The following is a 57,671-nucleotide window of genomic DNA, read 5'->3' as shown; positions in this document are numbered from 1 at the left end:
TTGGACGGTAACGAATGGGACCAAAATCAAGGATGGTGACACAGCCACCGTTACTTTGCCGACAACAGCTGGTCATGGGCCAATCGGTTTTGATGTTAAGACTGGTGACCAGTCAGCGACGACTATTGGTAGGTTTTCGATTGACGCTGATGCTACGACGGGGGAAATCACCTTTAATGATCAGCTCGCTAACGCGAATACCTATAATAAAGGCACGATGAAAATTAACGTAACTGGAAAAGGTACGGACACTTCTGGTGGCGGAAATGATTATGTGATTGCCAAGAACGGTTGGGTTCAAAAGGATGATTATGATGCGAATAATATTCCGACCCAAGTTGTTTGGCAGATTGTCTTTAATCCCAAAGATGAAAATATGGGGACGGTGACGTTAACGGATGATCTCGGTGGCTATCAGAGCTTTGATAGTGAACAGGGTGTTACGGCAAAAGATGAAGACGGGAATAAACTAACGCCAACCGTCGAGGTGACCGGGTCACAAATAAAGATGGTGTTTAAAAACGTCACCAAGAAAGTTACGCTCTCTTACTTCGCCAAAGTTGATTCTAGTAGCTTGACTGGACAAACGGGTGGCTACTTTGGAAATTATGTAGGCTTGGAAGCTGAAGACGGTGAAACGGGAAGTGCCGGAACTGGTTCTGGTTCCGGTTCAAATCCATCTACACCGGATGTAATAGCTAATACCCATAAGGACGCTCCGTGGGGCGGTAGCGCAGAAATTGATGTGACGTACATTGGCAGTGTGACGTTGACTAAAAAGGACGCGACTACGGGCAGTCTTTTACCTGGTGCAACTTATACACTCCAGAAGAAGAACAGTGATGGCTTGTTTACTGATTATCAGACCCATTTGGTCACAGATTCAAAGGGACAAATTAATAGTACGTCCTTGGAAGTAGGTGACTATCAGTTTGTTGAAACGGCGGCGCCTAAAGGCTATCAAATAAATCCAGCAACAGTGCCATTTAGCGTTGGACCACAAAACACAAATTCACACGTGGATGTATCGCAGACAGATACCCAAGGTTCCGTAACTTTGACCAAGATAGACAAGGATTCGGGCGAGAAGTTAAAGGGGGCCGTGTTCCAGTTGGCTGATAAGGACGGCAATGCCATTGGCACCAATACTTATACAACTGGGGACGACGGGACGTTTACTGTAAATGATCTGGCTCCAGGAACGTACGAATTCGTCGAAACGACAGCACCAACTGGGTATAAGATTGGAGAACCTAAGCAATTTACAATTGGCGATACGGAAACCAATCAGGCTGTGGCGGTTACTCAAGAAGATACGTTTAGTGGTCAAACTGGCGGTTCTTCGGCCCCGTCTTCAATCACGTCTTCGAGCTCATCTTCAGAACCAACTAAGAATCCCACTCCAGGACCTACACCAGGACCTACACCAGGACCTACACCAGGACCAACTCCTGCACCCAGTTCTTCTAGCGATAGTTCGTCCGAGTCCAATGACACAGTAAGTAGCGGCACGACAACTAAGAAGAGTAAGGTCAAGAAAGTGGTATCGTCATCCACCAGTTCTCCCGACAACAGTGGTATGACCGGTGCAACTGCAACACCAAGTGCTAGTTCGTCATCTAAGCATCCTGGTGGAGACGGGAATATTATCTCAGCAGCCAAGCATCTATTACCACAGACTAGTGAAGCCAAGAGCATCTTTGCCGTTTTAGGCGGTGTCTTGTTGCTCGGCTTTGGCCTTAGTTTCTGGCAGTGGCGACATGAACGTCGCAACTAAATAGTGATTAATGTGAAATCAGCTGGGCCGATAGCTTAGCTGATTTTTCTGTCAACAGCCGTTAAGAGACAAAAAACGACCACGGTAGAAATAGCTTTCTATCGTGGTCGTTAGTGACTAACTTATTTAATGCGTTGGACTGACCGGAGCAGGTTTTCTGCAACGATGGTGGTCAACTGTTCGGTTTGTTTTAAAATGAGGTGACCAGCGGCGTCTTGCTTCAAATGGCCAATGGCCGTAGCGGGGGCAACGTCTGGTGCGCTCTTAAATTGTAGCCGGACTAAGTAGTGGCGGTCGAGTGCCTGTTGAATAAAATAGCTGAGTTGAGTTACGGGCATCTGGGGCTGAACAACTTCACCATCAATGACGGGAAGACTACTGAACAGTTCCTTGTAAACCGTGGCGACCCGATCAGACAGGGCGGCACCGGTTGCGTTTAAGTTTTGCATGCTGATCACCTCGAACATTTGTTTGTATTTATATTATACGAACACACGTTTGAAATAGCAAGCCTTTTTGTTCTCTTTCAAATAATTTGTGTGATTTACGACTTTTTTCGAGAAACTAAGACCGAATGTCCCTTTTCAACGCTGAATAGTGGTAATATAGTATCCTATAGATTATAGTTCAAGTCAGGTAATTCTGGCTTTAAACGGGTCGGTAAGCCTGAGTCGACGATTAAGGCTTACGTTCCCATAAATAAATATTTATTGAAGGGATTTTTAAACGATGGCTAAACGTGGAATGCTCATTGTTCTCTCCGGTCCTTCCGGAGTCGGCAAAGGAACCGTTCGCAAGGCGTTATTTGAGACCGGTGCGACAGACTTTTCTTACTCCATTTCGATGACGACTCGTCAACCGCGAGAAGGCGAAGTCAACGGCGTCGATTATTACTTTGTCTCCAAGGAGGAATTTGAGGAGAATATTCGTAACGGTGAGATGCTGGAGTACGCCAAGTATGTTGACAACTACTATGGTACCCCGTTAAAATATGTAAATGAGACCCTAGACCAGGGAAAAGATGTTTTCTTGGAAATTGAAGTCAATGGTGCCATGCAGGTTCGCGCAAACTGCCCAGATGCAGTCTTCGTGTTCCTGACGCCACCAGACTTGATGGAATTGAAGCATCGCCTGATTGGTCGGGGAACGGACGCCATGGACGTCATTAACAAGCGAATCAAGAAGGCCGTTGGTGAAATTCGGATGATGCGCAACTACGATTACGCCGTGGTAAACGACGAGGTCACGAAGGCGGTCGACCGGATTCAGATGATTATTCGGAGCGAACGGTTACGGGTAACCCGGGTCATGCCGGATTACGAACAAATGATTGGAGACGAATAAAAAATGCTACTCTATCCCTCAGTTGATGATTTATTAGCACAAGTGGATTCACGGTATTCTTTGATTATGCTGGCTAGCAAGCGGGCACACGAATTAGACGCCGGCGCTAAGCCACTTTTGACCGACTACAAGTCGCCTAAGACGATTGGCCGGGCCCTTGAAGAAATTGCGGCCGGAGCTTTAATGATTGATCCGGACGAAAAGGATCTGGACGCCTAGTTTTGGCGCTTCAGTAAGAACCAGGTTGCCGTTTGGTAATCTGGCTTTTTTTATCATAAAACGTTTAATGGAGGGGAACCATGTTTGAAGAAAAGCACATTACGTTAACCGTTGGTGGCAGCGTTGCGAGTTATAAGGCCGCCACACTTGCTAGAGATTTACAGCGCGCTGGTGCCGACGTCCGTATCGTTTTAACGGCCGCCGCTGCCAAGTTTATTACCGCGGCGACTTTTGCGGCACTGACTAAGCATCCGGTGCTGACCGAGGCTGGTTGGTGGCAGGCCGATGGTAACATCGACCATATCGAACTGGCCGACTGGACTGACCTGGCGATTGCGGCCCCCGCTTCAGCCAATCTCATGGCACAACTGGCCAACGGATTAGCCGATAACGTAGCGAGTGCCACTTGGTTAGCGACGGCGGCACCTAAAGTCGTGGTTCCCGCCATGAACAGCCACATGTGGCAGGCACCAGCTACCCAGCGTAACTATCGCCAGCTACAGGCCGATGGCGTACACGTTTTGACGCCTGCTACCGGGGCCTTGGCTGAGGGATATTCTGGTCAAGGTCGGTTCCTGGAACCCGCCGACATTGTGACCCAAGTTAATGGTCTGGCCCTGTTCGGGGAACAGACTTTAGCTGGTAAATCTGTCATCGTCACGGCTGGGGGGACGCGTGAACGTTTGGATCCTGTTCGCTTCCTAACCAACGATTCTTCCGGTAAAATGGGGTATGCCGTGGCTACTGCCGCTCAGCGAGCGGGGGCAACGGTGACATTGATCACCGCACCGACTAACTTAACCGTGCCAGCTGGCGTGACCGTCGTGCCGATTCAGAGTACCACAGACTTGTCCAACGCCGTTTTGGAACGTTTCCCTAAGGCGGATGCACTAGTCATGGCCGCTGCCGTCGCGGACTTTCAACCCGAAACAACCGCTGATCAGAAAATCAAAAAGACGCCAGCTAACGACGAATTAATTTTAAAATTAAAGAAAACACCAGATATCTTAAAGCAGGTCGCCGGCATCAAGCGGCCCGACCAAGTGACCATTGGTTTTGCGGCTGAGACGCAAAATCTGTTGGCTAACGGTCAAAAGAAACTGGCTAGCAAGTCCTTAGACCTGTTAGCTGCTAACGACGTCTCCCGTAAGGACATTGGCTTTAACGGGGATGACAATCAGGTCACCTTCATTTCACCAGATGGCAGCACGGATCAGACGCCTAAGGCCAGCAAAGCCATTATTGCGACGGCCCTCGTGGACCGCTTAGCACAATTATTAGTGAAAAAGTGAGGTGACACACCATGGCCCAGATTGGCCAAGTATTAGTGGACGTTCCCACCATGCAAACGAACGACCCTTATTCCTACGCCATCCCAGCCGAACTTGAACATCAGGTTGAGGTCGGCATGCGGGTCACGGTTCCCTTTGGCCGCGGTAAACGGGTAGTTTCCGGTGTGGTCGTGGGTTTGAGTGACGTCACCAATTTCGACGGGCAGTTGAAGTCCATTCAAAGTGTGCTCGACTTGGCGCCCGTCTTGAATACAGAGTTACAACAATTAGCCGATTGGCTGGCCGATACGACCTATGCCTTTCGAATCACCTGCATTCAAACCATGTTGCCCAACTTGCTGAAGGCACAGACGGAACGCTTTATTCAGCCAACGACGTCCTTGACGGCGGCTGAAATGGCCACGTACTTTCCGGACGGTGCTCCTCGTGAATTTGACGCGGCGAAGCTCGATGATCAGACTGTGTCTGGTTTGTTAAAACTTCAGCGTGCGGGCAAGGTGGAAGTGGTCTATCAGGTCAAGGACCGGGCAGCCGCCAAGACCACAACTGGGATTACGCCAGCATTACCCGTTTCTAAATTGCAGGAGATTCAAGCAACGGTTGCGAAGAAGGCCCCTAAACAGGCTGATTTATTGGCGTACCTGCAGACGATGACGGCCGAGACACCGGTCGCACAGGCCCAAATTGTGCACCGGGCGGGCGTCAGTGCGGCAGTCATCAATACGGCTGCTGACAAAGGCTGGCTCACCAAGCAGCAGATTGAGGTTTACCGCGATCCATTCCATCAACCGGTGAAACCGACCCAACCTTTAAAACTAAACGCTGAGCAACAGGTAGCCGTCGACCAGATTATGACGGCGATCGACCAACAGAAAGTTCAAAACTTCTTGGTCGAAGGAGTTACCGGTAGTGGAAAGACAGAGGTGTATCTCCAAAGCATTGCCGTTGCCTTGGATCAGGGACGCACAGCGCTGATGTTGGTCCCAGAAATTGCGTTGACACCGCAAATGGTCAACCGCGTGAAAGCCCGGTTTGGCCAACGCGTGGCGGTCTTACACAGTGGCTTGTCTAAGGGTGAACAGTATGACGAATGGCGCCGCATCGACAGTGGTGAAGCCACCGTTGTTGTGGGTGCCCGTTCAGCCGTGTTTGCGCCCGTCAAGAATCTGGGCATTATTATTATGGATGAGGAACATGAAAGTAGTTATAAGCAGGATGAAAATCCGCGCTACCACGCTCGTGACGTTGCGCTCTGGCGGGGGCAATACAACCAATGCCCCGTCGTGTTAGGCAGTGCGACCCCGTCCTTGGAGACGCGAGCCCGAGCTGCCAAGGGCCTGTACACGCGGCTTGTGTTGGCTAAACGGGTCAATGACCGGCCGTTGCCCCCCGTGCACATCGTTGATATGCGCGAGGAAGTCAAGCAGCGAAGTGAGGGCGACTTCTCACAGCCGTTGCTCACAGCCATTCAAACGCGGTTGGATCGGCACGAACAGATTGTTTTAATGCTGAACCGGCGGGGTTTTTCTTCCTTTGTCATGTGTCGGGACTGTGGGTTTGTGTTGAAATGTCCCAACTGTGATATCTCGTTGACCCTTCACATGGATACACACACCATGAAGTGCCATTACTGTGGGCATGAGGAAGCCATTCCCCACGTTTGTCCGAACTGCCACAGCCGCAAGATTCGGTACTACGGCACTGGGACGCAAAAGGTGGAACAAGCCCTGCAACGCGAGTTTCCTAGCGCTAACATTCTCCGGATGGACGTTGACTCTACCCGGCGAAAGGGTGCCCACGAACGAATCTTGCAGAAATTTGGTAAGCACGAAGCAGATATCCTACTCGGGACGCAAATGATTGCCAAGGGATTAGATTTTCCTAACGTCACGCTGGTTGGGGTGCTAAACGCCGATACTGCCCTGGGTCTACCAGACTTTCGGGCGAGTGAACGAACCTTTCAGCTGTTGACTCAGGTCAGTGGACGGGCTGGACGGGCTAGCAAGCCTGGTGAGGTCTTCATTCAGACGTTTAATCCGGACCATTACGCCATTCAATTGGCACAGCAACAAGATTACGAGCGGTTCTTCGTTACCGAGATGCACATGCGGCATCAGGGGAGCTACCCGCCGTACTACTTTGCGGTCCAGCTGACGGCAAGTCACGAGGAAGAAGCGGTGGCGGCCAAAGCCATGTTTCAAATCGTGGCGGCTCTAAAGAAGGGGCTTAGTCCCGATGCCATTATTCTGGGACCTACGCCCAAGGCGATTGCACGGGTCAAGCGGAAGTATTATTATCAAGTTGTGATCAAATATAAGCAAGAACCGCAATTAAAGCCAGTTCTCGAGCAGATTCGACAGGCCGCCCAGGTGCCAGCTCGGCACGGTTTGTCCGTAACGATTGATTCAGAACCAATGAATTTTATGTAGATAAAGAAAGTATGGTGCAAGATGACTTCAGTAATTTTTATGGGGACTCCCCAATTTTCAGCGCCCATTCTGAGTAGTTTAATTGAACACGACTACGACGTTTTGGCCGTAGTGACCCAACCGGATCGCCGCGTTGGTCGAAAGCACGTGTTGACGGCTTCACCAGTCAAACAGGTCGCTGTTGACCACAACATTGAGGTTCTCCAACCCGAAAAGATTTCGGGTAGTCCAGAGATGCAGCGAGCAATTGATCTCGCGCCGGACTTAATTGTCACAGCGGCGTTTGGCCAATTCTTGCCAACGAAGCTGTTGAAGGCAGCTAAGGTGGCGGCGGTCAACGTGCACGCCTCTTTGTTGCCAAAGTACCGCGGTGGTGCGCCAGTCCACTACGCCATCATGAATGGTGATAAGGAGACTGGGGTTTCCATCATGTTCATGGAAAAGAAAATGGATGCCGGTGATATTCTTTCACAAAAGGCCATGCCCATCACGGACCAGGATGACGTTGGGAGTATGTTTGATAAGCTCAGTGACTTGGGTCGCGACCTTCTTTTGGAGACGCTGCCTAAGCTGTTAGCCGGTGAAATTACGCCGGTGAAGCAGGATGAGGATCTGGTCAGCTTCTCACCAACCATTAAGTCCGACGAGGAACGGGTCGACATTACGTTAAGTGCCCGGTTGTTTGACTGCAAGGTGCGGGCATTACGGCCATTTCCAACGGCTCATATTTACCTAAATGGCGTCCGGACTAAGCTCTGGCGGGTGGCTATCTTAGACGAACAGACTGATCTTAAACCCGGTCAAGTTGTGAGTCGCGATAAGCACCATTTGGCAATTGCAACTGGGGAACACGGTGTTATCAGTCTGGAAGAATTACAGCCAGCAGGGAAACCAAAATTAAGTATTACAGACTTTCTAAACGGGACCACGGATGAATTAGCCGTTGGTGAACAGGTGGCAGAATAATGACGAAAAATACAACTCCTCGGGCCTTAGCGGTCGAGGCTTTAACACGGGTCGCTAACGGGGCCTACTCAAACTTACAACTGGAACAAACTCTGGAAAGTCACGCGTTGAGTGACGTTGATCGGCGGTTCGTGACCAACTTGGTCTACGGGACGATTCAACACCGATTGACCCTGGAATACTATTTGGAAGGTTTCATTAAGCCAAACCAAAAAGTCTTGCCTTGGGTAAAAATGACGTTGCTAGTGGCGCTCTATCAAGAAATCTATTTGGATCGGGTGCCCAAGCGGGCCATCTTTAACGAGGCCATTCAATTGGCTAAGGACCGGGGCCATGAAGGTATCCGGCGGTTTGTCACGGGTGTCCTTCACGCCATTGACCGTCAAGGTTTGCCCGACATTGCGGCCATCAAGGACCCAACCAAGCGTTTAAGCCTGCAGTACTCGGTTCCCGAATGGCTGATCACGGCCTTGCAGGAACAAGTTGGTGCCGACAAGACCTTGAAGATCTTAGAGACAATCAACCAACCAGCTGAACAATCCGTGCGGGTCAACGTTGCTGTTACCACGGTTGAAGCCGTTGAACAGGCGTTGAACGACGAAGGCTACACGGTCACTCACAGTGAAGTGGCGGGGGATGCCTTCCGTTTGGACGATGCCGCAGCTAACCAAAGCAAAGCATTTGCCGACGGTCGCCTGACGATTCAAGATGAGAGTGCGATGTTACCAGTAGAAGCTTTACAAATTCGACCTGGTGACCAAGTGCTAGATGCCTGTGCGGCACCTGGTGGGAAGACCACACAAATCGCAGCGCACCTCGACGCCCATTCTGGTGGTAAGGTCACTGCTTTGGATCTGCATCCCAAGAAGGTGGCTTTGATTGAAGCCAACGCAGAACGACTCCACGTGGCTGACCGCGTGGATGCCGTAGCCTTGGATGCGCGGGAAATCGACCAGGCTTATCCTAAGAAGATGTTCGACCGAATTTTAGTCGATGCACCTTGTTCTGGGTTAGGTTTGATTCGCCGGAAACCAGAAATCCGTTACGAAAAAACGCCTGAGGATATCCAATCATTACAACGCGTACAATTAGGAATTTTGGATGCCGTGAGCGCTAAGGTTAAGCCTAATGGTATCTTGGTCTACAGTACCTGCACCATTTTGGACACGGAAAACACGGACGTGGCCACCAAGTTCTTGGCGGACCATCCTGAATTTGAGTCCATGCGGGTCGAGACTAGTCAACAACTGAAAGATGATCGCACGACCGATACCTTAAAGATCTATCCGGATGATTTTGATTCCGATGGCTTCTTCGTGAGTGCCTTTCGTCGTAAGAAGTAGGGGTGAGTGCTAATGGAAGTCGCATACCGAACGTCCATTGGGAAGCAACGCAATGATAACGAAGACTACGTCGATGTCTACACCAACCAAGCTGGCCAACATCTGGCCATTATTGCGGATGGCATCGGCGGTCACCAGGGGGGCGACGTGGCTAGTGCCATGGCAGTGTCCCACCTGGGCCATGAGTTTGAACAGACGAACTTAACTACTCCTGCGGCTGCGCGCGACTGGATCACCACCGAAATCACGGCGGAAAATCAGTCGATCATTGATAAGTCCAACCAGTTTGCGGATCTGAACGGCATGGGGACTACCTTGGTAGCGGCCCTATACTTCACGGACGAGGTCGTGATTGCCAGCATTGGTGATTCACGGGCTTACCTCCTGCGAGATGACGTCTTACGCCAACTAACTGAAGACCATTCGCTGGTCAATGAGTTGGTTAAGCGTGGTGAAATCAGTAAGCAGGCCGCCCGGCACCATCCCCAAAAGAACGTCATCATTCGTTCACTGGGAATCTCAACGGACGCCCGCTTTGATCTCAACACGTACCCGTTAGTCATGGGCGACCAACTCATGCTTTGTACCGATGGCTTGACCAATATGGTCGATGATGCGGCCATTAAGGACGTGTTGTTAAGTGACCTGACACCTGCTGAAAAATGTGATGACTTGGTTAACTTAGCTAATGCTGCCGGTGGTTTGGACAATATTACGGTCTTATTGATCACCAACCTGGGGCGGGAGGTGGCTGACTAATGCGGACCGGTTATACGCTAAATGGCCGCTACCGTATCATCCGCGCTTTGGGCGAAGGCGGTATGGCCAACGTTTATTTAGCACATGATTTGATTCTTGACCGGGATGTCTCGGTCAAGCTACTGCGACTCGATTTAAGAGACGATCCCGGGACGATTCGGCGGTTCCAGCGTGAAGCGTTGGCGGCCACCGAACTCGTCCATTCCAACATCGTTCAGGTCTACGACGTGGGCGAGGAAAATGGGATGCAGTACCTGGTCATGGAGTACGTCGAGGGGACCGATCTGAAGGCGTACATCAAGGATCATTTTCCAATTGCCTATCAAGAAGTCATCCAGATCATGGAGCAGATTCTAAGCGCCGTGAAGATGGCCCATGAACACAACATTATTCACCGGGACTTGAAGCCCCAAAACATTCTGATCGACCGCAACCGGGTGGCTAAAATTACTGATTTTGGGATTGCGGTTGCACTGTCAGAACACAGCTTGACGCAGACCAATACTGTCTTGGGCTCCGTTCACTACCTGTCACCTGAACAGGCCCGTGGAGGAATGGCAACGAAACAGTCCGACATCTATTCGTTGGGCATCATGCTTTACGAAATGTTGACGGGTACCGTACCTTTTGAAGGTGAGACGGCTGTTTCCATTGCCCTGAAGCACTTCCAGTCGGAAATCCCGTCTGTCAGAGACATTGACCCTCGGATTCCCCAGGCGTTGGAAAATGTCGTCTTGAAGGCGACGTCTAAACGACCAGCGGACCGCTACGCCGATGTTGAAAGCATGGCGGAAGACTTGAAGACGTCGTTGTCACCCAAACGGGCGGGCGAGGTTAAATTTGTGCCAGCCAATGACGATGATGGTGAGACGAAGGTCTTGCCGGCGAGTGCGTTAAGTTCCGCACCGTTACCCGCTTCTGCGGCCGCCAAGTCTGAACCAGAAGACTCATCTGCGGTGGCCACTAAATCGCAAGATGAGTCGTCACCGGCTAAGGGCAAAAAGAAACGAAAGAAGTCTCGGCACCCCCGTCGGCGCAAATTCTTGCTGGCTGGGTTGGTCGCATTGCTACTAATCTTGGGTGTTTTAATTGGCATGGCCATTTTTAAGCCTCAGATGACCAGTGTGCCAAGCGTCATTGGTCAGAAGGAGGCCACGGCGCGTACCGAGCTTAAAACGGCGCATTTGACCGTCGGTGAGGTCCACAAGACGGCTAGCAGCAAGGTTAAGGTCAACCGAGTTGTTCGGACGGAACCACGTTCAGGAACGCAGCTCAAACGGCAGTCGGCAGTCGACCTGTGGATCAGCACGGGTCCTAAGCGATTCAAGCTGGGCAACTACCAGGGCGATTCGTACGCGAGCACGGCAGCCAAACTGGAGGCGTTGGGCTTCACGGTTCGCCGTGAGTCCGTGCATTCCAGTAGCGTGCCGGCTGGAAAAATTATCCAGCAGAGCATTGCGGCTGGCAAAAATGTCGTCCCAGCAAACAGCGACATGACCTTTAGTGTGTCGACTGGTTCTGCGACCGTCACGTTGGCTGATCTCTCAAACAAGACAAAAGCACAAGCGCAGAAGTATGCCACTGATCACAACTTGAACCTGGCCTTCCAGTACGCCTATTCGACTGACGTTGCCAAGAATCACGTCATTAAGCAGTCACCTGGTGAGGGCGCCGTGGTCCACGAAGGTGATGAGGTGACGCTGACGATTTCGCGTGGTGAACAAAAGGCCGATAGCACGAGTACCGACAAGTTCAGTGTTAACGTTAAGATTCCATTTGATGATAGTTCAGATGAGAGCGATGCTACCGATGATTCAGATAGCAGTAGCAGCAGTTCTTCGTCGACGTCCAACCTGGTTCAGATTTATTTGAAGGATCAGGATCACGGGTTAAGTTCAATCTACAAACAGATGACGATTACGGCGGACACGACGGTGACCCTGCCATTTACGGTAGCGGCGGGCAAATCGGGCGCTTATAAGGTCGTTCGTGACGGCCACGTCATTGCTTCAGATAATCATGTCACGAAAAATTAGGAAAAAGCCTGCATTTAACGCTCAGTTCTTTTATAATGAAAGAGGACTGAGTTTTTGTGTAGAATCAGCCAGATAGAAACACAAGGATAAAGGAGGTGCTGCATGTCAGAAGGACAAATTCGCCAATCGCTGAGCGGCTTCTATGACGTTTTCAGTGACGGTAAAATGTACCGTACCCGTGCGCGGGGGAATTTTCGCAAGCGGCGGATCACACCATTGGTGGGAGACCGCGTGACGTTTGAGAGTTCGACGCCCAAGGAAGGCTACATTTTAGAAATCTTACCGCGGGACAATTCATTGACCCGGCCACCCGTTTCTAACATTGATCAGGGAGTCGTCGTGACGGCGGTCGCGGCGCCGGAATTTTCGACCAATTTGTTGGATCGTCAGCTGATTGCACTTGAGGTCAGTGGTATTCAGCCAGTCATCTACTTTACGAAGACTGACTTGATCGAAGATGCCCGGTACCAGGAGTTTGAAGAACTGGCAGCGGGCTACCGAAAGATCGGTTATCAGGTGTGCTTGACCCGGGAACCATTTGCGACGGCAGGTCTAGATCAACTGAAGGCCACGCTGGCTGACAAGGAGACCGTGATTATGGGACAGACCGGTGCGGGGAAGTCCACACTGCTGAACCACATTTCACCAGAGCTAACGTTGGCGACCGGTGAGATTTCCACGGCCTTGAATCGGGGCCGGCATACGACGCGTAAAGTGAGTCTGATGCCGGTGGCCGGCGGGTTAGTGGCCGATACGCCAGGGTTTTCGTCATACGATACCTTGACCATCGATTACCGGGAGCTTGGGCAGTATTTCCCAGAGTTCTTGGCCCTATCCAGTGGGTGTCGTTTCCGGGGATGTATTCACGTCAATGAGCCAGGGTGTGCTGTCAAGGACGCCTTAGCCGCTGGCGATTTAATGCAAAGCCGGTACGATAACTACCTGTTATTACTTACGTTGTTAAAGAATCAAAAACCAATTTATAACAAGAAGAAATGAGGAAGAGAATTTATGATTAAAGTAGCGCCTTCAATTTTAAGTGCCGATTACGTCAACTTACAACCAGATATCGAAAAGGTGGACCAAGCTGGAGCAGAGGTCTTACACATCGACATCATGGACGGTAGCTTCGTCCCTGCATTATCTTACGGTCCAGGTTGGGTCAAGGCGATTCGGCCAATCACGAAGATGGTCTTAGACGTTCACATGATGGTTCAAAACCCAGAACGTTACGTTGAAGACTTTGCCAAGGCTGGCGCTGACATCATCGGTGTCCACGTTGAAGCTACGCCACACATTCATCGGGCCTTACAAATGATCCAAAACGCTGGTGCTACGCCAGAGGTTGTTATCAACCCTGGGACACCAGTTTCCGCCATCCTGCCAGTCTTAGACATGGTTGGCCAAGTCTTGGTCATGACCGTTAACCCTGGTTTTGGTGGTCAGAAGTTCTTACAAAGCACTGTTTCCAAGATTGCTGAATTGGACGCAATCAAGAAGGAAAAAGGCTACGACTTCGATATCGAAGTTGATGGTGGAGTCAACGACCAAACCGTTGTTGACTGTGCCAAGGCTGGTGCGACCGTTGCAGTGGCTGGTTCATACGTCTTCAACGCAGACGACCCAGCTGCTCGGATCAAAGCCTTAAAGGACGCAACGAAGTAATGCCACGGGGCGGAACGTTTAATCTACTCGTGGGCGGTCCCAAGGCTAATTGGCCGGCCGACTTCGCTGAGAATATCGTTGGCCCCTGGATTGGCGTTGACCGGGGGACGTTACGGTTGATCGATAATAATGTCCAGCCGGTAGCTGCTATTGGGGACTTTGACTCCCTGGCAGCGCCGGAGTTGCAACGGGTGCGTCGGAATGTGAAAGACATTCGGCAATCCCAACCTGAAAAGGATTTTACGGATACACAAATGGCGGTGTCAGTTGCGTTTAACGACTATGCTGCTGAACGGGTAGACATTTACGGTGCCACCGGTGGTCGAATCGACCATTTTCTGGCCAACTTGTTTTTGGTGTTGGAACCGCAATTTAAGGCTTATGCCAGTCAGATTCGTCTGATCGATAAGCAAAATACGATTTCGTTCTACCTACCGGGTCATTACACGTTGGAGAAGGAGCCTGATAAAAATTATCTGGCGTTCATTCCTTTAACCCCCATTGACCATTTAAGTCTGATCAATGAAAAGTATCAGCTACACAATGAACCGATTCCGTATCCGATTTCGTTTGCTAGCAATGAGTTTGTGGGGAAGACTGGTGAATTTCAGTTCGACACCGGTTTACTCTGCGTTATTCAAAGCTGTGATACTTACGAAGCTCGGCATGAATAAGGCTCTTGCTTAAAAACACCAGTAATTGCGACCTCTGTTGGTTGCGATTACTGGTGTTTTTTGGATTGTGACTGTACCGCGCCGCCTGCGGCTGCCAGGACTGGGGCCGGCTGTGGGGGGCGCTTCCTGCCTGAGAAGCGGTCCTCCAGCTCAACTTGAAGCCTTCCGCAGACCACGCAAGTCTCCAAGCTTGCCCCATGCTGTAAGTCCGGGCAGAGCCCCCCCGAACTAACACCATCGACACCGCCGGTCCCAGTCCTGGCAACCTCCGGCTACAGTGACGTATTTTGAAATATTAGGTGGTTGGTTGTGACATAGTAAGAGTGGTTTGCAATCTGATCAAACTGATATAGCGAAATGGGTGGTCGTTAATGCAGGGGGTAAGTTAACTTTTTGCAGAATTGCTAGATTGTATTGAAGTAGAATGGAATAATATTTTTATTTTGGTTCAACATTTTTAATAGAAATTTGATTTTGAGAGCCAATTTCTTCGATTATTAAGTATTATTTGCCTTTTTTCCATATATCTGGAAAAAGTAAGGGGATACGCGGCTGGTTAGATAATGTAACATTTGACTTACGCCTGTTGTAGCCGGCCAATGGGGTAATTTTAGTAAATAGCTAAAGATTGAAAGTACTGAAACAGCCACTATGCCTGATACAACAAGGATTGGTTATTGGGGCTTAATCAGACATAGTGGGAAATTACCGCTTTATCGTTCGCCAAATTTGGATTAGAACGCCAATAATACTCAGTAAGTACGGTCATTCAGGCATTTAAGCTAGCTTAGATGCCAAGCACCCGTTTAACCGGAGGTGGTCAGAGGTGGAGCCAGCTGTGTCGACGGTGTTAGCCGATTTTCGGCTTACAGCGTGGGACGTGTTTGGAGACTGGTGGTTTTCCAGGCTTCAAACCGAGCTGGAGGACCGTTTCTCAGGCCGGAGGCGTTCCCCACAGCAGGCGGAATCTCTGACCGCCACAGGTGGCTTGATAACGGCTTTTGAACTTTCAACCTTTAGTAAATAACAGTAAATCAAACAAAAATTGATTAGCGGATACATGAAACCTTTTCACTCGAAGTTGCAGTGATAACCGCTTTCAAGTGGAGGAGACACAAAAAAAGCACGAACCAGCGAACTGGCTCGTGCTTTTTCTTATATAACCGTGTTTATAACTAAACGCGGGTTACATTACCTGATTTCAGAGTCCGGGCAGAAATCCAGACCTTCTTCGGCTTACCGTCCACCAAGATGCGAACCTTTTGCAAGTTCGGCTTCCAAGCGCGACGAGATGAATTTAAAGCGTGGGAACGCTTGTTACCGAAGCGCGTCCGCTTACCGTTGATAAAATCCTTTGCCATGGCGTAAACCCTCCTTTGTGGATTCATTACTTTAAAAAAGCAGTGCTTTTTACTCACCTGACTAATTTACCATACTATTTTGCGGAACGCAATATTTTCTTTCAAGTAAATTTGCTTGACACTTATTTACCGTCAGGGCGTGCTTTTAAGAGTTCCTATTTCTATTTTGGCGCGGGTTGTGGTAAGATTAATTTCTGTTAAGATTCTACAACCAGACAAGGAGGCTATTTCCATGGCCGTAAAGATTAAGACTCAGTACGGAACAATTGATATCACGAATGAAGTGATTGCGACCGTAGTTGGGGGTGCCGCGACTGATAATTATGGTGTCGTGGGCATGGCAAGCAAAAATCAAATCCGTGACAACGTTAACGATATTTTACGGCGGGAGAACTACGCCCGCGGTGTTGTTGTGCGACAGGAAGAAAATGGCGTAGCAATTGACGTCTTCATTATCGTCAGCTACGGAACCAAAATTTCTGAAGTATCACGGAACGTTCAATCTAAAGTTAAATATAACCTGGAAACGATGCTGGGAGTTAACGCAAACTCAGTAAACGTCATTGTTCAAGGGGTGCGGGTGTTGGCTGATTAGCCAGACGTACTGAAATCAAGGAGGATACTTAGTTGAAAGTAACAGAAATTACTAATCTTGAGTTTGGTAAGATGGTCCAAGCCGCCTCGCAAAAACTAAACCAGAATGCCGATTTTATTAACTCACTAAACGTTTTCCCTGTTCCAGATGGGGACACGGGAACCAACATGAGCCTTTCCCTGCAAAGTGGGGCCAAGTACGAACGTGACTTGGACAGCACTGCCGTTGGGGCGTTAGCAACTGCTTTAGCTAAAGGGTTGTTAATGGGAGCTCGTGGGAACTCTGGGGTTATTTTGTCCCAGATTTTCCGTGGATTCTCTAAAAAGTTGGCTGATAAGCAAACTTTAACCGCCCAAGACCTGGCGGATGGCTTCGCAGCAGGTGCAGAAACAGCTTATAAGGCTGTTATGAAGCCTACTGAGGGAACTATCCTGACTGTTGTGCGTGAAGGCGCACAGGCCGGCTTAAACACAGCTAAGAAGTCTGACGACGTTTTGGCTGTGATGGATGCCGTCTTTGAAGCGGCCAAAACTGCTTTGGCAACGACGCCGGACTTACTTCCCGTCTTAAAGCAAGTCGGTGTGGTCGATTCCGGTGGTCAGGGGCTGACCTTTGTTTTGGAAGCCTTTAATGACTCCCTGAACGGGCGTGTCGCTGAAGAAGGCGACTACAAGCCTGATGACGCTGAAATGGATGAAATGATCGATGCGACCCACCACCAAAGTGTGCAAGGGAAGCTTGATCCTAACAGTATCAAGTTCGGTTACTGTACCGAAATCATGGTTCGTATCGGCCGCGGTAAGCAGGTCGATCATGACTTTGATTACGATACCTTCTACGACTACTTGGCTGACTTAGGGGATTCCTTACTGGTCGTTAACGATGACGAAATCGTCAAGGTTCACGTCCACACGGAACACCCTGGTAAGGTAATTGCTTGGGGCCAAGAATTTGGTGACTTAGCCAAGGTCAAGGTCGACAACATGCGGATGCAACAGGAAACTATCATGGAACATGATGATGCCCCTGCTGATTCTGCCGTTGCTACGGCAACTGCTGAAGAAGCTCCCGCTGACACGGCCATCATTGCCATCACTGCTGGTGATGGGTTAGCGACGTTGTTCAAGAGTTTAGGTGTGACCCACGTGGTTAACGGTGGTCAGACCATGAACCCAAGTACCCAGGACATCGTGGACGCCATCAACCAAAGCAAGGCTAAGCGGGCCATTGTCTTGCCTAACAACAAGAACATTTTCTTAGCTGCCGAACAAGCAGCTAAGGTCGCCGATGTGCCAGCTGTTATTGTGCATTCTAAGACGGTTTCACAAGGCATGACGGCTATGCTGGGTTACAACCCGGATGCCGAGTTAGACGAAAACCAAGAAGCAATGGAAGACAACCTGTCTGCTGTTAAGAGTGGTCAGGTAACGCATGCCATTCGTGATACCCAACTTGATGGGTTTGACATCAAGGAAGGGAACTTCATGGGAATTGTCGATGGGACGATCAAGGTAACCGACGCGGATCTTTTGACCACGGCGGTCGACACGGTCAAGGCCATGCTCGATGATGAAAGTGAAATTATAACGATTATTTATGGTGCCGATACGACGGCTGAAGTTGCAGAACAATTGCAAGCACAGGTCGAAGCGTTGGACGATGACTTAGAAACAGAAGTTCATGAAGGGGACCAACCGGTTTACCCATTCTTGATTTCGGTTGAATAACCGGTGTACGAAAAAAGATTGGGCTAATGGTCCAGTCTTTTTTTCGCATTAGTTAGCCATGATGGGAGGGAAAATCAATGGCAAGTTTAAGCGATAGTGTGGCCTCCCTAGCCGGGGTGGGTCCCAAACGCGTTCAGGCGTTGAAGAGTCTGGATATTGAAAACATCAACGATCTTTTGACCTACTTTCCCTTCCGTTATGAGGATTTGGAGGCCAAGGACCCTGCTGAGTTGACGGACCAGGCCAAGGTCACCCTCAAAGGGACCGTGGCCGCCATGCCCGTTTTAACCCGGTTCGGACGAAAGAAAAACCGATTGAACTTTCGGTTACTAGTCGATGAGCACACGATTATTCCGGTGACCTTCTTTAACCAGCCTTGGCTCAAGGACCAGTTGGAAGTGGGGGCGGAATTGGTCATCTATGGTCGTTTTGATGCGAAACGACAAAGCTTGGCAGGCATGAAGATTTTGGCTAGTGCGGACAGCGGGATGGGGTCGATCTACCCGGCCAACAAGGAAATCCGGCAGGGAACCGTCAAAAAACTGGTAGAATCGGCCTATGAGGACTATTCGCCAGTGATCGTTGACCTGATTCCGGAGGCCCTACGTGAGCAATATCGGCTGTTACACCGCCGAGAAATGATTCACGACATGCATTTTCCAGCGGATGATGCGGCGGCCCAAGCGGCTCGGCGAACGGCGAAGTTCGAGGAATTTTATCTCTTTGAATTGCGTCTGCAAATCGTTCGGCAACAGGATCACACGTTGCACGGCCAGGCTTTTCACTATGACCTGGCGAAATTAAAGGCCTTTATTGACTCGCTGCCATATGAACTGACCGCTGCCCAAAAGCGTGTGGTCAACGAAATTTGTTTCGACCTGAAGCGTCCCGTTCACATGAATCGGCTGTTGCAGGGTGACGTTGGGAGTGGGAAGACTGTGGTAGCGGCTATTGCCATGTACGCTGCCATTACTGCCGGTGCGCAAGCCGCACTGATGGCGCCCACTGAAATTCTAGCCGAACAACATGCCAATAATTTGGCCAAGTTGTTTGCGGACTTTCCGGTGAACGTGGCCCTGTTAACGGGGGCCACCAAGGCCGCGGCCCGTAAGACGTTGTTGCCTCAGATTGCTGAGGGCGGGGTGGACCTCTTGATTGGAACTCACGCCCTGATTCAGCCGGAAGTGACCTATCATCATTTAGGCTTGGCGGTGATCGATGAACAACACCGCTTTGGGGTCAATCAACGGCAAGCACTGCGTGAAAAGGGTCGGCAACCGGATGTCTTGGCAATGACGGCGACCCCCATTCCGCGAACCCTGGCCATCACGGCCTACGGGGAAATGGACGTGTCAGTCATTAACGAGCTACCAGCAGGTCGGCAACCGATTAAAACGAGTTGGATTCGGAGTAATCAGGTGGACGCCACGTTGCGTGAGGTCAAAGCGGAACTCAGCACGGGGTCCCAGGCGTACGTGGTTACGCCGCTGATTGAGGAATCCGAGGCCGTTGACATGAAAAATGCGGAGGCCATCTATGCGCGGTTCAAAGAAGAGTTTGAACCCGACTATAAGGTGGGCCTGCTACATGGACGGATGAAAGATGACGAAAAAAACGCCATCATGGCGGCGTTTAAGGCCAATGAATTCCAAGTGTTAGTGGCAACGACCGTGATTGAAGTCGGGGTCGATGTCCCCAACGCCACGTTGATGATCATCTATGACGCCGATCACTTTGGCCTCTCACAGCTGCATCAGTTACGTGGCCGGGTCGGTCGGGGGTCACGAGCTTCGGCTTGTATCCTGATTGCTGACCCCAAAAACCAATTGGCAATTGAACGAATGACAACCATGACCAGTACCAACGATGGCTTCGTGCTTTCTCAAAAGGATTTGGAATTACGGGGTCCCGGTGATATTCTGGGAAGAAAGCAGTCCGGGGTGCCTGACTTTAAAGTGGGTGATCCCGTAGCAGACCTCAATATTTTGAGTGCAGCTCAGCAGGCGGCTAAGGAAACAGTGTCGTCACCAAACTGGGCAGATAAGGATCAAAACTTAGCGTTGGCGGCCTTCCTCAGCATGACCGCTCACAAAAATATGACGATGGATTAACCAAAGGAGACTACTCATGAAAATTGCCGTTGACGCAATGGGCGGTGACTACGCCCCAGATGAAATTGTTAAAGGAATCGAACTCGCACGGAATGCCTATCCCGACCTAGAATTTTTGCTCTACGGTCAGGAAGAAAAGGTAGCGCCCCTGTTAACAGATAAGACGCGGATCAGGTTAATTCCGGCACCAGAGGTCATCGCAATGGAAGACGAACCCGTCCGGGCAGTTCGGCGTAAAAAGCAATCTAGTATCGTATTGGCTGCGACAGCTGTTCGGGAAGGCGAGGCGGACGCTTTCTTTTCTGCCGGCAATACCGGAGCTGTTCTGGCGGCAGGGTTGTTGATTGTTGGCAGAATCAAGGGGATTGAACGGCCGGGTCTGACGACCACCCTGCCTGTTTTACGCAAGCCAGATCAGTCTAGTTTTGTGATGTTGGACGTGGGGGCAAACGCTGATACGAAGCCATTTAATGTGGTCCAGTACGCCGTTATGGGTCAGTATTACGCGCAATCTGTCATGCACGTGGCAAATCCACGGGTCGGGCTCTTAAACAACGGGACCGAAGCTGACAAAGGGGATATGGCGCATCGTGCCATCTACGAAGCGCTATCCGGCATGGATGAATTGAACTTCGTTGGGAACGTGGAATCTCGTGAGCTTTTAAATGGCGCTGCTGACGTGGTCGTGACCGATGGGTTCACTGGGAACGCAACGCTTAAGGCCATTGAAGGCACCGCATTATCTATGCTGAAACTGATCAAGGGTGAAATCATGAGTGGTGGCCTGGGCGGCAAGTTAGGCGCTGGTCTTTTGAAGCCCGTCTTCAAGAACGTGCAGAGTGCCATGGATTACTCACAATATGGTGGTGCTGTTTTGCTGGGACTGAAGGCGCCCGTTGTGAAGACGCATGGGTCAACCAAGGCGCCAACTGTGAAGAATACAATTGGCCAGATTCGTGAGCTTTTGGCTAGCCACAGTGCTGATCAGTTGGTAACTTACTTTGCTGATCATACCGACCAGATGGCTGCACTGAAGGAATCTTTGAAATAGTTTCAACCACTAGTTGCTAGGTCAAAGGCTAGAGGTGGGGTCTTCCGCCTCCGGTTGCCAGGACAGGCACCGGCTGTGGGGCCGCTTCCGGCCTGGAGAGCGGTCCTCCAGCTCAACTTTTAGCTTCTCGGAAATCACGAGAATCTAAAAGCTTGTCCCGTAATATAGGTCCGGGGGAACCGCCCGTACCAACATTACCGACACTGCCGGTGCCTGTCCTGACAACCTGCGGCTAGTTTAGCTGGGTAATTGACCGGTCATCTAGGTATATTTGTAAGCTGACTTGGGAAGTTTGTCATGTGAGCGGGAGTTAGGTTGCTGTGATATTTGGTCTAAACCTGAGTATGGTACTAGTACTTGCAGTTAATTTTCAGCCGGACAAGACAATTTTATTGGCGCTACCAATTATCTTGGTCAGCCCACTTGACTACTAAAATCAGCCCAGCAACACGGTTCCGCACCAACCTCTGTCGTTAGGTCTATAATTGGCTAGACAAGGGTGGCTAAAACGGTTAGACTACTTATTGAATACTGTGATCGAGGGGTAAAACATGACAAGAGCAGAAATTTTTGACAAGATTGCCGATATCATTGCTGATCGGTTTGAAACCGACCGCGATGCCATCAATGAACAACTCAACTTCAAGCAGGACTTGGATGCGGATTCTATCGATTTCGTTGAATTCGTTTTGGAACTAGAAGATACGTTTGGAGCCGAGATTTCCGATGAAGATGCTGAAAAGTTGAACACCATTGGCGAAGTGGTAGATTACATCGAAGGCCATCAAAAAGAATCAAAATAAGCACTAAGCGAGTCCGGGCCGCAACTTTTCGTCCCGGGCTTTTTCAATCTGATGACGAGTAAGTTTGGATTTAAACAGAAATGAGGGAACTAACGCGTGATAGCGGCATTAAATAAAGAATTAGAAGAGAACTTTGACATCCATTTCAAAGATCAATCTTTGCTGGACGAAGCATTTACGCAAGCCTCTTACGTGAACGAACATCCTAACCAAGGTTTAAAGTTTTATGAACGAATTGAATTTTTAGGGGATGCGGTGATGCAGTTGGTCGTTTCCAACTATATTTTCCGGCGTTACCCTAAGATGCCTCAGGGGCGTTTGACCCGCCTCCGGGCTGCCATGGTCAATGAAGTCAGCTTCGCTAGTTTTGCTCGCGAATGCCACTTTGATCAGTACATTCGGTTAGGTCGCGGGGAAGAGAAGGCTAAAGCCAGAGAACGTGATTCCCTATTATGTGACATCTTCGAATCTTTTATCGGCGCTCTGTATATGGATCAGGGCTTGGATAAAGTGGTCGAATTTGTGACGACGGTCGTCTTTCCTAAGCTGGATGAAGGCCGGTTTGACGAATTCTTTGACCACAAGACAGAACTACAAGAATTGGTTCAAAAAAACGGGCCAGTGGCCATTGATTACCGGCTCTTGGACGAAGAAGGTCCCGACAATGACCGGGCCTTCAAGGTGGCCGTCTATGTAGATGACAAGCTGTTAGGTGAGGGCCACGGGCACTCCAAAAAACATGCGGAACAAAATGCAGCGCGGAATGCGTTAGCGAATTTGAAGTAGAGTAAGGATGACTAACGATGCGGTTAAAGACATTAGAAATTAGTGGGTTCAAGTCCTTTGCGGATAAGACTCGAATTGACTTTCTGCCGGGAATGACTGGCATCGTCGGCCCCAACGGAAGCGGTAAGAGTAACATCTCTGAAGCTGTTCGGTGGGTTTTGGGGGAGCAGTCTGCCAAGAGTTTGCGGGGGAGTAAGATGCCGGACGTCATTTTTGCGGGTTCGGCGGATCGTCATCCGCTGAATAGAGCGGCGGTGTCCATTACGCTGGATAATAGTGACCACTATTTAAAGAGCGATTATACCGAACTGACACTGAGTCGGATTCTATACCGCAACGGTGACAGTGATTACCAGCTGAACGGGCAGAGTTGTCGGCTAAAGGACATTACGGAACTCCTCATGGATTCCGGGATGGGTCAGGACTCCTTTTCAATTATTTCTCAGGGGCGCGTAGAAGCCATCTTCAACAGCAAGCCTGAGGAACGACGGAGTATTGTTGAAGAGGTGGCTGGCGTCTACAAGTACCGTAAACATAAGGAAAAAGCCCAACGGGAACTGGACGATACGATGGCATATCTGCACCGGGTGGAAGACATCATTGTGGAGCTGGAAGGGCGTCTTCAACCCTTAGAAGAGCAGAGTAACCTAGCACAGGATTATCTGGACCAGCAGAAACGGTATGCGCTACTGGATCGGACCCAACTGGTACGGCAATTGCACACAGAACTTGAACAGAAGACGGCGACTGACGCCCAGGTTGAGGAGAAACAGAATCAGGTGTCGACTCACCAAGACGCTGAACAAGCGCAGACGGCTACCGTCCAAGGGTTAAAACAACAACAGGCAGCGTTGTTAGGCCAAAAGGATGCCTTACAGGCCAAATTAGTCACCGCCACACAGCAGGTGGAGCAGAGCCAAGGCCAAGTTAACTTATCTGGTGAACAGCAAAAACACCAGGATGAACAACGACAACGGCTAACGACTCAGTTGACTGAGTTGCAGAAACAAATTAAGCAAAATGATGCGTCGGTGAAGGCCGCGCAGGCGTCAATCAGCGAGTTAACTGCGGCCATGACAACGGCTAAGAAAGAGGCTCGCCAACTGACCCATGACACAGATCCTAAGACCTTGACGGATTTACGACAAAAGTTGGAGGACTTGCGTACCACCTACTTCGACCAGAAGCAAAGTGTGGCCAACTGGCGTAATCAGCAACAATACTTGCAACAGAACCAGGAGCGCCTGCAGCAGCAGGGCCAACGGGTGGCTAAACAACTGGCTGAACTTAAGAAACGGGCGCAGACTGCTCAGTCTACGGTCACGGCTTTAACGCAACAGGCCCAGGAGAAAAAAGACGCCTTAAATCAGGCGGAACAAGCTCTGGATGCTGAAGCTGGTCACTACCAACAGCATCAACAAAACTTTCAAAAATTGCAGCACAATTGGCAAGCTGCGCTGGAAGTCTACCAGCGTGCTCAGACCAAGGCTGCCAGTCAGCAGGCATCTTCGGCTGAATACGGTGGTTTTTACCAGGGTGTCCGGGCGATTTTGAAGCAGCGGGAGCATTTCCGGGGATTGCTGGGGGCGGTGTCCGAGCTCCTACAAGTCCCTGAACGCTACACCACGGCCGTTGAGTACGCTTTGGGTGGTCAGTTGCAGCAAGTGGTCGTTGACGATGAAACGACCGCTAAGGCGGCTGTCGGCTACCTGAGAGAGCACCGAGCCGGTCGGGCAACGTTCCTGCCACTAAGTACCGTGCGGGGCCGGCAGATCGACCACGGCACTTTACAACTCTTACACAGCATGTCCGGATTTCTCGGCGTTGGGAGTGACTTGATTAAAATTGACCAGTCCGCCCAGGCGATTCTTGGGTATTTGCTGGGAACGACGATTCTCGCGGCTGATTTGGACAGTGCCGTCGCCATCAGTCAACGAATCCATCACCGCTACCGGGTCGTCAGCCTCGCTGGTGACGTGGTCAGTGCGAGTGGGGCCATTACTGGGGGACAGTCTCGCCAGAGTCACAGCAGTGTGCTGCGGCAACAGCAGGAGCTTCAACAGTTGCAAACGTCGATTCAAACCATGCAGCAGCAGTTGAATGCTCAGGAAACGAAGATTAAAGCCCAACGATCTGAACTTCAGGCTAGCGAGCAACGGAGCCAAACACTGCAAACGACGATCAATGAGCTACAACCCCAGTGCCGTCAGTTAGATGACGACTTAGCCACTGCGCAAACTACGTTGGAGCAGGCAAACCGCCAGGTCCAAGCGGCTGAATTGGAAATTCAACAGGCTAAGGACAGTGACGCAGATCAACGGGATAGTCAGTTGGCTCAGCAGATCAGTACGGGTGAACAGCAGGTTGAAGCGACCGAGCAGGCTGTGAAGCAGCTACAGCAGCAAATCACCATGGTCACCGCCGAACAGTCCCAGAAACAAGCGGCGTTGACCGCTAAGCAGACGTGGCTGGCTGGGGCCAAAGAGCGTCATCAACAACAGGCCAAGGCGCTGAAGACTCTTCAGGATACAATTTCAACCGATCAACAGACTGTCGCTGATGTGACAACCAGTCTGCAACAGTTGGCCGACCAGCAAGCACTGACCCCGGCCGATGCCGAGGCTCAGCTAAAGCGGGCTCAGGCTGACCGTCAGGCAATCGAGAAGCAATTGGCAACGACTAACGATGATTTGACAACGGCTAACGATGCGTTGGCCGCGGCCGAAGAAGCCAATCAGCGGACCACGGGCCTGTTGCAACTGGCTAACGATGAATTACAACAAGCACAAATTAAACAGACCCGGTTGGCATCACTGATCGGCCAGCAACAAAATCAATTATCTGAAAAGTATCAGTTGAGCCTAAAGGCCGCTGAGCAAGATGTCAGTGACCTACCAGCCGATGATTTAGCTGTGCAATTGAAGCTATTGAAGCGGGGCTTGGACGAGATTGGGTCGGTCAATCTCAATGCAATTGATGAATACCAGGAAGTGAAGGAACGTTATGACTTTCTGACTAAGCAACGAGACGACCTTTTGACGGCCAAGGAACAGTTGAATACGACCATGACCGAACTCGACGGCCAAGTGAAGCGCCGGTTTAAGCAGAGCTTTGACGCCATTGCGGCTAAGTTTACAGCAACCTTCCGCCAGATGTTTGGCGGGGGAACAGCCGAATTAGTTTTGACTGATCCGGACGACCTCCTGACCACTGGAATCGACATCATGGCCCAGCCACCTGGCAAGAAATTTCAGAACATGGGGCTCCTCTCTGGGGGCGAACGGGCGTTGACAGCCATTACATTACTATTTGCCATTTTACAGGTACAACCCGTGCCGTTCTGTATTCTGGATGAGGTGGAAGCGGCGTTAGATCCCGCTAACGTGACGCGGTTTGCCCGCTACATCCACCAATTTCAAGATCAAACGCAGTTTATCGTGATCACCCACCGGAAAGAAACCATGGTCCAAGCTGATATACTTTACGGGGTGACCATGCAAGAGTCCGGCGTTTCCAAGATGGTCGCCGTGGACCTTGACCAAGAAACCACTCAGGAAAGGAAGCAATCCTAATGGGATTATTTGATATTTTTCGTCGTCGGGCTAAGAAAGAACCCGAAAGTCAGGCTAGTGAAGCGCCAGTAGAAACGCCTACGAGTGCAACGCCCGTTGAATCTAGTGCGGCTAGCGATGCGGGGATGACACCAGCTTCGGCAACGCCATCGTCCGCTGAGACTGGGCAAGCTGGGTCAGCTGATGATGAGGCATCGTCAGAAGCAGTGAGTGCCCAAGTAGCACCAGTTAGTTCTGTGATGGCTACCAGCGAAGCCCCAGCTACTAGTATGGCGGCTACTGAACCGGCTAGTGTTGCCGAAGCCCCAGCGGAAGCCAGTGTTCCGGCAGCTTCCGAAGCAGCCGTAAGCAGCACTGCATCGTCAGTAGATGATCCGGCTACTGATGAAGTGGGTTCCACTACTGAAGATGCTGTAACTAGTGAAGCACCAACTGAAGAACCTGTATCTAGTGCGGCTCCAGTTGAAAGTCAGCCAGTTGAAGATTCTCCAGTCGACAAGGTTGCGGAAAAAGCACCTGCCACAAAAACCGTTGATTCTGAAACCAGTGAGCCGGCTGAAAAGACGGACGAACAGCTCTACGACAAGGGGTTGGAGAAGACGCGAAAGACGTTCGGTGAACGCCTGAACGCTTTACTGGCTAACTTCCGCCACGTGGATGAAGGCTTCTTCGATGACCTTGAGGAAACCTTGATTGGCGCCGACGTTGGTTTCGACATGGCCGTTAAACTCAGTGATGAGTTACGCGATGAAGTAAAATTACAAAATGCTAAAAAATCCGCCGACGTTCAAAACGTGGTGGTTGAAAAACTGGTTGAAATCTACGATGCGGCCGGTAACGATGAAAGTACTGCGCTGAACGTGGCCAGCTCTGGTCCAACCGTGATCCTGTTTGTCGGGGTCAACGGGGTCGGGAAGACGACGACGATTGGGAAGATGGCGAACCGTTACCATCAAGACGGCAAGAAGGTCTTACTGGCCGCTGCCGATACTTTCCGGGCCGGAGCGACTGAACAGTTGGATGTCTGGGCCAAGCGGGCGGACGTGGATATTGTGACGGGTAAGCCACAATCAGATCCCGCTGCGGTAGTCTTCGATGCCGTGAAAAAGGCGAAGGAAGAGGATTACGACATTCTCTTCGTAGATACTGCTGGTCGGCTGCAAAATAAGGTCAACTTGATGAATGAGTTGGCTAAGATGAAACGCATCATTACCCGTGAAATTCCAGATGCGCCACACGAAGTCTTGCTGGTACTGGATGCCACGACTGGTCAGAATGCCTTGACCCAGGCCAAACTCTTTAAAGAATCAACCGATGTGACCGGTATTGTCCTGACTAAGTTGGATGGGACTGCCCGTGGGGGAATTGTTTTGGCCATTCGTAATGAACTCCACGTACCGGTGAAGTTTATTGGATTAGGTGAACAGATTTCTGACTTGCGGCCGTTTGATCCCAACGAGTTTGTTTACGGGTTGTTCAAGGGTCTGATCGATGTTAAGGCATTGGAGAAGTAGTGCGCAAATGAGGCAATTTAGTATGGCCCTTCGTTAATACTAGACTGTGGTGAATCATTTATTTTTGAAGTTTTGTGATTTAAAAAATCTGTTGTTGGTAATCAGTGTATTTGATTACGGACAGCAGATTTTTTGTTGAACGGGAGAAATTGAAAATAGTAAATGACTAGTTGACGTGCAAAAAGATTAAGTTAGTCCTAAAATAGTAGTAGACCTTAAACATTGGCAGACTAATGGACAAAGTGTTTAACCGATGGCGTTAGCCTGCTTGGGGTTGAAATGGGAGGAATTTATATGAAAAAAGTTATGCAGGCCGCATTAGTTCTCGGAGTAGGAGCGGGCATTTTAGGAATGTCGACCATGACTGCTTCTGCGAATAGTCAGTATTCAGCGTCACGGTCAAAGTCTGTGCGGCTGGTTTGGCGCAAGAGTATGAAACGCCACGCGTTTACAGCAACTACTGGGGCACGGTACTCCAGGCACTTGGGCATTCGTTACAGCAACAATGACGTTACCCCAACGGTTACTTGGTACACGGACGCTCACGAAAAATTGTACAAAAAGTATAAAGGGCACAACGCTATTTACTATCACGTTAAGAGTGCGGACAAGACCTTACAAGGTTGGATCTGGCGGGGTTATCTAAAACCGGTTACCGCAACTACCACGACCACTGCTAACTCTCATCCTTCTCAGACCGTGACGGTTTCTGAACCGCAGGGGAAATTGGGGAGTAAAAATGAAGACCAGTTCAAGGCGGCTTTAAAGCAATTGTTCCCAGGGACCATCTCGGATGCGTCACTGAACCGGGAAGCCAATGGTGCAGCTTATCCAGTTGATGCCGTTGATGGTGACTACGTTGGGGCTAACCAGACTTTGATTCACTTACGAAATCCTAAGTCTGATGACCAACCGTTTTACTTCCAAGCATATGAACCACTGTTGAATGCTGCTGGTTATCCAGCGACAGTTCGTGCTAAGTATGCGGGCTGGCACATCGGTATCGACATTCATAACGGCTGGGGTGACGAAGGCGCCAACCGTGGTGATGCCTACATTTACCTCGAACCCGCTAAGTAAAATTTCTTTATGATGTAGAATTTAAAAAGATGAAGCGAACTTGGAGATTACGTCCAAGTCCGCTTCATCTTTTTAAACCTTGTGGATAAACTGTTAGGGTCCCTCAAAGTTAACACACGTTAATTAATTATTTGTGATAAAAAGATGCGTCCTTTTTCGCTCCGAACGTAAATAGTCGCAACGGTGACAAACGGTAGTCATCTCCGCTTAACTCAGACGGATAAACATTCTGAGATCAGGATTATTCGTCTATCTATGTTAAGGCCTATTGACTAACCGCCTTGTCTTCTACTCTCTAGTTACCATAAAGTACGCGAAAAAAATTGACGAAACCGCTAAAAATCAGTATTCTAGTAGAGTGTGTAACTATGTGGGAGGACCAATCATGGAAATCGAAAAAAACTATCGAATTAATTCCCTATTTGCGTTCTACCAACCGTTGTTGACCGCGAAGCAGAACAACTATATGCAACTGTATTACGGTGATGACTATTCTTTGGGTGAAATTGCTGAAGAATTCAACGTCAGCCGGCAGGCGGTCTACGATAACTTGCGACGAACCGAAAAGATCCTCGAAGATTATGAGGGTAAACTGCATCTCTATCAAGAATTTACAGCGCGCAATCAACAGGCTGATGAAATTCAGTCATACGTGGCGGCTAATTACCCCCACGATGCCAAATTAAATCGATTGGTTGCGGGTTTAGAAAATCTAGAAGAACAATGAAAGTTAGGTGGCAATACGAATGGCGTTTGAAGGATTAACCGAACGACTACAAGGCGCAATGCGCAAACTACGGGGCAAGGGCCGCGTTTCCGAAAGTGATTTACGGGAAACAATGCGTGAGATCCGGTTGGCTTTACTCGAAGCCGACGTTAACTTTACCGTGGTCAAGGACTTCGTCAAGCAGGTTCGTGACCGAGCGATGGGGGCCGACGTTCTTGAAGGACTGAACCCAGCGCAACAAATCGTCAAAATTGTTGACGAAGAGTTAACCAAAACGATGGGGGCAGAAGCCGTTCCCCTAAATAAGTCCGACAAGATTCCAACGATCATCATGATGGTTGGGCTTCAAGGGGCCGGGAAGACGACGACGGCCGGCAAGTTAGCTTTAAAACTGAAGAACGAAGAAAACGCCCGGCCATTAATGATTGCCGGCGATATTTACCGGCCAGCCGCCATTGACCAATTGGTCCAGGTGGCTGAAGGTATCGACGTGCCGGTCTTCCAGTTGGGGACTGACGTTGATCCCGTAGAAATCGTGCGGCAAGGACTGGCTCAGGCCGCTGAAAACCACAACGATTACGTGATCATTGATACCGCTGGTCGGTTACAAATTGATGAACAATTGATGGATGAACTGGCCAACATTAAGGCGTTGGCCCATCCTGATGAAATCTTACTGACCGTTGATGCGATGACTGGGCAAAACGCCGTCGCCACCGCCGAAGGGTTTAACGAAAAGCTGGACGTGACCGGGGTCGTCTTGACCAAGTTAGATGGGGACACCCGTGGTGGTGCCGCACTGTCTATCCGGGCCGTGACTGGCAAGCCAATCAAGTTCATTGGTCAAGGTGAAAAGATGACCGACCTGGATGTCTTCCATCCAGACCGAATGTCGTCGCGGATCTTAGGGATGGGGGATATGCTTTCCCTGATCGAAAAGACCCAGAAGGAATACGACGAAAAGCAGGCTAAGGAATTAACCGAAAAGATTCAAGAAAACTCGTTTGATTTCAACGACTTCTTGGACCAAATTGCCCAGATTCAGAAGATGGGGCCAATGGAAGACCTCATGAAGATGATTCCAGGGATGGCCAATAACCCAGCTCTGAAAAACGTGCAAATGGATCCCAAGGACATGGATCACCTAAAGGCTGTCGTGTATTCTATGACACCACAGGAACGGACCAATCCCGATCTGTTGAACCCTTCACGGCGACGACGGATTGCTGCTGGGGCTGGTCGGCCGATCCATGAAGTTAACCGAATGATCAAGCAGTTCAATCAGATGAAGAAGACCATGAATCAGGTCTCCAAAGGAAATATGTCTGGAATGGAACAGCTGATGGGTAACACCGGTATGGGTGGCGGCGGTATCAGTGGCCGGATGCAAAAGATGGCTATGAACCGGATGTCGCGCCAGATGAAGAAGAATAAGAAGAAGCGGCTGAAGCGTAAGAAGCGCAAGTAGACCGTGATGACCGGGAGCTCGGTGCCAGGAAGCTGGTACTGGGCGTCCGGCCTTTTGTTACATTTACTGGTAGCATTTGAACTGTTAACCCCGGTGGGACGGGGTTGAGCGGCAAGTGACCGGCTAATAATGGTGATGGTTACTTATCGACATAATAAGTATCGTTAACATTTGGTGGGCTATTTATGTAGACGGCACGGAAAAAATTCGGTATACTAATTTCACAGCAACCATAAGGGAGTAACTAGCAGGATTATTCTGCGGCAATACCCGTCAGCAAGATTTCTTTGGAACTGGTGTCGACCAGTTGCCAATCCGGGATTGCCTTAAATAGTGAGACTTATGTGTGTTCACAATTTATTTTGTGTGCACGCGTGAGTCTCTTTTTTTACCCCCGAAAATGGGAAAAAGATGGGCTTACGAGCACACTTCAGGAGGAATTGGCAAATGGCCAAATTACCGTTTTATCAGGAATCTGCTGCTGACTTGTACCAGCGCTTGCAAACCAGCGAGCACGGGTTAAGCTCGGCAACTGCACAGGAACGTCTCTCGGCGAATGGACACAACGTCTTGAACCAACAGAAGACCACCTCCCTGTTGCAGAAATTTTTTGCCCAGTTCAAGGACTTCATGATCATCGTCTTGCTGGTGGCCGCGCTAATTGCCGGGCTGACTGGTGAGGTCGTCGATGCCGTCATCATCCTGGTCGTGGTGGTGTTAAACGCCATCTTTGGGGTCTTTCAGGAGGCCAAGGCCGAGGAAGCCATTAACGCCTTGAAGGAAATGTCGGCGCCTAACGCCACGATTCGCCGCGACGGCCAGGTGATGACCGTTAAGAGCGACGAGCTGGTTGTGGGGGACATCGTCTTGCTGGAAGCCGGCGATATCATTCCCGCTGACCTGCGTTTGCTCGATGTGGCTTCGCTAAAGGTCGAAGAGTCCGCGTTGACCGGGGAATCGGTACCCGTGGAAAAGGCGGATGCTCTCTTGACGGGAGCAGACCTGCCTATCGGTGACCGCCACAACATGGCCTTCATGAATTCTAACGTTACGTACGGTCGGGCAACCGGAGTCGTGGTCGCCACTGGGATGCAGACGGAGGTCGGCCGAATCGCGGGCATGATTGAAGCTGCCGATGAGACAACCACGCCGCTCCAGGCCAACCTGACCCAGTTAGGGAAGTCGTTGACCATCCTGATTCTGGTGATTGCGGCCATCGTCTTTGCGATGGGGATGTGGCGTCAGGCCGAGAGCCTGATCGACATGCTCTTAACGGCGATTTCTCTGGCCGTTGCTGCGATTCCAGAAGGATTGCCCGCCATCGTCACGATTACTTTGGCATTGGGGACCCAGCGAATGGCCAAACGGCACGCCATCGTCCGGAAACTGCCCGCCGTGGAAACGTTGGGGAGCACCGACATCATTGCCTCAGATAAGACCGGGACGTTGACTCAAAACAAAATGACGGTCGAAAAGGTTTACGAAGACTTACGGTTAACCGATGCGCACACGGTTGATTTTGACCGTGAAAATCATTTAGCGCAGGTCATGATTCTCAGTAACGATACTAAGGTGACGCCGGATGGTTTGGCCGGTGACCCGACCGAAACGGCGCTAGTGCAGTACCAAATGGATCGCAACTACCCGGTTGACCAGGTCTTAACGGATATGCCCCGAGTTGCCGAAATTCCGTTTGATTCCGAGCGAAAACTTATGTCCACGGTGCACCCCTTAGCGGATGGTCGCTTCCTGATTGCCGTCAAGGGCGCGCCGGATGAGTTGCTGAAGCGCGTGACGCGGTTGGCCAAGGACGGCGCGATTTCACCGTTGAGCGATGCCGACCGGCAACACATCTTGGATACGAACCACAACATGGCGACGCAGGCCTTACGGGTCCTGGCGTTTGCCTACCGCATTACGGATCAGGTACCAACGAACATGACCAGTGAAACGGTAGAAAATGACCTGATCTTGGCCGGGATGGTCGGCATGATCGACCCTGAACGACCGGAAGTGGCTCAGGCCGTGGCGGATGCCAAATCTGCTGGGATTCGGCCAATGATGATCACTGGAGACCACCGTGACACGGCCGCCGCCATTGCGGTGCGGCTGGGCATCATCGACAAGGGTGAGACCGCTGCCGTGATTACCGGGGCCGAACTTGATGAGATGGACGATGCCACTTTTGCCAAGAAAGTGAGCGACTACGCGGTGTACGCTCGAGTGGCTCCCGAACACAAGGTCCGCATCGTCAATGCCTGGCAGAAGCGGGGCAAAGTCGTTGCCATGACTGGAGATGGGGTCAACGATGCTCCCGCCCTGAAGGCTGCCGATATTGGTATCGGGATGGGAATTACCGGGACCGAAGTTTCCAAGGGGGCCAGCGACATGGTTCTGGCCGATGACAACTTCTCTACCATTGTGGTGGCGGTTGAGGAAGGCCGAAAAGTGTTTGCTAACATTCAGAAGGCCATTCAGTACCTGCTTTCCGCCAACCTGGGGGAAGTACTGACACTGTTTATGATGACCATGCTAGGTTGGCAGATCTTAGCGCCCGTGCATATTCTGTGGATCAACCTGGTGACCGACACGTTACCAGCGATTGCCTTAGGGGTCGAACCCATGGAAAAAAACATTATGCAGCAAAAGCCACGAGGCCGGCAGTCGAACTTCTTCTCCGGTGGGGTCTTCGGAGGTATCGTCTACCAGGGCCTGCTGGAAGGGGCCATTACGTTAGGTGTCTACTGGTTAGCCATTACCTACCCCGTGCATCAGGCAACGCAATTGGCCCATGCCGATGCCTTGACCATGGCCTTCGCAACGTTAGGGTTGATTCAACTATTCCACGCGTTTAACTCTAAGTCGATTCACGGGTCCATCTTCACGGTTGGTTTGTTTAAGAATAAATTCTTCAACTGGGCTATTGTGATTGCCTTTGCACTGTTAGCGATGACCATTCTGGTACCAGGCTTAAACAGCATGTTCCACGTTGCTCATCTGGATGGCTTCCAATGGGGAATTGTCCTTTTGGCTTCGTTCATGATGATCGTTATTGTGGAAATCGTTAAATTCTTCCAACGGCGCGTGTTAAAATAAAGCATCGCGTTATTTGGAAGGAGTGATTCGGGTGGCATTGACTTATCAGGCCTGTTTACAGGCAACTCAGGTAATCTTAGCAAGTGGTAGTGTGCCAACCATTGTGGGCGAGGCCGGTATTGGTAAGTCTGCGTTAGTGGCCGACCTAGCGGCCCAACGTCAGGCAAAGCTTTTCACGACGGTTGTTAGTTTGGTGGAAAAGGGGGACCTGGTGATTCCAGTACCCCCATTGACCGCCGATTCCTTCGTGCAAACGGCTCAGTACGGCTCACTAGCTGACGTGCGGTTTGGATATTCACACACGTTGGTGGCCATGATCCGCTACGCTGAAGCCCACCCGCAGCAGGAAATCATCTGGTTTTTAGATGAATTCAACCGGGGGTCGCAGGCCGTTCAGAGTGAGCTGATGAACTTGGTTTTGCAACGGCAGATCAATACGCTGAAATTGCCCGAACAAGTGCACCTGATTCTAGCTGAAAATCCGGATGCCACGATGGCTGGTTTTACGCAAAGCCACTACGGGGTCACCCCTGGCGATGCGGCCATTGCCGACCGGACGACACGTCTGGTCCTTCAGGCTGATACGGTTTCTTGGCTGCAGTGGGCGAAGACGGTGGTTGCTGGTCAGCCACGCATTACCCCGCTGGTCACCCAGTATCTAACCGAAAATCCGGCGGACCTACACGTAGTGGGCGTGGATAACGCCAGCGACGATGATCTACAACCCACCCCCCGAGCCTGGGAACGGGTGTCACGGGCGGTGCAGGAACTTGACGCACAGCATCTCTTTAGTCAGTCAGCAGTCGTGGCGGCCATCATGCAGGGAAATTTGGGCATGACGGTCGGCACGGCTTTTGCTGGGTTCTTGACGCAACACCGACCGGGTCTCACAGTCGAGCAGGCGATGAGCCTGCCAGATGCGGTGACGACGATGGAGACTCTTTCAGCGGCGCAGCAGCAACAGATTTTGCAAAACTGTCTGCAGGCCGGTGAGTGGCCATTGACTAGTAACGAAAATGGTCAGCGATTTGCGGACCTGTTAGCCGTTTGCCCGGCCGATGGACAGTTTGCAATTGCACAGACCATGGCAGATCAAGCGGACTTATTGGAAAATTTGGCAGCGGTTCAGACCGCTCGTCCTGGAGTGGCTCAGCTGTATCACTTGCTAACACAGATTGGGTTGCGCGGTAGTCAAATCGAGGTGTAGACCATGACCAGTTTGACGCAAGACTTAGAACATGTACGGCGGGCGACCGGTGAAGATGCGGTTGCCGTCACGCGAGTGCTTTACCGCGATTCAGTGATGTATCTCTTGCAACACGACCCCTTCTACGGGCGGGTCCTCAGTCGACTTAGCTTGCGATTGGGTGAGGGCGCTACGCCCATGGCTTTAACGGCGACAACTACGGAGTGGCAAGTGGCTGTCAGTGCTACAGCGCTTGCTCGGACTGACTGGACGGGGGCTCAGTGGTTGACAATGCTCCGGCACACCGTGTTGCATTTGTTGTGGCAACACCCAACCCGCTATGCCCAAGCCGTTCAGACGCCCGCTCAGGCCGGGCTGGTTCGGTGGGCCACGGATGCGGCGGTCAATGACTATTTGACGGATCTGCCTGCTCAAGCGGTGACTAGTCGTCGTTTGGCGGCAGTTATGGGTCAATCCGTTGCACCTCAGCAGGATTCGGCCGTGTACTTACGGCAGTTGCGGACGTGGCAAGCGGACCAGCGGGTCACTGACCAGCAGTTAGCCGCTGGTGGCCCGGGCCAGTTGCCAGAGTTACCGGTTCAGGATGGCCACACGGGTTGGTCAGCGGCGGCTGATCAAGACGCTGCCACCCGGGAGCAGTGGCGTTCAGACCTCTTCCGGAGTGCCGACGCAGCCCTGTCTGCGAAGCAACGGGGAACGTTGCCTGGCAGTATTCGAGCGGCACTGACACCCATTGTGGCAACCCAGCCATTGGATTGGCGGCGTTTATTGAAGCGGGGGCTGGGTCAGGTTCCAGCTGGCCGGCAACCGGCGTACGGTCGGTTCAATCGGCGCCAACCGATGCGGATGGAGCTTCCGGGAGAAATCGTCCAGACGTGGCGTAAGGTCGCTGTTTTTGTGGACGAGTCCGGTTCCATGGGCAATCGGGAAGTAAGCTACCTGTTGGGTCAATTGACGTCACTGTTGGCCGTTTATCCGGCCCAGGTGACCGTTTATCCGTTTGATACGGTCGTTGACCTCACCCATAGTTTCACGCTGGAGAGACGTCCACAGCGGTTAATCCGGACGGGTGGGGGCGGCACCCGGTTTCAGGCAGTTTTGGATGCATTGCCCCGAATTATGGCGGGGAATGTGGGTCAGCTGGTGATTATTTTGACGGACGGTTACGGGGAGCAAAAATTGCGACCAACGTTGCCAGCCACACTGGTGTGGCTATTGACCAGCCCAGTTAGCCAGTTTTCGGTTCAACAAGCGCCGGGGACCGTGGTCAGTTTAGCGGCTGATCCACAGTGGCAACGGTTGAGGAGGTAGAAATGAGGCAGACTTTAACGCCATTTGAATTACGAGCGGTCATTAAGCAAACGGCGGCTTATCGCAACGCGCGGGCCATCTTGGCTGGTGAGTGGGCGGCGCGAGCTGAGGAGAATCCACTCTTTCAAGCGCCAATTACCGTGGCTGACCTGACCTTTGCCCGGGACTTGCAGGCGGTTGATCTAGCTGCAGGCGGATTAGATTTTAACGATTACGGGTCCGTTCAGAAATGGATCGCAGCAAATCGACAGTCCTTGACGGCTGATGATGTGGCTTGGTTACACCAGGATTTTGATTAATTTCAAGGTGTAAAGAAAAAACCCTTTACATCATATCTATAAACTGGTATATTATTATTCGTTGAAAGAAATACAGGAGGTGTCTACATGTCAGTTAAGATTCGTTTAAAGCGGATGGGTTCAAAGAAGCGCCCATTCTACCGGATTGTGGTTGCCGATTCACGGAGCCCTCGTGACGGTCGTTTCATCGAACAAGTTGGAACGTACAATCCAGTTACCCAACCAGCTTCAATCACGTTGAAGGAAGAATCTATCATGAACTGGTTGAACAACGGTGCTCAACCTTCAGATACGGTTAAGACTTTACTTTCTAACGCGGGTATCATGAAGCAATACCACGAAGCTAAGTACACTAAGAAGTAGTGATTAGCGATGACCGATTTTAAGGCATTAATTCTAGCAATTGTTAGCCCACTCGTTGAACATCCGGAAGACTTGGTGATAACGCCAGTCGAGACGGAACGGTTCTACGAATATCGGTTAGCCGTGAACCCTGATGACGTCGGACGGGTAATCGGTAAACAAGGCCGCGTGGCGCAGGCGATTCGTACGATCGTCTACAGCGTCCGTGTGCAAGGTAATAAACGGGTGCGACTCATCATTGATGACCGCCCGACAAAGACTCTCGAGTGAGGCGGCAACGTTTCCTCGAGTTTTTTTGTACCATCAAGTTGGCGTTCTCCGGCGGCCAGGGGCGGTGCCTACTGTGGGGACGCTTCAGCCAAAGAACGGGCTTCTCGCTCGCTTTTTAGCCACGCAGCCCACGTGTCTGAAAAGACGCCCACGGCCTAGGCTAGCAAAAACGCTAGCCAACGCCGTTTTCACAGTTGGCACCATCCCTGGCCGCCTTCGGCTCAGATTGATGGTAATTGTTGATGAGGGTTGCAGCTGACTACATCCTGAGTCATCTCGGATCTTGATTGTAGTTTAGCGTGAATATGTGCACGACTCGTCATGGGCTAACTGACAACAGTCTTTGTGGGCAATCTTAGTTGTCAGCGCGACATTGTATAAGCCAAGAGGTCGCCAGATATGGACTCAGGTGCGTCGTTCTACTTGGTTGGCGTTTTCTTGCCGGCCTAGTAGAAGGTCAAGCTTGGAGACTCGGTTTTTTCGAGGCTTCAAGTTGTGTCCGCGCCGTTTCAGTCTATATCTGGCGGCCGGTAAGGCGAGGGATCCGACTGAGTTGCCTAATTAGTATTTGCAACGTTTCAAGCTTTAGATCACAACAAAAAATAACGTATTTCAAAATAATTAAACGTGGTGGGACGAGTTAAGTCCGTACCATTTGTAGATAAATAAACGACTAAGGAGGCCAATCATATGGCTTATTATACGGTGGGAACCATCGTGAACACCCACGGCATCAAGGGTGAGGTCCGGGTTATTGCGACCACGGACTTCCCTGAGAGCCGGTTCGCTGTTGGCTCAACTCTGTACGCCTTTCAAAAGGGTCAGAGTAAACCAGTTACGTTGACGGTTGCCACAATGCGCAAGCATAAGAACTTCTATCTGTTAGGATTTGAAGGCAAGCCGTCGATCAATGACGTGGAAATTTACAAACAAAGTACGTTGAAAGTGACTGACAACGAGTTAGAAACTGCTGACTTACAACCCGGCGAATACTACTATCACCAAATCGTGGGGCTTAAGGTCGTCACTGAAGATGGCGAAGAGTTGGGCGAAATCAAGGAGATCCTATCACCAGGAGCGAATGACGTTTGGGTCGTTGAGCGTCCTGGGAAGGATGACTTGTTGCTGCCTAAGATCGACGACGTTGTAAAAAAGGTCGACCTTGACGCTGGTCAAGTGATCGTTGAATTAATGGAGGGACTCGAGTAATGCGGATCGATGTGTTAAGCCTATTTCCAGATATGTTTTCTGGTCCTATGCACGATTCCATCGTGGGAAAAGCTATTGAAAATGGTCATTTGACCATGCCCGTTACCAACTTCCGGGATTACTCGACGAACAAGCACGGTAACGTGGACGATTACCCATTCGGTGGGGGCGCGGGCATGCTACTTCAACCGCAACCCATCTTTGACGCCTTAAAGGCGACCGAGGAACAGGCAGCGGCTGAGGGTCTGCCTAAAGGCCGGGTCATTCTGTTGGATCCAGCCGGCGTGACGTTTAATCAACACGTGGCCGAAGAGTTTGCCCACGAGGAACATTTAACCTTCCTGTGTGGCCACTACGAGGGCTATGACGAACGGATTCGGACCCTGGTGACGGATGAGGTGTCCTTAGGAGACTTCGTGTTGACCGGAGGCGAACTGGCTTCCATGGTCATGATTGACGCCACAGTACGGTTACTGCCCGGCGTGCTAGGCAATTCTGAATCAGCACCTGGTGATTCTTTCTCTTCGGGCCTGCTGGAATACCCGCAATACACGCGGCCAGCGGACTTCCGGGGCATGAAGGTTCCCGATGTGTTGATCAGTGGAAATCACGGTAAGATCGACGAATGGCGCGATAAGGAAGCCCTACGGCGGACGTATCAACGTCGGCCCGATTTGATCGACCACCGGCGACTCACGACGCAGCAGAAGCATTTGCTGGCGGACGTTCGGATCGAAGAGGAAGAACGGCAGGCTGCTGAGAAGGAGTCAAGAAAATAACCTTTACAGGCATTTTCGGATATGGTACACTTACTTTTGGCTGTTTAGCCACAGAAACAACATTCCGCTGTCGAAACTGAGAATGAATGTTGGCGAAAGGATAGAATATATTATGCGCCAAAACAATTTAATTGCTAAGATCAACCAAGAACAATTACGGGACGATGTTCCAGACTTCCGTGCCGGAGACACTGTTCGGGTTCACGCCCGGATCGTCGAAGGTACCCGCGAACGTATCCAATTGTTCGAAGGTGTCGTAATCAAGCGTAAGGGTGCTGGCATCCAAGCAGCTTACACTGTACGTAAGATCAGTAACGGTGTCGGTGTGGAACGGATCTTCCCATTACACTCCCCACGTGTTGCTAAAATTGACGTTATTCGTCAAGGTCGTGTACGTCGTGCTAAGCTCTACTACCTCCGTGAACTTAACGGTAAGGCAGCGCGGATTCCAGAACGCCGTCGCAACTAGTAACATTCAGAAACACCAGTCGTTTACGCGACTGGTGTTTTTTTTTGTAAAAAATAAGCAATTGTTGCAATTTTTGAAGGCTAAATGTCAAACTATGTCGTGACGATTGCGTATAATAAGCAAGTAAGCCTAGCTACACAGCAATACATAGCGTTACGAAGGAGACGACGATTCATGAGTTGGAACAGATTGAAGCTTGGTGGGGGATTAGCACTACTACTCGGGCTGGTGCTCGCAGTGGCACCGGTGGCCCCGGCTAAAGCGGCTAAGACTTTGCCGGGTGCGTATACCCATACGACGCCGGTCAAGGCGCGGGGAACTTGGTACACGCACATCAAGCATGCGGACTACCTCAAGACGGTGGTCAAGAAGCATACCGTGACCTGGTCGTTCAAGGCCAAGCGGTCGGCGAGTTGGAAACGGTGGCGGCGGCTGAGTGGTAGGCATCTGTATGTCTATCGTTTCAACCTGACGGAGGGTCCCACAACGTTACATATGTTTGGGTTCTATGCGGCCAAGGAAAAAGGCAATGCGTTTCATTTTATGGTGACTCGTAAAGTGAAAGGCAAGACGATTCCCGTCATGGTGGATGCTAACGGAAGTGAGAACTACCATGCCTGGAAGAATGTTAAATAGCACAGATATGTAAAGAATGGAGAGAAGTTAGATGATGAAAAAGATTAGTCACTTAATGGTCGGTGTCGCAGCGTTATTTGTGGGTCTGGGATTGGCATTAGCCGTGACGTCAACTGCTAGTGCTGAGAAGACCAACATTCCGGGACCGTACTCGCGGTCGACGCCAGTTAAGGCGCGAGGGACTTGGTATGGGAAGCTGCCGTATATCCATTACAGAAAGCTGATTGTTAAGAAGCATTCGGTCACCTGGTACGAGAAGGATAAGCGCGCCGGGGCCTGGAAGAAGACACGGCATCTGAAAAATGGCCACTTGTTTGTGCGGCACGATAAGCTGAAGTTCTACAAGAAGACGCGGAACATGTTTGGATTCTACGCGGCCAATCAGGATGACGCCGACTTTAACTACTTATCGACGAAACGAGTTAAAGGTAAGAAGGTTCGCGTGATGATTAGTGGGAATGGTGGTACTTACTACCATTCTTGGAAGAACGTGAAGTAAGACCTGGTTAACGCCGGCTTTTGCATTGCTGATTTTGGCAGAAGTCGATAGTAATTAAAAATTGGTCATAGAAATTGTTTTTTTAATTTCTATGGCCAATTTTTAATTATAGAAAACTTACGGACTTCGACCTCGAACTGGTGTCAGCTACTATTGACTAGAGAAAATGAAAAGGTTAAAGTTGGTGGAGCGAGGAGCCTAGCCACTATGGGCTTATTTTTGTGATTAACGTGCCTTCTCAACAAGGTCCAAGTTACAAACTTCTAAAAGCTGTTCTTGCATCAAGACGAAGGTCTCTTTCATTAGGAATATTTAAAATAATTGAATTTTTAACTTTTTTATTTTCATATTAACGACGGGGAAAGTGGTGAGAAATCATTGAATAAGCGTAGAAAAAAGATTTTTAAACGACTTGTTATCATTCTAATTGTCGTCGTGGTGTTGGTGCCGGTTCTCTTTGTACCGTATACGCCAACGAATGCGGTTCGATTGTCTATTTTAGAAAATGGGCACCCGATTGCGGCCATTTTGTCCGGACCAAGTAAGCTTCCTAACTCGGAACATAAGTACTACAGTGGGCGTAAAAAGCAGCTATATTATCAAATTAATGTTCCCTTTTCTACAGAAAGTGCGAACGTTGATGTGTTAGTGGTGAATAAGATTTCTAAGCCTTCCTTTTATGATAAATATATTGCGGCGCCTTCATATGCATTGGGGCCATAGATTGGAAGTAAAGCCTAAAATCTTATGTGATTGGTTAGTCAGTCTTGCCGTAAATAAGTCGACTTTTTCGGGTTACACTGAAGTGAACGCTTGCCTTTACGGGTGAGTGCTTTTTTCGGGGAAATCAGACTTAGAGATGATTCATTAGCAAATTGTCCCGGTTGAATCATCCCGCAATATAGTAAGGACTCCCATGTAGTGATAAGCTTACATTAATAGGAGGATGGGGATATGAGAAATTTAAAATGGATTCAAGGAATAATTGTCGTCGGTGTTAGTGCAGGAATGCTAGGAGCCATGAGTGTTTCGGCATCCGCCAATAGTCAATATTCGGCGGCTAGATCTAACTCGGTCCGTCTGGTTTGGCGCAAGAGTATGAAACAACATGCTTACACCGCAACACAGGGTGCGCGGTATTCTAAGCATTTGGGGGTTCGTTACAGTAATAATGATGTCACGCCAACCGTGACGTGGTACACGGACGCTCACGAGAAACTTTATAAAAAGTACCAAGGCCATTCAACTATCTACTATCACATTAAAAGTGCGGACGGCACCTTACAGGGTTGGATCTGGCGAGGGTATTTAAAAAAGTTAAATGCGACAAAGAACGTAACCACTAACGCAACAATTCCTGCGACAGGCAAGACCGCCGACTATGATGCACTCGCTAAGACAGCGATTCTCAACATGGGCGGTGGCGCAAAGCCAGACCCCCAAACGATGCAGATGGCTAAGTCGATTTTGAACAAAATCCTTACCAGTCATGTTCATTTCTTAACGCAAGCAGAGGCGTACCCAGATAATTCTGCGGCGGTAAATGACAATGATGTGGTCCTTGGGGATGTGACCGCTGACAATCTTAATACGGCCAGCGAAAAGTACATGTTTAATCTGCTGAAGAGTTACGGAATTGACGGAGCAGGTTATGGAGCTAAAAAGGCCGATTCAAGCTTCCTTATGTTAAACAAGATGAACGCGAATGACACTTTACATACTTATTTTGATCCATCATCTGATTTTTATGGTCAACAGGGACTAACGCGCAAGAACTTTTTTGTTCAAGCAAAAATTGGCGTGGCAATGGCGAAGGGGACCGATGGACGAACGGCCATGTTTGCGATGTTCCGCTATCCCGCTAAGTATGCGAAATTAGTTGCGGATTAAGTGAACAAGTATTGTCAGTGACGGCTTTGTCTAAACGATTTTGGCAACAGTTGTTAGCAACCTGACAAAAAATGGACTAAGAAATTCTGAAAACAATTTCTTAGTCCATTTTTTTATTGATTGTCTTTAATAGAATTCCTCAAGCAGATGGTAGTTATTGTAGTCCCATAAACAGGAAAATAAAAGCCAGTTGCAGGACCAAAATCGAATAGGTTTCGGCCTCACGATAGAGGCGATTCAACGTCATCCCACAAATCGTCAGTAAGGCAGATATGGTAAAGATACCGGCTGCCAGTCTGGAGATTATTGGCATAATCCGGTCTGGAACTGGAATCACTAAGCAGACGCCCACGGCTAATAAAATGTAAAAATCAATGAATCCAATGCGCATTAACTCTTTTAAGCTTGGGTGTAGTATTCGAGTCATTTTCCCAACTTCTTCCCTGGAATTGCTGAATGGTCGAGCGAACCTTCCCCGTTGTTTGACCATTAGAATTCGATGATAAAATTTAATAACGTTTAAAGTATACGCTTGATGTAGTTGGCTATCAAGATGTGGTCTCACATAAATAGAAAGTGCGTCGGATTAATCTTTCTGCAATTAGGCTACCACTGAAACGATATTGCAGCTAATTTATTTTTCACCTATAATTAAATCATTACAACTAGCTTATTGGAAATGTATACAGCTCGGCGAATATTTAGCCCTTGACCAAATGAGCAAAGGGCTCGTACACCGACACCATTGTAAGGAGTAAATAAATGAGACGATTAAAGTTAGGGTTACTAGTTTTCTTATTAGCTAGTTTGTTATGGCCGGCAATTGGGGTTCAGGCTAAGGAGAAGACTGCTCAGCCAGCCACCATTCAAAAAATGATTAAACGGGATATGCGGGCCGCTCACGGACGCTGGTCGGTTAAGGTCACGCGGTTAGGCAAGCATCCCTTGGCAGTGACCACGGGTAATCAGCGGGTTCGTGGCCAACGTTCAGCCAGTACCATTAAGGTGTTCGTCATGCTCACAGTTTTTAAGCGCGTGCAGCAGCATAAGTTGACGCTGACGGCGGCCACCAAGACTGACCTAAAGCGGATGATTCACAATTCAGATAATGCGGCGACCAACCGATTGATTCACAAGTTGGGTGGGTTCAAGCGGGTCAATCAAACGATGAAAAAGTATGGCTTTACGCATTCCCATCTGCGACGCTACATGATGGATACGCGGGCCTTAGCCAAGGGGCATGATAACTACACGTCGGTGGCCGATTTGACCCAATTTCTCAGTAAGACCTATCGGCATCAATTACTAGGTAAGACGTACGACGACCGGATGTTGACGCTGTTACGGCACTGTCGCAATCATTCCAAGCTTCCTAAGCTAGTCAAACACGCAACGGTCTTCAACAAGACTGGTGAATATCCGGCTAAGGGTGTTCAGAATGATGCCAGTCTTTTTCGGACCAAGCACGGCGTCTATACCATTGTGGTGATGGCTCAGCAGGGAAATCAGGCGCAACAGTACCGGGGGATGAACCGGCTGGGACGCGATGTGGTAGCCTACTTGAACGGACACCGGGGATGAGTTTGGTTCGTAAACAATGTTGGCGTGGGGGCGTGAGTACATAAGTTTAAGATCGTAAGTGTTGAATACTTATTGGTCAGATGGTAAAACGATATAGAGTCTTCGGACAGTTGACAGTTCTGCCAGACTATCAGTTTCTTTTGGCAATAATCAGTGTAAGGCGGAGGCGGCCAGGGGCGGGGCCAGCAGTGAAGACGGCGTTAGCTAGCGATTTAGGCTAGCTTAGGCCGTGGGCGTCTTTGAAGATACGGTTTTTTCGTGGCTTCAAAGCGAGCGAGAAGCCCGGTTTGTGGCTGAAGCGTCCCCACAGCAGGCTCCGTCCCTGGCCGCCGGAGTGCGCCAATATAAAAAAATCCAAATAACCCTTGACGAACCCCAATTTTTCCTGTATAGTTGTTTATTAGAGTTTAAGAGATGCTAATAAAGGATTCAGAGAGATTGTTTAGCAAGCCGGAGTTTCTTAGCTTTCAGAACCGCTCGCCCATTCGTAGGAATGGGGAGCGGTTCTTTTTTTGTTTGTTAAGCGATTAACGACAACATTACATGGTACTCGCAATCGGTGAAAATGGCGGGTAGTCTAGCCCTTAATCGAGGGGGAGGACGACTCATGAAACATCGGTTGATTCGATTAAGTATTGAAGGACTAGCTAGTTTCTTGATCATCACGGTCTTATTGTCGATGAGTATCTCTGGGGCTTACGCTTACGTACACACTGAACACATGAACACGTATACCTTGAATATTTTTGGTTTGGGGTTTTATCGGATTTTTCATTCGGCAGGCAAAATCAGTGGGGCGACACTCACTCGGGGAATGAGTATCATCTGGCTGGTGGGGTCGGTAACGCTCTGGAGTCTCAGCGAATGGCGCCACCACTGGATTTCACGGTGACCCAATCTTGACGCCCAACATTCGGTTAGTGACTGACGTAATTACCACTGAATGTTTGGGGTTCTTGGTGATTTAGCCTATCATGGGCCTCGAATCGAGTAGGGGGCGAGTTCATGAAATCCACGACACAGCGGTTGTCTGCTCTGGGGATGTTGATGACCCTGGGCATTGTGTACGGGGACATTGGGACGTCACCATTGTACGTGATGAACGCCATTATCGGTGCGGCTGGTCACCAAGAAATGACGGCCAGCACCCCGGTGATGTTGGGGAGTATTTCGTTGATTTTCTGGACGTTGATGCTGATTACGACGATTAAATATATCTTATTGGCTATGCGGGCCGATAACCGGCATGAGGGGGGCATCTTTGCCCTTTACGCCTTGGTTCGCAACCACATGCGTTGGCTGATCATTCCCGCACTGATCGGTGGTGCGGCACTGTTAGCGGATGGGACGCTCACCCCGGCCGTGACGGTAACGTCGGCAATCGAAGGCCTAAAGGGGCAAACACTGGGGCCGTTCCATTTTAGTGCCACGCAGGGCTGGGTCTTGGCGGTGGTGACGGGCATCTTGCTGGGACTCTTCTTAATTCAGCGCTTTGGGACGGAATTGATTGGGTGGTCGTTTGGCCCCCTGATGTTCATCTGGTTCGGGTTTCTCGGTGCCGTAGGGCTAGTCAATCTACTGACGGTGCCGACACTGTTGCGGGCATTGTCGCCGCTGTATGCGGTCCAGTTTCTATTTAGTCCGATTAACCGCCAGGGAATCTTTATCCTGGGGAGCGTCTTTCTGGCGACCACTGGGGCCGAGGCGCTGTACTCAGACATGGGTCAGGTGGGCAAACATAACATCTACGGCACCTGGCCGTTCGTGTACCTAACGTTGATGTTGAGTTATCTGGGTCAAGGGGCCTGGGTGATTCGTCATCCGGCGCAACTCATGGCGACCCGGTCGGTCAATCCGTTCTACGCGATGGTTCCCGCTCGCTGGCGGTTGTTTGCCATCGTGATTGCTACGTTGGCGGCCATCATTGCGTCGCAGGCGTTGATTACCGGCTCCTTCACACTCGTTCATGAAGCCATGGGTCTCAAATTGTTGCCGCGACTCCGAATCAAGTTTCCGGGTCACGTGAAGAGCCAACTCTACATTGGCACCGTGAACTGGCTGCTGTGTGCGATTACCCTGACGATTGTCTGGTACTTCCGCACGTCTAGCCATATGGAAGCGGCCTACGGGTTGGCCATCACGGTAACCATGTTGATGACGACGGTGCTCTTACACGCCTTTCTCCGCAAACGACATCACAAAGGGCTGGCGCGGGTGTTTATCATCTGCTTTGGCCTTTTGGAAAGTCTGTTTCTCTTGGCCAGCCTGGTTAAGTTCGTTCACGGAGGGTACGTCACGCTGATTATTACGCTGCTGATTCTGACCGTCATGGTGTTCTGGTATTACGGCAATCGTCGCAGGGACGCGCACCTGGAGGAAAAGGAGGACGTGTCCTTGTTAGACTTCCTGCCACAGCTGCAGGCGTTGAGTCAGGATGAAAGTGTGCCCCCATTTGCCACGAATCTGGTCTATCTGAGCAATGTGGCGGACGACTACGCTATCAAGCGGGCGGTTATTTATTCCATTCTTGATCAGCAGCCTAAACGTGCGCGGGTCTATTGGTTTGTGACGGTGAATGAGGCGGATACGCCCTATGAGTGTTCGTATACCGTGGAATCGCTGGGGACCCGCAATGTGATGAACGTGCAACTCTACCTGGGCTTCAAGAAGCCGCAACGGCTCAACGTCTATCTGCGCCAAATCGTCAATGACCTGTTGGCGGAGGGGGTGCTGGACGACCAGGCGCCGCGATACTCTAGTATGCCGGAGCGACGGGTTGGCAACTTTAAATTCGTTATCTTAAATCAGGAGTTCCAGGACTTGGGGGTACAAGGTAATCTGCCATCGTTAGATCGATTGCTGATTGGTGGTCGGCTGTTGTTGCAGCGAATCACGCTGTCACCTAAGCGTTGGTACGGACTGGAATTTAGCGACGTGGTCGAAGAGAAAGTTCCCTTGTTTATTGGGCAAACGCCAGACCGAACTCTGCGGCGACGTGGGTAAAGACAGATGTTAGCTGCGCTCCGCCTGTTGTGGGGACGCGGGGACGCTTCAGCCGGAGAACGGGCTTCTCGCTCGATTTGAAGCCATGATGAACCCGTGTCTTCAAAGTCGCCCGTGGTGTAAAATGGCAAAAAACACCAGTTAACGCCACCTTCACAGCTGGCTACATCCCTGACCGCCTCCAGCTCTGACTATGTTTTGGCGTAGTCGGGGCTGAGGGGTTGCATGTATCCATTTATGACGGACTATCTGATTACAAATTGGTGAGCAATAAACCTCTATGTAAGCCGAGAGGTCGCCAGATACGGGCTCAGGCGCGTCGTTCTGCTTAGTCAATAGGTGGTTTTCCTGCTGGCTTAGCGGAAGACCAAGCTTGGAGACTCGGCGTTTTCGAGGCTTCAAGTTGTGTCCGCACCGTTCCAGCCCATATCTGGCGGCCGGTAAGGCGACGGCTCACACTAGGTTGCTAAATTTGCATAGTTAAGTTGAAAATTTCTTCAAAAAAAGGGGGCCACGACAACAGTCGTGACCCCCTAAAATGTTTAATTATGAATTAATCTTCGTCTGTAGCGGTTTTGCTGTTAGCTGAACGCTTTTGGGCGTTGTAGTAGAAGATCCAAGCCACAGCTCCGAAGAAGATTGGCCCGATGATGGTCCAGAAGGCCGTCATGTAATCGTGATCCATGATGGGTTCCAGGCAGGTGAAGCCAATCCCACCAACCAAGATGATCAGGACGACCGTCACAATGAGGTTCGTCCAGAATTTGTTTTTGAAGACTTCAAATGGCCGTTCCAAGTCGGTCCGACGCTTGAAGAATGGGAAGGCCCCAATCAAGAATAGATATGGGAAGGACGTTGAAACGTTCCCCATGTCGGTCAGAATCAGGTAGAACTTGTTGGCGGCGTTCCCACCAAAGGCAACGAAGAAAATGAAGATGGCAACCACGATGGCTTGCAGCCACATGGAGAAGGCGGGCATCCCTACGGCGTTTAACTTGGTCATCCGCTTTGGCCAGAGCTCTGGTGAAGATCCCATGATGAAGGACTTCAGTGGTGAGTAGACCAGCACGAAGAAGGAACCCAAGTAACCCATGAACATGCTTAACCCGGTCAATCGTGCTAAACTGTGGCCAATGATAACGGCCGTCCCGTTAGACAGGTGCATGGCGTGACCAAGCACGAGCCCTAAGTTGTTCATCAAGACGTAGGTGATGTTCCCCAGGTTGACTTGGTTCTTACCCAAGACGTCGCCCCAGTTAGCACTGATTCCCCAGAGGAAGATGGACAGTGAGTACATAATCGTAATGGCGATGGTGGAGATGATCAACCCCTTAGGGAAGGTCTTTTCAGGTTTCTCCATGGAGTCGGTGATGCCCCCCATAGACTCCATCCCGGCGTAGGCGAAGACGGCGTAAGTGACAAACGACATCAGGGCCATGGGTGAAGAGAATTGTGGATTAGGTGAGGCGATGAAACTGTGAACCCCATTGATGGGTTCAGCTAAGTGACCGCCATTTAAAATCAAAATGACAAAACTGGCAATGATAAAGATTCCGGTCAAAAACATGACGAACAGCCCACCTAAAGCGGAGATGCGGGCCACGGAGCTAACCCCCTGGGTGGCGAAGAAGGTCACCGCCAGGATCCAGACGATACCGAGCAAACCAATCGTTTGCGTCGAGGTCAGTCCTAAGAAGGACCAAGTCTGTGTCTGGTCACTCCCGGAAATCAACGTGGAAAGGGGGATCCAAACCTTCGTCGACGTGGAAAGCATCCAGATGATCCAGGATGATAACCAGATGAAGGTCCCAATGAAGGCCCACTTTTCACCGATCGAACCGGTCAACCAGGAATAGATTCCACCCCGAGCTTCTTTGAAGGCGGACCCATATTCGGCCAGCATCAAAGCACTCGGTAGGAAGAACAGTAAGGCAGCGAGGACGTACCAGATGATACTGGCATAGCCCATTTGGTCGTAGGCCACGGTCGTGTTGGCAAAACCGTAGATGGCCGAGAAAATCATTAAGATCAGACTAGATAGTCCAATCTTCTTTTTATTAGTCATGTGTATAATATCTCCCATTTATATGTGGTGAAGGGGGTAACCCTTACCCGTGTTTATAAGTTCAAATCCTGATGATAATTGAGTGGACCAAGGTCCGTCGCTTGAGTGATCAACGTTGCAGCTAAGTCACGATAGCGCTGAATTCCCAATGCAGCGTTCGTGGCTCCCTGTTGCGTCAAGTAGTCGTTCAACTCGGAACCGTGCAGGCGTTGGCCGACCTGGTCCGTCTGTTGGACAGACTGTTTAAAGGCGATGCGGAGGTCTTTTTGAACGGCGCTAACCGTTGGCCAAGCCTCATGGTAGTGTGCGTCGGTCAGGACACTGATCAACTTGTAGACCCAGTAAGCGGAATCCGCGTCATAGATCTCCTTACCCAAGTGGTAGGCTGCCGGGGTACTGGTAATACCGGCGTAGAATGGAACGTAAACGCTTTGCGCAGCGACCCCCATTGCCAGCCACTGAATACCGGCTAACGCTGGGTCCATGTTGGGCCGCAGCTGCAGGACGTGAGATTCCTGGGTCTTTGCTAGGCTGATTGGGCGGAAGCGGTGTTTTTCAGCGACGGAACCGTTACCCACGGGATCAAACGGGGTTTCTTCGTAATGACTACTCAAGTAGGCCTGAGCGTCATCGACGGCTAGCAGCCGGTCAGCGTATTGAATAAAGGGTAGGTCAAACGACTGGGGTTCAGCGTTGACACTAGGCGTCAGTGTTTTCTGACCGTACCAGACCCGTGGCGTGTTGTAGTAGAGGTCCGATTGATCCTGGGTCCCAAAGATGTCACGCCAAATGAATCCGTGACTGTGTGGATTCAAGTGGTTAGTAGCCACGAATTCCTGCAGGTGGCGAGCAAACATGAAGTTGTCGGCGTCATTGAAGTCAATGGCTTGAATGGCCATCTGATTGGCAACAACGGCGTACCCGTTAGCGGGGATGCGTTGGGCGACCCAGTAGTGGCCCGCACCGGTTTCAAGGTACCAGGCTTCGGTCTGATCGGCAAACAGGATACCGTTGGATTCACAGGTTCCATAATGTTCGATCAATTGGCCCAGCCGGGCGACCCCTTCTCGAGCGGTATGGATATAAGGAAGAACTACGGTAACCATAGCCTCTTCTCCGATACCATCCTTGACCAGGGGGTCGGCCCCCAGTACCCGTTCATTAGAATAGGTACTTTCGGTTGCACTCATGGCCACCCCGTATTCATTGAAGCCATCTTCTTCGAACAGACCGAACTTGGCTGTCCATTCGGGGGTCGCCGTATACTTGGCGGCATGGTCAGGCAACGGCATAGTAAAGCCATTGTCCGTGCTAGTAAAGGTCTGCGGCGTTGTGGCCGTTTGAGCTGGGTGAACGACAAAGTGTTTAGGCCAGGCAGCCTTTGCATCTTCATTGCGGCCAATGATGACCGAGCCGTCCATGGTCGCTTGAGGACCAATTAAGATACTCGTACAAGCGGAATAATTCATGGGAGCGCTCCTTTCAATGTCTGAATAAAATCACGCTCTCTATTCTAGCATTTTTAGCGGGAATTGCGGCCGTTTTACAAGGATTATTTTATAAAATTGCTTGATTTTGCGATAAAAATAAATATTTATACACCGAATACGCGGGCAAACATGGGACATTTGGGAAAATCTCTCAGTAACTGTCTGAGAAAAGTGTTCGGTTTCGCTAGTAAAGCCGGGGGTGTTGTGGTTAAATGAGTAGGATAAAGCAAGAGAAGAAAGGGGCATACGAAAAGCATGAAGTTTAATCTTCGTAAACGAGAAATTGGAAAGAACGTCCTAATTGTGGTGTTCGCATCCATCATTAACGTGGTTGCCTTGAACGACTTCCTGATTCCCGGAAAAATATTCAGTGCCGGGATCAATGGTATTGCTCAAATTGTGGCGATGTTATTGGATACGGTGGGTGTTCACCTCAGTACTGGTTGGTTTATCTTACTCTTCAACATTCCCATTGGGTTGTTGGGGTGGTTCAAGGTTGGCCGGAGCTTCACGTTTTATTCCATCCTGGTTGCCCTGCTGACGTCTATCTTGGCGATTGTCATGCCAGTGGTCAATATCTCGGATAACCCGCTACTAGGAGCCTTATTTGGGGGAATCTTGACCGGTGTTGGAGTGGCTTACCCACTGAAAAATGGTTTCTCAACTGGTGGGATGGATATCGTGGCGGTCGTACTGGAGAAGACGACTGGTCGGACGATAGGGACGCTGATGATGGCCATAAACTTTGCCATCGTCTTAGTTGCTGGTGCCTTATTCGGTTGGCAAAGTGCCCTATACACCATTATTTCCATCTACGCGATGTCACGGGTGGTTGATAGCATTCACACGCGTCACCAAAAGCTGACCGCCTTTATCGTGACGACCAAGCAAGATGAAGTGATTACGCAACTGAACTCAACACTGATTCGGGGAATTACGGTGATTCCTTCATTTGGCGCGTACACACGGACGAACGGTGCGGTGCTAATGACAGTTATTTCGCGGTATGAACTTTATACATTGGAGCGATCGGTGAAGGAAGTTGATGAACACGCTTTCGTCAACCTGGTCAACACCGTCGATATTGAAGGAAACTTCTACAACGAAAAGGAACAATTGAAATTACGGCAAACCTCACAGGAAAGTAAGTAGTGGTGATTGCCTCTCTGTATAAGTAACGTTATAATGATGTATATACTGAATATAGAAGGGGACGAGTTTCATGCCAATCGTTAACATCGATTTAATTGCCGGTCGCTCACAGGACCAATTGAAGGCCCTCGTTCAGGACGTTACTACCGCAGTTACCAAGAATACGGGTGCGCCAGCTGAACACGTTCACGTCATCTTACGGGAGATGCAACCCAACCGTTACGGGGTTGCTGGCGTTCTTAAGAGCGACGAAAAGTAAAAAATATTTGTGAAAACTTATAAACCGCCACCAACCCTGTTACGTCGGAGTTGATGGCGGTTTCATTTTTAAAAAAGTTTGGCGTTAGCGTGACTTTTCGGTATACTGGTAACAAGTGTGAAATCACGGCAGAAATCGGCCGTTGCTAACAACGAATGAATGGAGAGTCGAACGATGAATGATCAACAATACATGATGGCAATTGACGAAGGGACGACGAGTACCCGGGCTATTTTATTCGACCGGCACGGCCAGATTGCTGGACAGGCACAGCGGGAGTTTCATCAATACTTCCCCCAACCAGGTTGGGTCGAACATGACGCCAACGAAATCTGGAATGCGGTGCAATCTGTTATTTCTGATGCGCTGATCGACTCCGACGTGCAACCATACAAGGTGCGCGGTATCGGAATCACCAACCAACGGGAAACGGCAATCATTTGGGACAAGAAGACTGGCGAGCCCATCTACCACGCGGTAGTTTGGCAATCAAAGCAAACCAGTGAAATCGCCGACCGTCTGAAGGACGAAGGCTACCAAGAAAAGATCCATCAGAAGACGGGATTGGTGATCGACTCGTACTTCTCCGCGACTAAAATTCGCTGGATCTTAGACCACGTCCCCGGCTCACAGGAACGTGCTGAACGCGGTGAACTGCTATTTGGGACCATTGATACCTGGATTCTTTGGAAGCTCACGGGCGGGCGGGTACACGCCACCGACTACACGAATGCCAGTCGGACCATGTTGTACAACATTCACGACTTGAAGTGGGATGACGACATCTTAAGCTGGTTGGATATTCCAGCTGCGATGTTGCCAGACGTTCGGTCATCTTCTGAAATTTACGGTTATACCGCTGGGTACACGTTCTCCGGTGTGCAAGTGCCAATTGCCGGAATCGCTGGGGACCAACAGGCGGCCTTATTCGGGCAAACGGCTTTTGATAAAGGGATGATCAAGAACACCTACGGAACCGGGGCGTTCATCGTGATGAACACTGGGACCGAACCAACGCTGTCTCACAACGGGTTACTGACCACGATTGCTTATGGCTTGAATGGTGAGGTCACTTACGCATTGGAAGGGTCCATCTTCGTTGCGGGTTCTGCTATTCAGTGGCTGCGTGATGGGATGCGGTTCTTTGAACACGCCAGCGAATCGGAAAAGATGGCCGTGGATGCCAAGACGACTGGAAATGTGTACGTTGTACCTGCCTTTACTGGGTTGGGTGCTCCATACTGGAACCAGGAAACACGGGGGGCCGTCTTTGGCCTGACTCGTGGGACCACCCGGGAACAGTTTGTCCGGGCCACGGTTGAAGCGATTGCGTACCAGACGCGAGACGTGGTGGACACCATGAGCGCCGAAACGGGGCTGGACCTCCAGTCGCTGAGCGTCGATGGTGGGGCCGCTAACAACGACTTCTTGATGCAGTTCCAGGCGGACATTCTGAATACGCCGATCAAACGGGCAGCCATCAACGAAACGACCGCTTTAGGGGCCGCTTACCTGGCTGGTTTGGCCGTTGGTTTCTGGCCAGACATGGACACCATCCGGAAGATGCACGAGTCACGTGATGAATTCGTTCCTAAGATGGACGAAGATAAGCGGGCTCATTGCTACCGTGGGTGGCAAGCCGCTATCAAGGCTACGCAAGCTTTTGAACAAGACTAAATTTTAATTTTAACCAGTTGACGCTATTTGCATCGGCTGGTTTTTTATTTACGACGTAACGACGATAGTTGACCCAGTATGTGACTACGGTTGGCCAGGGCAGCGCTTCACTGTGGGGACCGAGGCAAGCCTGAGGAGCGGTCTTTCCTCTCAACTTTGGGTCTCGATAGCCCACGAGTCCCAAAGCTCGTCCCACGCTGTAGATTGACCCAAAATGTCAATCAACACTGTCGACACTGCGAGGCGCCACCCTGGCCGTCGGAGTGCAGGGTGTGAATCAATTCAGTGGGTGAAACGAAAGTAGGTGACAAATTATGGTTGGATTTCGTTAGTAAGAGTATGGGAGCAAAAAAACCACACTGACCCAACAATTGTCGGATCGGTGTGGTGCTCAGTAGTGGCTTATTCGGCCAATTTTAAATAATTTTCCAAGTAGTTGGCCAGACCATCGTGGTCGTTATCTAACGTTGTCACGTCCTGGGCCAGGTTCTTGATGGGCGTTGTGGCATTTTGCATGGCCACGCCCCAACCGGCGTAGTCGATCATGGCCGAGTCGTTGTGTTCGTCGCCAAAGGCAATGATGTTCTTCCGTTCCACGTGGAAGTGGTGCGCCAGCACTTCTACCCCAGTGGATTTTTGCACACCCTTGGCGCCTAATTCTACCACGGAGTTCGGACCACCCCAAGGAGCGGCGTCAATTTCGTCGCCGAAGTTCAGGTTTAAGTAGCTGAGTAAGTGTTCCTGATGACTACGGTCAACCGCGATGGTCAAGCTGGTTGGGTTCTCCAACAATGTCTTCTGGTTGAGAATCTGGTTACTCTGCAGAACAGAGGGGAAGAAGCCGACTTCCACCGGTTGGTCCCGCACAGCCAAGAAGAGGTTCTTACCTTCGGCAGCAATCATGTTGATGCCGAATTCCTGACGATGGGCCAACAGGTCTAGGGCAATTTCCTTATTGAACGTGTACTGATACTCATCACGCCAATGGTGGTGGGGGACGTGCCCCAGGCTACCGTTAAAGTTGATCATGGGACTGTCCAGTTGTAACTCGTCGTAAATGTCGGCAGAGATTCGGTTTGGACGACCAGTCACAATGCTGACATAGTGTCCGGCTTCACGCGCCTTGGTCAGAACAGCTTTGGTTTTCGGACTGATTTGAGATGCCGCGTTGAGGGTGGTACCATCCAAGTCAATGGCAATTAGTTTGCGTTCCATAGAGAACACCTCACAATATATTTTATATTTAAGTCGTACATTTTGAAAATGAACTAGCCCTTTTAACTTACCATAGTTTGCCCAAAGTTGCGACTATTTCACTCGCCGGTAGAGTAGTGTTCTGGTCTGAAAACGGGTATAATAAGTGAGTTGAAAAAATGGCTGAAAGACATATATTGCTATATACAAATAGTTAGTTGCAACTAACAAAATGGAGGAATAATGGTGAATCTACCTGAAGACTTTATCACAAAATACCGGGGACTCTTGGGCGACCAAGCGGATGACTTTTTTGCTAGTTTTGACGCGGAGAGTCTATCTGGTTATCGGGTCAATCCGGCGCATCATCACTTGCCTGAACGGCTTACGGCGACGCCAACGGTGCCATATGAAGCTCTGGGCCATTATGGAACTGTTAGTGGGCGGAGCCTGATGCATCAAAGCGGGGCCGTTTACAGTCAGGAACCAAGTGCCATGTTCGTCGGGGCAACGGCGGCGCCAACCCCTGGTGAACGGGTATTGGACCTCTGTGCAGCTCCTGGTGGCAAGACCACCCATTTAGCTAGCTATTTGCACGGGACCGGGTTACTGGTCACCAATGAAATCAATCGCAAGCGGGTTAAGGTGCTGGCAGAAAACGTGGAACGATTCGGGGTACAATCAGCTGTCATTTTAAATGAATCGCCCGAACGGCTGAGTCCCGTTTTTCCAGATTACTTTGATAAGGTCCTGGTGGACGCTCCTTGTTCTGGGGAAGGTATGTTTCGGAAGGACCCGGATGCCATGTCGTATTGGTCACTGGATTACGTGCAGGAGTGTGCTGATCGGCAGCAACAGATCATGACTGAGGCTCTGAAGATGGTCAAGCCAGGTGGGCAATTGATTTACTCGACCTGTACCTTTGCCCCAGAAGAGGACGAACAAATGATGGCGTGGGTCCTTGAAAAATTCCCTGAATTTCATTTGGTTCAAATTGAAAAGACCGGTGGCGTGATCGATGCCAAGCCTGAATGGGCGGATGGCAATCCAGAATTGACTAAGGCAGCCCGCCTATTCCCACATTTGATGAACGGGGAAGGTCACTTTGTGGCTAAGCTTGAACGTGATGAAGTTGCGGCAACTACGCCACGTGGCACTGCTAAGTTGGGGACGCCATTGACCGGTGACCAAAAGAAACTGTGGCAAGCATTTGCCCAGGATGTTTTAGGCCAGTCACTGACCGGCAACCTAGTGACGGTAAAGGATCAGCTGTTCTTGACGCCAACGGACCTGCCTGATTTAAAACGGTGCCACGTCTTTCGGCCGGGTCTTCACCTGGGAACGTTTAAGAAAAACCGGTTCGAACCAGCGTACGCCCTAGCCTTGGCCAGTGACACGGCTCAGGTCAAACAAACGCTGGCCATCACGGATGAGCAGTGGCGGTCCTGGGTCCATGGTGAGACCTTCACGTTGACTGAAGCTCCTAGCAAGGGCTGGTATCTCCTGACATCGCAAGATCAACCCGTTGGTTTTGGGAAGGTGGTCGGCCAGACGGTGAAGAATTTCTTCCCCAAGGGCCTCCGGTTTACCGTGTACGATACTGATTTGAATTAGTTAAATGATTGTGGCAGTTCAGTAGGTGATTTCTCCTACTGACTTAGCAGAACGACGTGCCCGAGCCCAGATCTAGCGACCTCTTGATTTTGTACAGTGTGCTGCTATCAGTCAATTATAATAGTGATACGAGTAAAACTGCTGACGGTGATTGTACTGAAGCTGCAATTAGAGTCGGAGCAGGCTACTTCCCTGGCCGCCAGAGTACGACTATTTTGAAACTTAATTGATCAATAAAAACCACCCGTTAAACGGGTGGTTTTCTCGAGGGCTATAAGCCCTGGGTACCGGCCAGCGTCTCAAGGCGCT

General features: G+C 50.3%; 49 protein-coding genes (1 of these 49 running past the window's edge). 43 read left to right on the top strand and 6 right to left on the bottom strand.

Annotated elements, in window-relative coordinates:
* A protein-coding gene (locus EKM87_RS09275) for a SpaA isopeptide-forming pilin-related protein (RefSeq protein ID WP_125684064.1) crosses the window boundary here: on the top strand, positions 1-1,777 show its 3' portion. Its footprint begins 224 nt before the window's first position; only the last 1,777 of its 2,001 coding nucleotides appear in the window; the start codon falls outside the window, past its left edge; the stop codon is at positions 1,775-1,777.
* A gap of 122 nt (positions 1,778-1,899) precedes the next feature.
* Here the strand turns inward: EKM87_RS09275 and EKM87_RS09270 are convergent, their stop codons facing one another.
* A complete protein-coding gene (locus EKM87_RS09270; protein ID WP_125684062.1) occupies positions 1,900-2,226 on the bottom strand; it encodes a hypothetical protein in 327 nt (108 codons plus the stop codon).
* Between the two features lie 280 nt (positions 2,227-2,506).
* Here EKM87_RS09270 and gmk point away from each other — a divergent pair, with 280 nt between their 5' ends.
* The 11 genes from gmk (at position 2,507) to EKM87_RS09215 (ending at position 14,504) form a co-directional block, all read left to right on the top strand.
* The gene (gene gmk / locus EKM87_RS09265; protein ID WP_125684060.1) at positions 2,507-3,121 is read left to right on the top strand and encodes a guanylate kinase; all 615 of its coding nucleotides are present in this window, start codon (positions 2,507-2,509) and stop codon (positions 3,119-3,121) included.
* A 3-nt stretch (positions 3,122-3,124) separates the two neighbouring features.
* Complete coding sequence (rpoZ, locus tag EKM87_RS09260; RefSeq protein WP_061776946.1) at positions 3,125-3,340, top strand: DNA-directed RNA polymerase subunit omega; 216 nt, start codon at positions 3,125-3,127, stop codon at positions 3,338-3,340.
* A gap of 80 nt (positions 3,341-3,420) precedes the next feature.
* On the top strand, positions 3,421-4,632 hold the full coding sequence (coaBC, locus tag EKM87_RS09255) for a bifunctional phosphopantothenoylcysteine decarboxylase/phosphopantothenate--cysteine ligase CoaBC (RefSeq protein ID WP_125684058.1): 1,212 nt from the start codon (positions 3,421-3,423) through the stop codon (positions 4,630-4,632).
* 11 nt (positions 4,633-4,643) lie between these two features.
* Positions 4,644-7,061 carry a primosomal protein N' gene (priA, locus tag EKM87_RS09250; protein ID WP_125684056.1) on the top strand — a complete coding sequence of 806 codons (2,418 nt, stop codon included), beginning with the start codon at positions 4,644-4,646 and terminating at the stop codon, positions 7,059-7,061.
* A gap of 21 nt (positions 7,062-7,082) precedes the next feature.
* Positions 7,083-8,027, top strand: a complete 945-nt coding sequence (gene fmt, locus EKM87_RS09245) for a methionyl-tRNA formyltransferase (RefSeq protein WP_125684054.1) — start codon at positions 7,083-7,085, stop codon at positions 8,025-8,027.
* Entirely contained in the window at positions 8,027-9,370 is a 1,344-nt protein-coding gene (gene rsmB / locus EKM87_RS09240; protein ID WP_125684052.1) for a 16S rRNA (cytosine(967)-C(5))-methyltransferase RsmB, read from the top strand. Before fmt ends, rsmB begins: the two co-directional genes overlap by 1 nt.
* Positions 9,371-9,382: 12 nt before the next feature.
* Positions 9,383-10,129, top strand: a complete 747-nt coding sequence (locus EKM87_RS09235) for a Stp1/IreP family PP2C-type Ser/Thr phosphatase (RefSeq protein WP_125684050.1) — start codon at positions 9,383-9,385, stop codon at positions 10,127-10,129.
* Positions 10,129-12,165 (top strand): Stk1 family PASTA domain-containing Ser/Thr kinase, encoded by a 2,037-nt coding sequence (gene pknB, locus EKM87_RS09230; protein WP_125684048.1) that lies wholly within the window; start codon positions 10,129-10,131, stop codon positions 12,163-12,165. Before EKM87_RS09235 ends, pknB begins: the two co-directional genes overlap by 1 nt.
* 102 nt (positions 12,166-12,267) lie before the next feature.
* Entirely contained in the window at positions 12,268-13,164 is an 897-nt protein-coding gene (gene rsgA, locus EKM87_RS09225) for a ribosome small subunit-dependent GTPase A (protein ID WP_125684046.1), read from the top strand.
* A gap of 12 nt (positions 13,165-13,176) precedes the next feature.
* Complete coding sequence (gene rpe / locus EKM87_RS09220; RefSeq protein WP_125684044.1) at positions 13,177-13,830, top strand: ribulose-phosphate 3-epimerase; 654 nt, start codon at positions 13,177-13,179, stop codon at positions 13,828-13,830.
* On the top strand, positions 13,830-14,504 hold the full coding sequence (locus EKM87_RS09215) for a thiamine diphosphokinase (protein WP_125684043.1): 675 nt from the start codon (positions 13,830-13,832) through the stop codon (positions 14,502-14,504). The genes rpe and EKM87_RS09215 overlap by 1 nt, the downstream gene beginning before the upstream one ends.
* A 1,175-nt stretch (positions 14,505-15,679) precedes the next feature.
* Here the strand turns inward: EKM87_RS09215 and rpmB are convergent.
* Positions 15,680-15,865, bottom strand: coding sequence for a 50S ribosomal protein L28 (gene rpmB, locus EKM87_RS09210; RefSeq protein ID WP_125684041.1), 186 nt, complete (start codon positions 15,863-15,865; stop codon positions 15,680-15,682).
* A gap of 232 nt (positions 15,866-16,097) precedes the next feature.
* Here rpmB and EKM87_RS09205 point away from each other — a divergent pair, with 232 nt between their 5' ends.
* The 24 genes from EKM87_RS09205 to EKM87_RS12465 all read left to right on the top strand — a co-directional run bounded on the left by EKM87_RS09205 (position 16,098) and on the right by EKM87_RS12465 (position 43,327).
* Complete coding sequence (locus EKM87_RS09205; RefSeq protein ID WP_125684039.1) at positions 16,098-16,460, top strand: Asp23/Gls24 family envelope stress response protein; 363 nt, start codon at positions 16,098-16,100, stop codon at positions 16,458-16,460.
* 32 nt (positions 16,461-16,492) lie between these two features.
* The gene (locus tag EKM87_RS09200; protein WP_125684037.1) at positions 16,493-18,187 is read left to right on the top strand and encodes a DAK2 domain-containing protein; all 1,695 of its coding nucleotides are present in this window, start codon (positions 16,493-16,495) and stop codon (positions 18,185-18,187) included.
* A 77-nt stretch (positions 18,188-18,264) separates the two neighbouring features.
* Positions 18,265-20,298, top strand: coding sequence for an ATP-dependent DNA helicase RecG (gene recG, locus EKM87_RS09195; protein WP_125684035.1), 2,034 nt, complete (start codon positions 18,265-18,267; stop codon positions 20,296-20,298).
* Positions 20,299-20,314: 16 nt separating this feature from the next.
* Entirely contained in the window at positions 20,315-21,349 is a 1,035-nt protein-coding gene (gene plsX, locus EKM87_RS09190; protein ID WP_125684033.1) for a phosphate acyltransferase PlsX, read from the top strand.
* A gap of 551 nt (positions 21,350-21,900) precedes the next feature.
* Positions 21,901-22,152: an acyl carrier protein gene (acpP, locus tag EKM87_RS09185; protein ID WP_125684031.1), complete on the top strand. Its 252-nt coding sequence runs from the start codon at positions 21,901-21,903 to the stop codon at positions 22,150-22,152.
* 96 nt (positions 22,153-22,248) lie between these two features.
* Positions 22,249-22,938, top strand: coding sequence for a ribonuclease III (gene rnc, locus EKM87_RS09180; protein ID WP_125684029.1), 690 nt, complete (start codon positions 22,249-22,251; stop codon positions 22,936-22,938).
* A gap of 17 nt (positions 22,939-22,955) precedes the next feature.
* Complete coding sequence (gene smc, locus EKM87_RS09175) at positions 22,956-26,510, top strand: chromosome segregation protein SMC (protein ID WP_125684027.1); 3,555 nt, start codon at positions 22,956-22,958, stop codon at positions 26,508-26,510.
* Positions 26,510-28,024: a signal recognition particle-docking protein FtsY gene (ftsY, locus tag EKM87_RS09170; protein ID WP_125684025.1), complete on the top strand. Its 1,515-nt coding sequence runs from the start codon at positions 26,510-26,512 to the stop codon at positions 28,022-28,024. Before smc ends, ftsY begins: the two co-directional genes overlap by 1 nt.
* A 294-nt stretch (positions 28,025-28,318) precedes the next feature.
* Complete coding sequence (locus EKM87_RS12535; protein ID WP_225428426.1) at positions 28,319-29,104, top strand: hypothetical protein; 786 nt, start codon at positions 28,319-28,321, stop codon at positions 29,102-29,104.
* Positions 29,105-29,489: 385 nt separating this feature from the next.
* Positions 29,490-29,831, top strand: a complete 342-nt coding sequence (locus EKM87_RS09160) for a putative DNA-binding protein (protein WP_125684023.1) — start codon at positions 29,490-29,492, stop codon at positions 29,829-29,831.
* 19 nt (positions 29,832-29,850) lie between these two features.
* Positions 29,851-31,299, top strand: a complete 1,449-nt coding sequence (ffh, locus tag EKM87_RS09155) for a signal recognition particle protein (protein ID WP_125684021.1) — start codon at positions 29,851-29,853, stop codon at positions 31,297-31,299.
* 447 nt (positions 31,300-31,746) lie between these two features.
* Entirely contained in the window at positions 31,747-34,395 is a 2,649-nt protein-coding gene (locus tag EKM87_RS09150; RefSeq protein WP_125684019.1) for a cation-translocating P-type ATPase, read from the top strand.
* Positions 34,396-34,426: 31 nt separating this feature from the next.
* Positions 34,427-35,602 carry an ATP-binding protein gene (locus tag EKM87_RS09145; RefSeq protein ID WP_125684016.1) on the top strand — a complete coding sequence of 392 codons (1,176 nt, stop codon included), beginning with the start codon at positions 34,427-34,429 and terminating at the stop codon, positions 35,600-35,602.
* A gap of 3 nt (positions 35,603-35,605) precedes the next feature.
* On the top strand, positions 35,606-36,913 hold the full coding sequence (locus tag EKM87_RS09140; RefSeq protein ID WP_125684014.1) for a vWA domain-containing protein: 1,308 nt from the start codon (positions 35,606-35,608) through the stop codon (positions 36,911-36,913).
* A gap of 2 nt (positions 36,914-36,915) precedes the next feature.
* Positions 36,916-37,212 (top strand): hypothetical protein, encoded by a 297-nt coding sequence (locus EKM87_RS09135; RefSeq protein ID WP_125684012.1) that lies wholly within the window; start codon positions 36,916-36,918, stop codon positions 37,210-37,212.
* 87 nt (positions 37,213-37,299) lie between these two features.
* Complete coding sequence (gene rpsP, locus EKM87_RS09130; RefSeq protein ID WP_020088982.1) at positions 37,300-37,575, top strand: 30S ribosomal protein S16; 276 nt, start codon at positions 37,300-37,302, stop codon at positions 37,573-37,575.
* A 9-nt stretch (positions 37,576-37,584) separates the two neighbouring features.
* Positions 37,585-37,845, top strand: coding sequence for a KH domain-containing protein (locus tag EKM87_RS09125; RefSeq protein ID WP_125684010.1), 261 nt, complete (start codon positions 37,585-37,587; stop codon positions 37,843-37,845).
* A 690-nt stretch (positions 37,846-38,535) separates the two neighbouring features.
* Positions 38,536-39,054 (top strand): ribosome maturation factor RimM, encoded by a 519-nt coding sequence (rimM, locus tag EKM87_RS09120; RefSeq protein ID WP_125684009.1) that lies wholly within the window; start codon positions 38,536-38,538, stop codon positions 39,052-39,054.
* Positions 39,054-39,833, top strand: coding sequence for a tRNA (guanosine(37)-N1)-methyltransferase TrmD (gene trmD / locus EKM87_RS09115; RefSeq protein WP_125684007.1), 780 nt, complete (start codon positions 39,054-39,056; stop codon positions 39,831-39,833). The genes rimM and trmD overlap by 1 nt, the downstream gene beginning before the upstream one ends.
* 112 nt (positions 39,834-39,945) lie before the next feature.
* Entirely contained in the window at positions 39,946-40,302 is a 357-nt protein-coding gene (gene rplS / locus EKM87_RS09110; RefSeq protein WP_125684004.1) for a 50S ribosomal protein L19, read from the top strand.
* Between the two features lie 174 nt (positions 40,303-40,476).
* Positions 40,477-40,938 carry a hypothetical protein gene (locus EKM87_RS09105; protein ID WP_125684002.1) on the top strand — a complete coding sequence of 154 codons (462 nt, stop codon included), beginning with the start codon at positions 40,477-40,479 and terminating at the stop codon, positions 40,936-40,938.
* Positions 40,939-40,969: 31 nt separating this feature from the next.
* A complete protein-coding gene (locus tag EKM87_RS09100) occupies positions 40,970-41,437 on the top strand; it encodes a hypothetical protein (protein ID WP_125684000.1) in 468 nt (155 codons plus the stop codon).
* Positions 41,438-41,815: 378 nt separating this feature from the next.
* Positions 41,816-42,160, top strand: a complete 345-nt coding sequence (locus EKM87_RS09095; protein WP_125683998.1) for a hypothetical protein — start codon at positions 41,816-41,818, stop codon at positions 42,158-42,160.
* Between the two features lie 231 nt (positions 42,161-42,391).
* Entirely contained in the window at positions 42,392-43,327 is a 936-nt protein-coding gene (locus EKM87_RS12465; protein ID WP_191988573.1) for a hypothetical protein, read from the top strand.
* Between the two features lie 154 nt (positions 43,328-43,481).
* Here EKM87_RS12465 and EKM87_RS09085 read toward each other — a convergent pair whose 3' ends face one another.
* Positions 43,482-43,754, bottom strand: coding sequence for a hypothetical protein (locus EKM87_RS09085; RefSeq protein WP_125683996.1), 273 nt, complete (start codon positions 43,752-43,754; stop codon positions 43,482-43,484).
* Positions 43,755-44,089: 335 nt separating this feature from the next.
* On the opposite strand from EKM87_RS09085, the gene EKM87_RS09080 reads away from it, so the two are divergent.
* The 3 genes from EKM87_RS09080 to EKM87_RS09070 all read left to right on the top strand — a co-directional run bounded on the left by EKM87_RS09080 (position 44,090) and on the right by EKM87_RS09070 (position 47,911).
* Positions 44,090-44,908 carry a serine hydrolase gene (locus tag EKM87_RS09080; RefSeq protein WP_125683994.1) on the top strand — a complete coding sequence of 273 codons (819 nt, stop codon included), beginning with the start codon at positions 44,090-44,092 and terminating at the stop codon, positions 44,906-44,908.
* Between the two features lie 607 nt (positions 44,909-45,515).
* On the top strand, positions 45,516-45,800 hold the full coding sequence (locus EKM87_RS09075) for an LlsX family protein (protein ID WP_125683992.1): 285 nt from the start codon (positions 45,516-45,518) through the stop codon (positions 45,798-45,800).
* Between the two features lie 113 nt (positions 45,801-45,913).
* Positions 45,914-47,911, top strand: a complete 1,998-nt coding sequence (locus EKM87_RS09070; protein ID WP_125683990.1) for a KUP/HAK/KT family potassium transporter — start codon at positions 45,914-45,916, stop codon at positions 47,909-47,911.
* A 553-nt stretch (positions 47,912-48,464) separates the two neighbouring features.
* Here EKM87_RS09070 and yjeM read toward each other — a convergent pair.
* Both yjeM and EKM87_RS09060 read right to left on the bottom strand, forming a co-directional pair.
* Positions 48,465-49,976 carry a glutamate/gamma-aminobutyrate family transporter YjeM gene (yjeM, locus tag EKM87_RS09065; RefSeq protein ID WP_125683988.1) on the bottom strand — a complete coding sequence of 504 codons (1,512 nt, stop codon included), beginning with the start codon at positions 49,974-49,976 and terminating at the stop codon, positions 48,465-48,467.
* Between the two features lie 53 nt (positions 49,977-50,029).
* Positions 50,030-51,445 (bottom strand): C69 family dipeptidase, encoded by a 1,416-nt coding sequence (locus EKM87_RS09060; RefSeq protein WP_125683986.1) that lies wholly within the window; start codon positions 51,443-51,445, stop codon positions 50,030-50,032.
* Positions 51,446-51,721: 276 nt separating this feature from the next.
* On the opposite strand from EKM87_RS09060, the gene EKM87_RS09055 reads away from it, so the two are divergent.
* From EKM87_RS09055 to glpK, 3 genes are all read left to right on the top strand, one after another.
* Entirely contained in the window at positions 51,722-52,618 is an 897-nt protein-coding gene (locus EKM87_RS09055; protein ID WP_125683984.1) for a YitT family protein, read from the top strand.
* 70 nt (positions 52,619-52,688) lie between these two features.
* A complete protein-coding gene (locus tag EKM87_RS09050) occupies positions 52,689-52,877 on the top strand; it encodes a 2-hydroxymuconate tautomerase (RefSeq protein ID WP_011667624.1) in 189 nt (62 codons plus the stop codon).
* Between the two features lie 174 nt (positions 52,878-53,051).
* Positions 53,052-54,554, top strand: coding sequence for a glycerol kinase GlpK (gene glpK / locus EKM87_RS09045; protein ID WP_125683982.1), 1,503 nt, complete (start codon positions 53,052-53,054; stop codon positions 54,552-54,554).
* A gap of 402 nt (positions 54,555-54,956) precedes the next feature.
* On the opposite strand, the gene EKM87_RS09040 is transcribed toward glpK, so the two are convergent.
* A complete protein-coding gene (locus EKM87_RS09040) occupies positions 54,957-55,769 on the bottom strand; it encodes a Cof-type HAD-IIB family hydrolase (RefSeq protein ID WP_125683980.1) in 813 nt (270 codons plus the stop codon).
* A gap of 225 nt (positions 55,770-55,994) precedes the next feature.
* Between EKM87_RS09040 and EKM87_RS09035 the strand changes: the two genes are divergently transcribed.
* Entirely contained in the window at positions 55,995-57,362 is a 1,368-nt protein-coding gene (locus EKM87_RS09035) for an RsmF rRNA methyltransferase first C-terminal domain-containing protein (RefSeq protein WP_125683978.1), read from the top strand.
* Positions 57,363-57,671: the final 309 nt, after the last annotated feature.

The sequence above is a fragment of the Levilactobacillus yonginensis genome, assembly GCF_003946265.1.
Classification (GTDB): Bacteria; Bacillota; Bacilli; order Lactobacillales; family Lactobacillaceae; genus Levilactobacillus; species Levilactobacillus yonginensis.
The sequence above is the reverse complement of the archived record's forward strand: the minus strand, read 5'-3'. Positions and strand labels throughout refer to the sequence as shown.

Excerpts from the sequence above, each read along its gene's own strand:
- EKM87_RS09215 (WP_125684043.1), top strand. The coding sequence starts at position 13,830 with ATGCCACGGGGCGGAACGTTTAATCTACTCGTGGGCGGTCCCAAGGCT.
- EKM87_RS09135 (WP_125684012.1), top strand. The coding sequence starts at position 36,916 with ATGAGGCAGACTTTAACGCCATTTGAATTACGAGCGGTCATTAAGCAA.
- EKM87_RS09085 (WP_125683996.1), bottom strand. The coding sequence starts at position 43,754 with ATGACTCGAATACTACACCCAAGCTTAAAAGAGTTAATGCGCATTGGA.
- rpoZ (WP_061776946.1), top strand. The coding sequence starts at position 3,125 with ATGCTACTCTATCCCTCAGTTGATGATTTATTAGCACAAGTGGATTCA.
- rpe (WP_125684044.1), top strand. The coding sequence starts at position 13,177 with ATGATTAAAGTAGCGCCTTCAATTTTAAGTGCCGATTACGTCAACTTA.
- EKM87_RS09270 (WP_125684062.1), bottom strand. The coding sequence starts at position 2,226 with ATGCAAAACTTAAACGCAACCGGTGCCGCCCTGTCTGATCGGGTCGCC.
- EKM87_RS09205 (WP_125684039.1), top strand. The coding sequence starts at position 16,098 with ATGGCCGTAAAGATTAAGACTCAGTACGGAACAATTGATATCACGAAT.
- pknB (WP_125684048.1), top strand. The coding sequence starts at position 10,129 with ATGCGGACCGGTTATACGCTAAATGGCCGCTACCGTATCATCCGCGCT.
- ffh (WP_125684021.1), top strand. The coding sequence starts at position 29,851 with ATGGCGTTTGAAGGATTAACCGAACGACTACAAGGCGCAATGCGCAAA.
- EKM87_RS09150 (WP_125684019.1), top strand. The coding sequence starts at position 31,747 with ATGGCCAAATTACCGTTTTATCAGGAATCTGCTGCTGACTTGTACCAG.
- priA (WP_125684056.1), top strand. The coding sequence starts at position 4,644 with ATGGCCCAGATTGGCCAAGTATTAGTGGACGTTCCCACCATGCAAACG.
- rimM (WP_125684009.1), top strand. The coding sequence starts at position 38,536 with ATGGCTTATTATACGGTGGGAACCATCGTGAACACCCACGGCATCAAG.
- fmt (WP_125684054.1), top strand. The coding sequence starts at position 7,083 with ATGACTTCAGTAATTTTTATGGGGACTCCCCAATTTTCAGCGCCCATT.
- EKM87_RS09060 (WP_125683986.1), bottom strand. The coding sequence starts at position 51,445 with ATGAATTATTCCGCTTGTACGAGTATCTTAATTGGTCCTCAAGCGACC.
- rplS (WP_125684004.1), top strand. The coding sequence starts at position 39,946 with ATGCGCCAAAACAATTTAATTGCTAAGATCAACCAAGAACAATTACGG.
- EKM87_RS09140 (WP_125684014.1), top strand. The coding sequence starts at position 35,606 with ATGACCAGTTTGACGCAAGACTTAGAACATGTACGGCGGGCGACCGGT.
- coaBC (WP_125684058.1), top strand. The coding sequence starts at position 3,421 with ATGTTTGAAGAAAAGCACATTACGTTAACCGTTGGTGGCAGCGTTGCG.
- EKM87_RS09050 (WP_011667624.1), top strand. The coding sequence starts at position 52,689 with ATGCCAATCGTTAACATCGATTTAATTGCCGGTCGCTCACAGGACCAA.
- rpsP (WP_020088982.1), top strand. The coding sequence starts at position 37,300 with ATGTCAGTTAAGATTCGTTTAAAGCGGATGGGTTCAAAGAAGCGCCCA.
- gmk (WP_125684060.1), top strand. The coding sequence starts at position 2,507 with ATGGCTAAACGTGGAATGCTCATTGTTCTCTCCGGTCCTTCCGGAGTC.
- EKM87_RS12535 (WP_225428426.1), top strand. The coding sequence starts at position 28,319 with ATGAAAAAAGTTATGCAGGCCGCATTAGTTCTCGGAGTAGGAGCGGGC.
- EKM87_RS09160 (WP_125684023.1), top strand. The coding sequence starts at position 29,490 with ATGGAAATCGAAAAAAACTATCGAATTAATTCCCTATTTGCGTTCTAC.
- glpK (WP_125683982.1), top strand. The coding sequence starts at position 53,052 with ATGAATGATCAACAATACATGATGGCAATTGACGAAGGGACGACGAGT.
- EKM87_RS09125 (WP_125684010.1), top strand. The coding sequence starts at position 37,585 with ATGACCGATTTTAAGGCATTAATTCTAGCAATTGTTAGCCCACTCGTT.
- EKM87_RS09235 (WP_125684050.1), top strand. The coding sequence starts at position 9,383 with ATGGAAGTCGCATACCGAACGTCCATTGGGAAGCAACGCAATGATAAC.
- rpmB (WP_125684041.1), bottom strand. The coding sequence starts at position 15,865 with ATGGCAAAGGATTTTATCAACGGTAAGCGGACGCGCTTCGGTAACAAG.
- EKM87_RS12465 (WP_191988573.1), top strand. The coding sequence starts at position 42,392 with ATGAGAAATTTAAAATGGATTCAAGGAATAATTGTCGTCGGTGTTAGT.
- plsX (WP_125684033.1), top strand. The coding sequence starts at position 20,315 with ATGAAAATTGCCGTTGACGCAATGGGCGGTGACTACGCCCCAGATGAA.
- EKM87_RS09100 (WP_125684000.1), top strand. The coding sequence starts at position 40,970 with ATGATGAAAAAGATTAGTCACTTAATGGTCGGTGTCGCAGCGTTATTT.
- recG (WP_125684035.1), top strand. The coding sequence starts at position 18,265 with ATGGCAAGTTTAAGCGATAGTGTGGCCTCCCTAGCCGGGGTGGGTCCC.
- yjeM (WP_125683988.1), bottom strand. The coding sequence starts at position 49,976 with ATGACTAATAAAAAGAAGATTGGACTATCTAGTCTGATCTTAATGATT.
- EKM87_RS09080 (WP_125683994.1), top strand. The coding sequence starts at position 44,090 with ATGAGACGATTAAAGTTAGGGTTACTAGTTTTCTTATTAGCTAGTTTG.
- rsgA (WP_125684046.1), top strand. The coding sequence starts at position 12,268 with ATGTCAGAAGGACAAATTCGCCAATCGCTGAGCGGCTTCTATGACGTT.
- EKM87_RS09070 (WP_125683990.1), top strand. The coding sequence starts at position 45,914 with ATGAAATCCACGACACAGCGGTTGTCTGCTCTGGGGATGTTGATGACC.
- EKM87_RS09055 (WP_125683984.1), top strand. The coding sequence starts at position 51,722 with ATGAAGTTTAATCTTCGTAAACGAGAAATTGGAAAGAACGTCCTAATT.
- rsmB (WP_125684052.1), top strand. The coding sequence starts at position 8,027 with ATGACGAAAAATACAACTCCTCGGGCCTTAGCGGTCGAGGCTTTAACA.
- trmD (WP_125684007.1), top strand. The coding sequence starts at position 39,054 with ATGCGGATCGATGTGTTAAGCCTATTTCCAGATATGTTTTCTGGTCCT.
- acpP (WP_125684031.1), top strand. The coding sequence starts at position 21,901 with ATGACAAGAGCAGAAATTTTTGACAAGATTGCCGATATCATTGCTGAT.
- EKM87_RS09105 (WP_125684002.1), top strand. The coding sequence starts at position 40,477 with ATGAGTTGGAACAGATTGAAGCTTGGTGGGGGATTAGCACTACTACTC.
- EKM87_RS09075 (WP_125683992.1), top strand. The coding sequence starts at position 45,516 with ATGAAACATCGGTTGATTCGATTAAGTATTGAAGGACTAGCTAGTTTC.
- ftsY (WP_125684025.1), top strand. The coding sequence starts at position 26,510 with ATGGGATTATTTGATATTTTTCGTCGTCGGGCTAAGAAAGAACCCGAA.
- smc (WP_125684027.1), top strand. The coding sequence starts at position 22,956 with ATGCGGTTAAAGACATTAGAAATTAGTGGGTTCAAGTCCTTTGCGGAT.
- EKM87_RS09040 (WP_125683980.1), bottom strand. The coding sequence starts at position 55,769 with ATGGAACGCAAACTAATTGCCATTGACTTGGATGGTACCACCCTCAAC.